The 57671-nt window shown below is 43.8% G+C and carries 52 protein-coding genes (2 of these 52 running past the window's edge); 24 read left to right on the top strand and 28 right to left on the bottom strand.

Annotation, left to right across the window (positions count from 1 at the left end; genetic code table 11):
- Positions 1-822, top strand: the 3' portion of a protein-coding gene (trxB, locus tag ACPD8L_RS05940; protein ID WP_293301367.1) for a thioredoxin-disulfide reductase. 147 nt of this gene lie to the left of the window's left edge; the window shows 822 of its 969 coding nt (coding positions 148-969); the start codon falls outside the window, past its left edge; its stop codon occupies positions 820-822.
- A 75-nt stretch (positions 823-897) separates the two neighbouring features.
- Here trxB and ACPD8L_RS05935 read toward each other — a convergent pair whose 3' ends face one another.
- Complete coding sequence (locus tag ACPD8L_RS05935) at positions 898-1347, bottom strand: hypothetical protein (RefSeq protein ID WP_116218076.1); 450 nt, start codon at positions 1345-1347, stop codon at positions 898-900.
- A gap of 288 nt (positions 1348-1635) precedes the next feature.
- Here ACPD8L_RS05935 and ACPD8L_RS05930 point away from each other — a divergent pair, with 288 nt between their 5' ends.
- Both ACPD8L_RS05930 and ACPD8L_RS05925 read left to right on the top strand, forming a co-directional pair.
- On the top strand, positions 1636-4755 hold the full coding sequence (locus ACPD8L_RS05930; protein WP_421809709.1) for a SusC/RagA family TonB-linked outer membrane protein: 3120 nt from the start codon (positions 1636-1638) through the stop codon (positions 4753-4755).
- Positions 4756-4764: 9 nt separating this feature from the next.
- Complete coding sequence (locus ACPD8L_RS05925; protein WP_423942490.1) at positions 4765-6252, top strand: SusD/RagB family nutrient-binding outer membrane lipoprotein; 1488 nt, start codon at positions 4765-4767, stop codon at positions 6250-6252.
- 76 nt (positions 6253-6328) lie between these two features.
- On the opposite strand, the gene ACPD8L_RS05920 is transcribed toward ACPD8L_RS05925, so the two are convergent.
- The 8 genes from ACPD8L_RS05920 to ACPD8L_RS05885 all read right to left on the bottom strand — a co-directional run bounded on the left by ACPD8L_RS05920 (position 6329) and on the right by ACPD8L_RS05885 (position 14131).
- A complete protein-coding gene (locus tag ACPD8L_RS05920; RefSeq protein ID WP_421809707.1) occupies positions 6329-7531 on the bottom strand; it encodes a C40 family peptidase in 1203 nt (400 codons plus the stop codon).
- 65 nt (positions 7532-7596) lie between these two features.
- Complete coding sequence (locus tag ACPD8L_RS05915) at positions 7597-8649, bottom strand: pyridoxal phosphate-dependent aminotransferase family protein (RefSeq protein WP_423942488.1); 1053 nt, start codon at positions 8647-8649, stop codon at positions 7597-7599.
- Positions 8649-9659, bottom strand: a complete 1011-nt coding sequence (locus ACPD8L_RS05910) for a dipeptide epimerase (protein ID WP_421809705.1) — start codon at positions 9657-9659, stop codon at positions 8649-8651. Before ACPD8L_RS05910 ends, ACPD8L_RS05915 begins: the two co-directional genes overlap by 1 nt.
- Positions 9660-9767: 108 nt before the next feature.
- Positions 9768-10490, bottom strand: a complete 723-nt coding sequence (locus ACPD8L_RS05905) for a head GIN domain-containing protein (protein WP_293301354.1) — start codon at positions 10488-10490, stop codon at positions 9768-9770.
- 142 nt (positions 10491-10632) lie between these two features.
- Entirely contained in the window at positions 10633-12375 is a 1743-nt protein-coding gene (locus ACPD8L_RS05900) for a PspC domain-containing protein (RefSeq protein WP_423942487.1), read from the bottom strand.
- Positions 12376-12384: 9 nt separating this feature from the next.
- Positions 12385-12714, bottom strand: a complete 330-nt coding sequence (locus tag ACPD8L_RS05895; protein WP_116218069.1) for a PadR family transcriptional regulator — start codon at positions 12712-12714, stop codon at positions 12385-12387.
- Positions 12715-12860: 146 nt separating this feature from the next.
- Positions 12861-13649 carry a nuclear transport factor 2 family protein gene (locus tag ACPD8L_RS05890; RefSeq protein WP_423942486.1) on the bottom strand — a complete coding sequence of 263 codons (789 nt, stop codon included), beginning with the start codon at positions 13647-13649 and terminating at the stop codon, positions 12861-12863.
- Entirely contained in the window at positions 13649-14131 is a 483-nt protein-coding gene (locus tag ACPD8L_RS05885; protein ID WP_423942484.1) for a DUF4870 domain-containing protein, read from the bottom strand. The genes ACPD8L_RS05890 and ACPD8L_RS05885 overlap by 1 nt, the downstream gene beginning before the upstream one ends.
- Before the next feature lie 247 nt (positions 14132-14378).
- On the opposite strand from ACPD8L_RS05885, the gene ACPD8L_RS05880 reads away from it, so the two are divergent.
- From ACPD8L_RS05880 to ACPD8L_RS05865, 4 genes are all read left to right on the top strand, one after another.
- Entirely contained in the window at positions 14379-14834 is a 456-nt protein-coding gene (locus ACPD8L_RS05880; protein WP_423942482.1) for a DUF4442 domain-containing protein, read from the top strand.
- A gap of 1040 nt (positions 14835-15874) precedes the next feature.
- Complete coding sequence (locus ACPD8L_RS05875; protein WP_293301341.1) at positions 15875-16678, top strand: TIGR00266 family protein; 804 nt, start codon at positions 15875-15877, stop codon at positions 16676-16678.
- Positions 16679-16784: 106 nt separating this feature from the next.
- A complete protein-coding gene (locus ACPD8L_RS05870; protein WP_423942480.1) occupies positions 16785-17438 on the top strand; it encodes a DUF2461 domain-containing protein in 654 nt (217 codons plus the stop codon).
- Positions 17435-18022, top strand: a complete 588-nt coding sequence (locus ACPD8L_RS05865) for an NUDIX domain-containing protein (RefSeq protein WP_423942479.1) — start codon at positions 17435-17437, stop codon at positions 18020-18022. Before ACPD8L_RS05870 ends, ACPD8L_RS05865 begins: the two co-directional genes overlap by 4 nt.
- Here ACPD8L_RS05865 and ACPD8L_RS05860 read toward each other — a convergent pair.
- Entirely contained in the window at positions 18012-19283 is a 1272-nt protein-coding gene (locus ACPD8L_RS05860; protein ID WP_423942477.1) for a D-alanyl-D-alanine carboxypeptidase, read from the bottom strand. The genes ACPD8L_RS05865 and ACPD8L_RS05860 overlap by 11 nt on opposite strands.
- Before the next feature lie 121 nt (positions 19284-19404).
- On the opposite strand from ACPD8L_RS05860, the gene ACPD8L_RS05855 reads away from it, so the two are divergent.
- Positions 19405-19602 carry a hypothetical protein gene (locus ACPD8L_RS05855; protein ID WP_136566083.1) on the top strand — a complete coding sequence of 66 codons (198 nt, stop codon included), beginning with the start codon at positions 19405-19407 and terminating at the stop codon, positions 19600-19602.
- A gap of 26 nt (positions 19603-19628) precedes the next feature.
- On the opposite strand, the gene ACPD8L_RS05850 is transcribed toward ACPD8L_RS05855, so the two are convergent.
- Positions 19629-20570, bottom strand: coding sequence for a LysR substrate-binding domain-containing protein (locus ACPD8L_RS05850; protein ID WP_116218057.1), 942 nt, complete (start codon positions 20568-20570; stop codon positions 19629-19631).
- A 165-nt stretch (positions 20571-20735) separates the two neighbouring features.
- Between ACPD8L_RS05850 and ACPD8L_RS05845 the strand changes: the two genes are divergently transcribed.
- The 3 genes from ACPD8L_RS05845 to ACPD8L_RS05835 all read left to right on the top strand — a co-directional run bounded on the left by ACPD8L_RS05845 (position 20736) and on the right by ACPD8L_RS05835 (position 26828).
- Positions 20736-22574: a sigma 54-interacting transcriptional regulator gene (locus ACPD8L_RS05845; RefSeq protein WP_423942474.1), complete on the top strand. Its 1839-nt coding sequence runs from the start codon at positions 20736-20738 to the stop codon at positions 22572-22574.
- 177 nt (positions 22575-22751) lie between these two features.
- The gene (locus ACPD8L_RS05840; protein ID WP_116218055.1) at positions 22752-23303 is read left to right on the top strand and encodes an OsmC family protein; all 552 of its coding nucleotides are present in this window, start codon (positions 22752-22754) and stop codon (positions 23301-23303) included.
- 75 nt (positions 23304-23378) lie between these two features.
- On the top strand, positions 23379-26828 hold the full coding sequence (locus ACPD8L_RS05835; RefSeq protein WP_423942473.1) for a 4Fe-4S binding protein: 3450 nt from the start codon (positions 23379-23381) through the stop codon (positions 26826-26828).
- A gap of 13 nt (positions 26829-26841) precedes the next feature.
- Here the strand turns inward: ACPD8L_RS05835 and ACPD8L_RS05830 are convergent, their stop codons facing one another.
- The 3 genes from ACPD8L_RS05830 to ACPD8L_RS05820 all read right to left on the bottom strand — a co-directional run bounded on the left by ACPD8L_RS05830 (position 26842) and on the right by ACPD8L_RS05820 (position 31443).
- Positions 26842-30087, bottom strand: coding sequence for a tetratricopeptide repeat protein (locus tag ACPD8L_RS05830; protein ID WP_423942471.1), 3246 nt, complete (start codon positions 30085-30087; stop codon positions 26842-26844).
- A 289-nt stretch (positions 30088-30376) separates the two neighbouring features.
- Positions 30377-30799, bottom strand: coding sequence for a DoxX family protein (locus tag ACPD8L_RS05825; RefSeq protein ID WP_116218052.1), 423 nt, complete (start codon positions 30797-30799; stop codon positions 30377-30379).
- 140 nt (positions 30800-30939) lie between these two features.
- Positions 30940-31443: a GNAT family N-acetyltransferase gene (locus tag ACPD8L_RS05820; protein ID WP_313786768.1), complete on the bottom strand. Its 504-nt coding sequence runs from the start codon at positions 31441-31443 to the stop codon at positions 30940-30942.
- Positions 31444-31721: 278 nt separating this feature from the next.
- Here ACPD8L_RS05820 and ACPD8L_RS05815 point away from each other — a divergent pair, with 278 nt between their 5' ends.
- Complete coding sequence (locus ACPD8L_RS05815; protein ID WP_423942469.1) at positions 31722-33506, top strand: PorP/SprF family type IX secretion system membrane protein; 1785 nt, start codon at positions 31722-31724, stop codon at positions 33504-33506.
- A gap of 11 nt (positions 33507-33517) precedes the next feature.
- Here the strand turns inward: ACPD8L_RS05815 and ACPD8L_RS05810 are convergent, their stop codons facing one another.
- The 6 genes from ACPD8L_RS05810 to ACPD8L_RS05785 all read right to left on the bottom strand — a co-directional run bounded on the left by ACPD8L_RS05810 (position 33518) and on the right by ACPD8L_RS05785 (position 41267).
- Positions 33518-34123: an FMN-binding negative transcriptional regulator gene (locus ACPD8L_RS05810; protein WP_423942467.1), complete on the bottom strand. Its 606-nt coding sequence runs from the start codon at positions 34121-34123 to the stop codon at positions 33518-33520.
- Between the two features lie 109 nt (positions 34124-34232).
- A complete protein-coding gene (locus ACPD8L_RS05805) occupies positions 34233-35000 on the bottom strand; it encodes a hypothetical protein (RefSeq protein ID WP_423942465.1) in 768 nt (255 codons plus the stop codon).
- Positions 35001-35027: 27 nt separating this feature from the next.
- Complete coding sequence (locus ACPD8L_RS05800; protein ID WP_423942464.1) at positions 35028-35543, bottom strand: nuclear transport factor 2 family protein; 516 nt, start codon at positions 35541-35543, stop codon at positions 35028-35030.
- A 537-nt stretch (positions 35544-36080) separates the two neighbouring features.
- On the bottom strand, positions 36081-36920 hold the full coding sequence (locus tag ACPD8L_RS05795; RefSeq protein WP_423942462.1) for a DUF4249 domain-containing protein: 840 nt from the start codon (positions 36918-36920) through the stop codon (positions 36081-36083).
- Between the two features lie 4 nt (positions 36921-36924).
- Entirely contained in the window at positions 36925-39324 is a 2400-nt protein-coding gene (locus ACPD8L_RS05790) for a TonB-dependent receptor (RefSeq protein ID WP_116218045.1), read from the bottom strand.
- A gap of 197 nt (positions 39325-39521) precedes the next feature.
- Positions 39522-41267 carry a hypothetical protein gene (locus ACPD8L_RS05785; protein ID WP_423942460.1) on the bottom strand — a complete coding sequence of 582 codons (1746 nt, stop codon included), beginning with the start codon at positions 41265-41267 and terminating at the stop codon, positions 39522-39524.
- Positions 41268-41545: 278 nt separating this feature from the next.
- On the opposite strand from ACPD8L_RS05785, the gene ACPD8L_RS05780 reads away from it, so the two are divergent.
- From ACPD8L_RS05780 to ACPD8L_RS05755, 6 genes are all read left to right on the top strand, one after another.
- Positions 41546-42682, top strand: a complete 1137-nt coding sequence (locus ACPD8L_RS05780; protein WP_421809688.1) for a glycoside hydrolase family protein — start codon at positions 41546-41548, stop codon at positions 42680-42682.
- A gap of 286 nt (positions 42683-42968) precedes the next feature.
- Positions 42969-44312 carry a 2TM domain-containing protein gene (locus ACPD8L_RS05775; RefSeq protein WP_423942458.1) on the top strand — a complete coding sequence of 448 codons (1344 nt, stop codon included), beginning with the start codon at positions 42969-42971 and terminating at the stop codon, positions 44310-44312.
- 164 nt (positions 44313-44476) lie between these two features.
- Positions 44477-44752, top strand: a complete 276-nt coding sequence (locus ACPD8L_RS05770; RefSeq protein WP_116218042.1) for a 2TM domain-containing protein — start codon at positions 44477-44479, stop codon at positions 44750-44752.
- A gap of 38 nt (positions 44753-44790) precedes the next feature.
- Complete coding sequence (locus ACPD8L_RS05765; RefSeq protein ID WP_116218699.1) at positions 44791-45096, top strand: 2TM domain-containing protein; 306 nt, start codon at positions 44791-44793, stop codon at positions 45094-45096.
- Between the two features lie 2 nt (positions 45097-45098).
- Positions 45099-45404, top strand: a complete 306-nt coding sequence (locus ACPD8L_RS05760) for a 2TM domain-containing protein (protein ID WP_116218700.1) — start codon at positions 45099-45101, stop codon at positions 45402-45404.
- Positions 45405-45407: 3 nt separating this feature from the next.
- Positions 45408-46163 carry a LytR/AlgR family response regulator transcription factor gene (locus tag ACPD8L_RS05755; protein WP_116218041.1) on the top strand — a complete coding sequence of 252 codons (756 nt, stop codon included), beginning with the start codon at positions 45408-45410 and terminating at the stop codon, positions 46161-46163.
- Positions 46164-46253: 90 nt separating this feature from the next.
- On the opposite strand, the gene ACPD8L_RS05750 is transcribed toward ACPD8L_RS05755, so the two are convergent.
- Entirely contained in the window at positions 46254-47444 is a 1191-nt protein-coding gene (locus ACPD8L_RS05750; protein WP_423942456.1) for an LETM1-related biofilm-associated protein, read from the bottom strand.
- Positions 47445-47611: 167 nt separating this feature from the next.
- Between ACPD8L_RS05750 and ACPD8L_RS05745 the strand changes: the two genes are divergently transcribed.
- From ACPD8L_RS05745 to ACPD8L_RS05735, 3 genes are all read left to right on the top strand, one after another.
- On the top strand, positions 47612-48301 hold the full coding sequence (locus ACPD8L_RS05745) for a DUF4331 family protein (protein WP_116218039.1): 690 nt from the start codon (positions 47612-47614) through the stop codon (positions 48299-48301).
- Between the two features lie 22 nt (positions 48302-48323).
- Complete coding sequence (locus ACPD8L_RS05740) at positions 48324-49052, top strand: hypothetical protein (protein ID WP_421809684.1); 729 nt, start codon at positions 48324-48326, stop codon at positions 49050-49052.
- Between the two features lie 66 nt (positions 49053-49118).
- Positions 49119-50402: a tetratricopeptide repeat protein gene (locus ACPD8L_RS05735; protein WP_423942455.1), complete on the top strand. Its 1284-nt coding sequence runs from the start codon at positions 49119-49121 to the stop codon at positions 50400-50402.
- An 87-nt stretch (positions 50403-50489) separates the two neighbouring features.
- Here the strand turns inward: ACPD8L_RS05735 and ACPD8L_RS05730 are convergent, their stop codons facing one another.
- Complete coding sequence (locus ACPD8L_RS05730; RefSeq protein WP_152130914.1) at positions 50490-51032, bottom strand: mechanosensitive ion channel family protein; 543 nt, start codon at positions 51030-51032, stop codon at positions 50490-50492.
- Positions 51033-51103: 71 nt separating this feature from the next.
- Here ACPD8L_RS05730 and ACPD8L_RS05725 point away from each other — a divergent pair, with 71 nt between their 5' ends.
- Positions 51104-52084, top strand: a complete 981-nt coding sequence (locus ACPD8L_RS05725; protein WP_421809682.1) for a CorA family divalent cation transporter — start codon at positions 51104-51106, stop codon at positions 52082-52084.
- Between the two features lie 148 nt (positions 52085-52232).
- The gene (locus ACPD8L_RS05720; protein WP_421809681.1) at positions 52233-52883 is read left to right on the top strand and encodes an OmpW/AlkL family protein; all 651 of its coding nucleotides are present in this window, start codon (positions 52233-52235) and stop codon (positions 52881-52883) included.
- 78 nt (positions 52884-52961) lie between these two features.
- Here ACPD8L_RS05720 and ACPD8L_RS05715 read toward each other — a convergent pair whose 3' ends face one another.
- From ACPD8L_RS05715 to ACPD8L_RS05695, 5 genes are all read right to left on the bottom strand, one after another.
- Positions 52962-53954, bottom strand: a complete 993-nt coding sequence (locus ACPD8L_RS05715; protein ID WP_421809680.1) for a GNAT family N-acetyltransferase — start codon at positions 53952-53954, stop codon at positions 52962-52964.
- A 74-nt stretch (positions 53955-54028) separates the two neighbouring features.
- On the bottom strand, positions 54029-54823 hold the full coding sequence (locus ACPD8L_RS05710; RefSeq protein WP_421809679.1) for an anti-sigma factor: 795 nt from the start codon (positions 54821-54823) through the stop codon (positions 54029-54031).
- Between the two features lie 4 nt (positions 54824-54827).
- Complete coding sequence (locus tag ACPD8L_RS05705; RefSeq protein ID WP_116218032.1) at positions 54828-55355, bottom strand: RNA polymerase sigma factor; 528 nt, start codon at positions 55353-55355, stop codon at positions 54828-54830.
- Positions 55356-55427: 72 nt separating this feature from the next.
- Positions 55428-55727, bottom strand: coding sequence for a GNAT family N-acetyltransferase (locus ACPD8L_RS05700; protein ID WP_423942453.1), 300 nt, complete (start codon positions 55725-55727; stop codon positions 55428-55430).
- Between the two features lie 86 nt (positions 55728-55813).
- Positions 55814-56434 carry a YceI family protein gene (locus tag ACPD8L_RS05695; RefSeq protein ID WP_116218030.1) on the bottom strand — a complete coding sequence of 207 codons (621 nt, stop codon included), beginning with the start codon at positions 56432-56434 and terminating at the stop codon, positions 55814-55816.
- A gap of 161 nt (positions 56435-56595) precedes the next feature.
- Between ACPD8L_RS05695 and ACPD8L_RS05690 the strand changes: the two genes are divergently transcribed.
- Positions 56596-56802, top strand: a complete 207-nt coding sequence (locus ACPD8L_RS05690) for a hypothetical protein (protein WP_147300844.1) — start codon at positions 56596-56598, stop codon at positions 56800-56802.
- Positions 56803-56814: 12 nt separating this feature from the next.
- Here the strand turns inward: ACPD8L_RS05690 and ACPD8L_RS05685 are convergent, their stop codons facing one another.
- Positions 56815-57671: the 3' portion of a bifunctional alpha/beta hydrolase/OsmC family protein gene (locus tag ACPD8L_RS05685; protein WP_423942451.1), read on the bottom strand. 355 nt of this gene lie beyond the right edge of the window; the window shows 857 of its 1212 coding nt (coding positions 356-1212); its start codon lies off the right edge, out of view; it ends in the stop codon at positions 56815-56817.

The following is a 57671-nucleotide window of genomic DNA, read 5'->3' as shown; positions in this document are numbered from 1 at the left end:
GAGGTGGATAATTTCCCTGGATATCCCGAAGGGATAGACGGACCCACCATGATGATGCAATTGCAACAGCAAGCGGAACGATTTGGCACCGAGGTGCGGATAGGAATGATCACTGCGGTGGATTTAAGCGATGAGGTGGGAGGAATCCACAAAGTTACCGTGGATGATTCCAAAATTGTGGAAGCCGAGACCATTATCATTTCAACAGGAGCGTCTGCAAAATACTTGAACATCCCCAGCGAGCAACGTTTAAGGGGTGGTGGAGTATCAGCCTGCGCCGTTTGTGATGGATTCTTTTACAAAGGTCAGGAAGTGGCCATTGTAGGTGGTGGGGATACTGCTGCCGAAGAAGCATCATACCTTGCCAATATCTGCAAAAAGGTCACCATGCTCGTCCGTAAAGACGAAATGAGGGCCTCAAAGGCTATGCAACACAGGGTGAACAGTCTTGAAAATATAGAGGTTCGGTACAATACCGAAGTTGATGAAGTAATTGGGGACCAAGTGGTGGAAGGCCTTAGAATGGTAAACAACCAAACAGGGGAAAAAGAAGAAATTGCCATCACGGGACTTTTCATCGCAATTGGACACAAGCCCAATACCGATATTTTTAAAGGACAACTGGAAATGGATGAAACAGGGTATCTGATTACCGAACCCAAATCCACCAAGACCAGCAAACCAGGTGTTTTTGCCAGTGGCGATGCCCAAGATAAAATATACAGACAAGCTATAACCGCTGCAGGAACAGGTTGTATGGCTGCCTTGGATGCAGAGCGCTATTTGGCCACTGTGGAAAGCAAGGAGACCTTGGTATCCTAAGCTTGAAAGATATTTCATGAAATTAAAAAAGGCACTGGAATTTCCAGTGCCTTTTTTAGTGCAACCTTGATTTAATCAATCAATTCGGATGTAGTTTTCGGAGAAGGTCCTGTTTCCTTCTTCATCAAAGCTTATTTGGCTATAGGTATCCTCTGTGATATTAAGCTCAAAGCGGAATACCCGTAAGGTATCCAAGGCACTCATCATGGAGGAAGAGGCATATTCCAAGGTTTCGATCAAAGAATCGGGCGTAATCTTATATCGACCATACCCAAACCATTCCACAGTATCCTGTGGCACATAACGAGACCACATGACCCTGCCGTTATAATACATTTTTACCTGTCGGTATCCATCTGCTTTGGGTACCGTGTCCGAAATGTTTACTCCATCATCGTAGCTGTAAAAACTCTTTAATTCCCATGTTCCCTCAATGGAATGCATTGTTTCAGGTTTTGGCGGTGTGAGCCATGCTGCGGAAATAAAAACCAACACCAATAAAACCAATCCAAGTATTTTTTTCATGATCGGTGTGTTTAAGTTAATGATAGTTAAGCCTTAATAAGATACGATAAAAACTGAAAAATCCACAAAAAGAGCAGTAAAAAATTAACAGTATTTCAATCCAAGGAGTTTTTGATGTTGAATGTATGGGAGAAATAAAAAATTGGAAAAAAGTTGCGGTTCCATGATTTTTTTGAATATTGCACACTCTTACCTCAATATTTTTACAAATACAACATTTTTTTAAGTTATTGTTTGATTATTAAATTTTTTTGTCAATATTCATCATTAAATAACAAAAACTAAAGAATGAAGAACGTTTATTTCATTTTGATGGGGCTGTTTATGGGGATTACCGCCTATGGACAGACCATCACAGGAACGGTAACTGATTCATCAGGCCAACCTCTACCGGGTGTCACCATTGTTGTTCAAGGAACAACAAACGGCACGACAACAGATTTTGATGGGAATTACTCCATCACCGCTTCAAGCGGACAGGTACTGCAATTTTCGTATTTGGGAATGCAGACGCAAGACGTGACCGTTGGGTCACAGACTAGGCTTAATGTGGTCATGGAAGAAGATTCAACACAACTGGATGAAGTGGTGGTAACCGCTTTTGGTGTTGAACAGAAGCAAAAATCCCTTGGGTATTCGGTTACCAAGGTAAGTGCGGAAGATGTTAACCTTGTTGGCCAAGCCAACCCGATCGAAACCTTGCAAGGGCGTATTGCAGGTGTGCAGATCAATCGTACATCGGGAACTTCCGGTGGTGGGGTGGACATCTTGATCCGTGGGGTAACCTCCATTGACCCTTCCCGGGGCAACCAACCTTTGATCATTGTGGACGGTCTGGCCCTTAACAACGATACCTTTGCGGGTGAAGTAAGGCCCAGTGCAGGTTCCAATTCGCCAAACAGTTCGGAGCAGTTTGCTTTTTCGAACAGGGCAGGTGACCTTAACCCAGAGGATATCGAAAGTTTTAACGTGTTAAAGGGTGCGGCGGCAACGGCACTTTATGGGGTGCGGGCCTCCAATGGTGCGATTATCATTACCACCAAAAAAGGAAAGCAGGGCAAGGCTAAGGTTAATCTGACCGCTTCCACTACTTTTAGGACGGTAAGGACCACTCCACCCCTTCAGACCAAATACAGGGAAGGGTTTTCGGGAGCTCCAAGAACCTTGTACGACCCCAACTCCGAAACTGGTTTCAACCGGGTTCAAAATGCAACCTCTTTCTACTCATGGGGTCCCGAGTATGCTCTGGATTCCTACGATTTGGGTGGAGGAGAGATTGTTGACTTGTCCAATGACCGTTTCTACAGTCCGTATGATATTTTTAGAACTGGGTTCAACTCCCAGCTCAACATGAACCTTAGTGGTGCCAGTGAGCGGTTGAACTATTATTTCTCCGTGGGAAACAACAGCGAGCAAGGTGTTTTGCCCAATACGGATTATAAAAAGACCAATTTTAGGTTAAAGGCGGGTTATAAGGTAACGGATAACTTCACCATTGATGGTTCGGTAGCGTTCTCCAATTCAGGAGGAAAGAGGGCCAATGGAGGAGATAAGTCCGTGATGAGTGCCCTTTCCTACTTTTCAGGGACCTTTCCTATAAATGATTATAAGAACCCTGATGGAAGTGAGCGTGATTATTCCTTTGGTATTATAGACAACCCAAGGTATCTCATGGAAACCAGTAATCTGGAGGATGACGTAAACCGATGGATTGGGAACACTACCATGACTTGGTCCCCAAAAGATTGGGTCACCTTTACCTATGCTGCCCAGATAGACAACTACTCTGATGCCAGAAACCGATATGTGGGCCCCGATTTGGATGGAGGCTCGCAAGTGGGCGGTTTTATCTTGGAGCAGAACATTAACTTCACTGGGTTGGAATCCAACTTTTTGGCAGCGTTCAATAAGTCGTGGTCAGATGATTTTACAACGGATTTGACCGTTGGACATCAATTGTCCGATTCAAAACGATCCTATCTTGAAGCTAGGGGAGAGGGATTGAATATTCCCGGATTGAACGAAATAGGCAATACCACCAACTTTTTTATCAATAAAAGTGTGGTGCAAGAACGCGTTATGGGTGTTTTTGGTGAACTCAAATTCGGATACAAGGACAAATTATTCCTGTCTTTGACCGGAAGAAATGACTGGATCTCGACCTTGCCTGCTGAAAACAGATCGTTCTTTTATCCATCGGCAAGTTTGGCCTATGATATATCCGATCTATTCGGTGAGAACAGTGTATTTACCTTTGGTAAGCTGAGAGCTTCATGGGCAGAGGTAGGTAAAGGCCCAGGTTTTGGGCAGGCAGGACAGTACTATGTAGTGGATGGAGACTTTCCCTTTGGTGGTGTAGGTGGATATAGAAGAAGTACCCAGAGAGGTTTCGAAATTGTACCCGAAAAGAACCAATCCACTGAGTTTGGTGCGGACCTTAGGTTTATGGACAACCGTATCCGGTTGGATTATGCCTATTACAACTCCCGTGTCAAAGATCAAATATTTGGTGTAGGTGTGGCCAACTCCTCTGGATATTCCCAAATTTTCCGAAATGCAGGGGATTACAAAGTCTTTGGACATGAGTTTCTCTTGAGCGCTGATGTCATCCGGAACCAAAACCTTAGATGGGAACTTATCCTGAACTGGTCTACCAGTGAAGGGGAGGTCCTTGAAATTCCTGACGATGTTGAATCCATCATTTTTGCCGACTCTGGATTTGCCGGGGTTACCTCGGAAGTAAGGGAAGGTGATAAAATGGGGAATCTATACGGATACAAATGGGTCTATGAAAACGGGGAACGTTACATAGATGCCAATGGTTTACCAGTAATCAATACAGACGAAAGGGTAATAGTAGGGAATGCTTTCCCTGATTTCATCTCTTCCATTGGAAGTAACCTCAAATGGAAAGGTATTGGCTTCAATTTCTTGTTGGAATACAAGAAAGGAGGGGATTTGTACGATGCAGGCCAAAGAAATTCCATCAGAAACGGAATATTGGAGAGTACCCTTCAGCGTGATGTCAATGTGGTGCTGGATGGTGTCATGGATGACGGAAATGGAGGATTTGTTCCCAATACAACAGAGACTTTGATAGATGCCAATTACTACAGGAACTCCAACGCGTACAACCGTGCTTCGGAAGTTTTGGTTCAGGATGCCTCATGGGTGAAACTCAGAAGTGTATCATTGTCCTATGATATCCAAAGTAAGATCATCAAGGATTTGAACTTGGAAAAGGTTAGTGTTTCCGCCAGTGTCAATAACGTTTTGCTCTGGACTCCTTTTGATGGGTATGATCCAGAAGGAAACCAGTACAGTGCCGGTAGCAATGTATATGGTTTCACCGGATTGAACATTCCATTGAGTGAAAGCTATTCGTTTGGTTTAAATATTGCATTTTAAAAAATGACTATGAAAAGAGTAAGAATAAGTATAGATAAGGTTTTTCTACTGTGCTCCCTAGTGTTTATTGTGGGCTGCAGTGAGGATTATTTCGATGTGAACACCCCTTCCAATACCGCCACTGAGGAAGCGCTGCGTATGCAGGACCTTATGGCTCCTGTGATACATAGCACCATGGAAGGGCAACGATCTGCCGAACTTTCCTTTGGCAATTACGTACAATATTTTGTGAATACGGGGGGAGGCGCAGCCGGGCAGACCTCCGCTTCAGGGCTTTGGAGTCAGGTCTATCTCTACATTTTGCCCAATCTGGAAGTGATAAAGGCAAAAGCCGTAGAAAATGGAGCTACCCATATTGAGGCCATTTCAGACATTCTCATAGCGGCCAACATTGGTATCGCTACGGATACGTGGGACAATATCCCGTATTCTGAAGCAGGCGATGGCCCCGCGAACAATTTCCCAACGTTTGATACACAAGAGGAAATTTACACCGAGATTTTTAGTCTGTTGGATGCTGCGATTGCCAAATTGGAGGCCGCGGATACTTCCGTATTCAATTTAGGTTCCTCCGATTTGATTTATGGAGGGGATACGGACAAATGGCTAAGGGCCGCGTATTCATTGAAAGCACGTTATCAACTGCATTTGGTCAACAAAGGGGTTGTTTCACCAAATGATGTTCTGGCCACTGTAGATAATGGGTTTACCTCGAACGAGGACAACTTCGCCATGTATTATGACGATAGAAACATCAACCCTTGGTATTCCGAGGAAGTTTTGGCCCGAAATACAGGGAACCTGAGCAAGGATATCGCAAGCCAATTGGTAAGTTCCATGAACGGTGAGTACTTTCCTTTTCTAGGGGGAACCGTGGAAATAGACCCAAGGCTTCCCTTGTTTGCCGAAAACAATGATGAAGCGGAGTACAAAGGCTACGTAAGTGGCGGTGGCGGTGTGGCGCCAGATGGTACTGATGCCAACACAGGCTTTAGAACGGATGGGTTTTACACCAGCGTAGATTCCCCCCTGATTCTCATCAGTTATGCCGAAGTATTGTTCATTAAGGCGGAAGCCGCTTTCTTGGCGAATGGGGGCACTACCACTAGTGTGGGCTCCAATGCAACGGCATACACCGCATATATGGACGGAATTGCCGCCAGTATGGAAATGTATGGAGCAGATGGAGCGGATTATATGGCAGATGGAGCTATTGCTGTGGGTGAAGGCGCCCTGATGTTGAGCCATATCATGAAAGAAAAGTACATCCATAATTTCTTGAACCCAGAAACCTTTGTGGATTACAGGAGATATGACTTCTCAAATGATGTTTTCACCGGATTGGAAATCAGAAGTGAAGAAGAAAGTGCGGATACGGAGTTTCCTGGCCAATGGTTTAGAAGGGCAAATTACCCTACCAGTGAGTTGAACAGGAACGAAGCCAACGTACTGGCCAATCAAAAAGACCCCGTTGCTCCTGTTTGGTGGGACGAATAGATAATAATAGACCTAGAGTATAATAAAAAAGGCCATCCCAATCGGGATGGCCTTTTTGCTGTTGAATATTTTTAGCCTAGAAGATGTTCTTTTCCGTTAAGTACAAAAGTCCCTCGTCCGTTTCGTTTAGAATGCGTTTGCTACGGAGATAGCGATTGTAATTGTACTCATCAAAATTTTCCGAGTCCTTATCCATGCTGCTGATGTGTACATCCCCAGCCGAATGGATAAATTCATTGTTTCCAATCCACATGCCCACATGGATCACCCTTTCTGGGCTTGTATCGGTTGCCTTTCTTCCAAAGAAAAGCAGGTCACCGGGAACCAATTTGTCAAAATCCTTTGAATCATCGATTAAAATTCCTTCGTGAATTTGTTGGGAGGCATCACGGGGTATGATCATCCCGTTCATGAAATATACAGTTTTGGTAAAACCGCTGCAATCCACCCCTTTGGCAGAGGTTCCTCCCCACAGGTACGGTACACCCAGCATTTTCTTGGAGGTGGCCACCAAGGCCTCCTTGGTCAGGGGCAATGAGGAGGTCCACGTTGCGTAAGGAGCTGCTTCCGATTTGGAAATAAAGCCTTTTCTCCCATCAGGATAGTTCACTTCATAAAAACCAGCCTGTTCAGAGACCAGTTGCAAAATATTGCCAAAGACTAAATCAGATACCACTTGGGAAGCAGCATCTGCCTCGGCAAAGGCATTTCCATAGGTTTGGGTATAGATCAACTTATCGGAAGCTTGCCATTCCCCAAAAACAGATTTGTCCATCAATTCCAATCCACCGCTATCTACCCATCCCAAATAATGATCAGGGGTTTGTACGCGGTACCAGTTTCGTTCTTTCTGATACACTTTTAATGGGGTGCCCAAGGTTGCTTGGGTCACCATTTCGGCGGAATGGGAGGGATTTCCCCTTAAATTGGCAACTGAAACTGTTACCACACCTTGAATTTTACCTTCCAAGGTTGCCGACGGGAGCACTTCAATACTGTCGGTATAGCTGATTTTTTGACTTTCAAGCTCTTCTCGGAAAGATTGTAGCGCATCAGGGAGATTGGTCACACCTTTAATAAGATAACCTTCTGGGTTTTTCTCGACCTCTAGGTCAAAGATGGCTACGCGTTTGTCCGGAGCAAAGGTTTCCTTGGTGGTTGAAATAAGGGCATCGACCTTGTCATTTTCCGTAGTCGTATCTGTTTTGCATGACGTAAAGAGAATGAATAGTGTCAGTAGGAGTGATAATCCTTTTTCGCGAAAGCTTGGATACTTCATGAATGTATTTTTAAATGTTTTGGTTGGTTAATCCATGCAAAATAACCAATTAGAGTGAGATGGACTTAACGCATTAGACGGTTTAGACCATTGGTCAATTGTAGGATGTCCTCTTTTAGATGGTAGGCGCTCAATACAATTCTACTGACTATGGGCCCATTTTTATCCGGATAGTTGAAATTGGTAAAGACAAAACCATTCTTTTCCAGTGACTTGGCCAATTCTGGATTGGAAAACTCAAAGGAGGGATGTCCTTCAATATGGGTGAAGGTTTCCAAAGAATGCAAGGATTTTTTAAAAAGTTCCAGATGTTCCATGACAGCGGTCCTTCTTTCCCTGTAAATAGGACCTGCATCCAAAAGGGTACCCATAAAAGCGGGGGGAGCCGGACTCGCACCTCCATAAAAAGCCGTGTTTCGGAGCATTTGTATGCTGTCAGCGGTTCCCAATACGGCCCCTGCCTGTATGCCGAGACCTTTTCCCAAGGAACAGCAGACCATAAGCTGTGCCGGATTTAGATTTTTCAGCATTGTATAGCAACCCTTACCCTGTTCTCCCACAATACCAATACCATGGGAATCATCGCCCACTAAAATGATTTTCTCCAAAGGAAGTTCCCGTAAGGCCTCAAAATTGGGAAACTGTCCGCCTGAAAAATCCAAAGTGTCAAAAAGCACCACGGGAGGTTTGCCCTTGGGATTTTCTTCCAAGGTTAGGATGATGTGCTGGTGTAGCTCCTCAAAACTTTGGGTTTGGACTACACCATGGACAAGGAGGGCTGTATGTGTATTGGGAGCGGCAAAAAGGGAATGCCCTTTTTGTAAAAGGGTCTGGACCACCAATTGGGCGGCCAAATATCCTGATGACAGGGTCACACAGGCCTCGCTGCCTACCCATTGGCTCAACCAATCTTCGGCTTGGGGATATACTTCCAAGGCTACATTGGACTTTCGGGACGCCCCATAATGGAGTCCGTATTGCTGCACATTCTTTAAGAATATTTCCATGAAAGGAGCATGGGACTGCAGTCCCAGATAAGCAGTGCCCCCAAAATAGAGATACTCCTTACCGTCCACCATTATGGTCCGGTCAGGTATGTGTTGCAGCAAATGGGCCATTACAGCAATTGTATTCCACTGCCCGGAAGCTCAGGGAAAATGAGTTTACCATCATCCAGAATCTGTACGCCTTTTGCAATGTCGGTTTTTAACAACAACGGCCCATCCATATCCACATAATCCAGTTGGGGCAGTAGCTGGGCAATGGCCGATATGCCCACGGTGGACTCGGTCATACAACCTACCATTACTTTTAATCCCAGTTCCTTGGCTTTTTGGATCATCCTAAGGGCAGGGGTAAGGCCACCACATTTGGTCAATTTTATATTGATACCATCAAAGTAGCCGCCACAATTCTCAACATCGCTTTCCACGATACAGCTTTCATCGGCAATGACCGGGAGCACACATTCCTTTTTTACTTTTTCCATACCTTCCCAATCATCCGCCTTTAAGGGCTGTTCCAAAAATTCAACCCCCAACTCTTTTAAAAGAGGAGCGTTTCTAAGGGTTTCTTCGGCGGTCCATGCGCAATTGGCATCTATGCGGAATACGCTATCCGTGTGTTTACGCAATTCGCGTACAATGGCCACGTCATCCGATGTGCCCAGTTTTATTTTGTAGACTGGCCATGGTTTTTCCTGTAGCTTTTCAACCATTTTGGGAATGGTATCGATACCAATCGTGTAATTGGTTATAGGGTATTTGGAGGTATTGGTGCCCCAGATTTCATATAGAGGTTTCCCCTGAAGTTTCCCATACAGATCATTGGCGGCCAAATCCATGGCGCAAAGGGTGAAGTTTTGGAGCCCTAAACCTTTTAAGAACGCATGGAACTTTTCAGGCGTATCAAAATCGTAGGCCTCTATTTCCTGTTGTACCCCTTCTATTTCGGCCTTCATGCTTTCCACCGTGATGTTGTAATACGGATTGGAGGTAGCTTCCCCATAGCCGGTTTCTCCGTTGAGCGAAAGACACACGATCATGGTGTCTTGGGTTACATGGGTTTCTCTTGAGATGCCAAAGGGATGTTGCAGTTGCAACACGTATTTTTTGATTTCTATGCGCATTTGTACAATGATTTTTGGACTTGCTAAGATAACCACATCAGTTGTTGAAAAAGCAAAAACCCGCTGAAATTTCAGCGGGTTTTCAAGATTTTGGAAGGTTTGGTTTGTTCAGTATTTATGAATGCTCCCAGAAACGGATTTTTTCTTTTGCACACTGGCCTCACCGGTATACGAGATATCCGCTCCGCTGCTGGCGTCTGCAATCAATGATTCGGTTACGTTCACGGAAATATCGGCACCGCTACTGGCATCGGCATTACATTTTATAGTGGTCAATTCCCTTGCTTTGATGTCAGACCCACTACTGGCGTCGGCATAGAGCATATTCGCCTTTCCGGAAATCTTGATATCGGCACCACTACTGGCCTCTGCCGAGATTTCATCGGCCACAAGCTCAACCTGTAGGTCGGACCCGCTGCTGGCATCCAGTTCAATCTTTTGGACCTCAATGACATTTTGAACAATAAGATCTGCCCCACTTGAGCTTTCCAAAGCGGTGATCTCAGGAAGGGATACATAGATTTTTTTAGTGGCCCTGCCTATGTTCTCTGTAGTATGGATTTTAAGTCTTCCATCCCTGACATCGGTGGCGATCAAGTCTATAATGTTCTCATCCGCTTCCACAGAGATTTTAAAATCCCGGTCTTGGGTAATGTATACATCCAGCCCCTCCGATGCGGAGATCATGGTGAAATCTTCAGAGACATTTCGGGTTTCTTCCACCACTTGGCCATTTCCTTTTTTACCGCTTCCAAAATTGATGTCCATCATACAGGAAGAGGCGAATAAGGAAAAAAGTACTGCGATTGCTAATCTTGCTAGTGTTGTCATGGTTGTTGTTTTTTGCCCTGAACGTTTGTCAAGGACTGTTTGTGATTTGATTGATGATTGTTACTTGATTATTTCAGTGTAAAACTCGTATTTGTTTTCTTTTTTATACAGTAAAGCTTACCCAACTGTAGAAAATGATGGTTCAATTGTTGTCCTTATCTCCCGTCTTAACCTTAATTCCGCCTTCGCCGATTTTCATTTCAAAAGAATCGTTATGGTCCTTGATGTCAATGTTCACCCCATTTTCATCAATGATGATTTTTCCTCCCTCTTCATTCTCGTCGGGGTTTTCCTCATCCTCTTCGGGACAATCTTGGCACTTGAGTTCCCCATCGCTACCCATGACCCAGGTATATCCCACAATACTACTTCTGTAATAATCCTTGTCGTTTTCTATGCCACGTCCAATATGACCATGGGTGGATTCTTTGAGAATCAGGGTCTTTCCTTCGGGCACATAAATGGTTACCGTAACCTCTTGGTTTCTGGCCTTGTTGGAAACATCGGTGGTCAAATGTTCGTCCAGAAAAATTTGGTTTCCGATGACTTCATAGTTAAAATTGATGTTCTTGGCCCGTTCCCGGGCTGCGCGTACCGAGCTTCCTTGGGAATCCTTACGCACGTTGATCTTCACTTGTTCATCATCAGATTGGCGGATTCTGATATCGACTTCGTCCGAAATCAGGATTCTATTGTCGTCCTTATCATAGGTAAAGGTCATGCGTCCAAAGTGAACATCCTGCATTCCATATGGGTAACCTGTGTCCTTCATGCTGATGAACAGGGTGTCCGCGGGATTTTCCATCACCACTTCATAGTCCTCGTGTACACTGCCTACATTGGCAAATTCAGCGGCTTGGCGAACTCCCAAGGCAAATAGGGCGCCTATGGAAAGTAACCACAGTCCCAAAAGGGAGAATTTGGCAATGTTCCCGATGGATTTTAGGTTATTCACCAAAATCTTCAATCCCAAATAAAGGATAAAGAAGAATGGAATGCCTAAGGCAAAGAACAATAGTAGGGAAACCGCCCAAACCGGGGCTCCGGTGGTATTCACGATTTCGTAGAAATCCACTCCGGGAAAGTTCACCGCGTTGAACATGCCCACCGTGAAGAGGGCCACAAACAATGCAATCAAGGCGGATGCACCTATGATGATCAACATTATACCAATGAACTTGCCAAAGACTTTGAACAGGAACATGATGATATCCCCTAAGGTGTCGAAAAAGGTCTTGGAGCCGCTTTTGACCTTGTTGCCCACTTTCTCGTAGTCAACATTTTTTACCTTGTCGGCAACATCACCAAACCCCTCTTTAACCTTGCGTTCTATATTGCTGATGTTGATAGGCTCTCCCCGCATGTCCAATTTTTGCGAGGTTGTGGCAGCTTCGGGTACCAAAATCCAGAGTAGGATATAGGCAATCAACCCAAAACCGGTGAATACCGCCAAAAGGATAAAGATCAAACGGATCCATAGGGCATCAAACCCCAAGTAGTGCTCCAGACCGGAGCAGACCCCACCGATGTATTTCTGGTCGATGTCCCGGTACAATTTCTTGGAACGGGTAGTGGTGGTGCGTTCGTAGGCCTTTTTGGGTTCGTCCTCAAAAATATCCTCGTCCACCATATAGTCTTCGGGCTGTCCCATGACGTTGATCACCTCATCCACTTGTTTTTGGGTGATGACCTGTCGTTCGTTCTCCATTTTCTCGAGAAAGAGCTCGGCGATGCGTGCTTCAATGTCGGCTATGATCTCATCGCTTCCGGGAGTCCCTGCAAACGAACGTTTTATGGACTCGAGATAGCGTCTTAGCTTGTTATACGCGTCATCGTCTATATGGAAGAGCGTATTGGCCAAATTTATATTTACTGTCTTGTTCATTTTAGATTGTTATTTAGTGTTGGTTACCAAATTCACTGCGTTTCTTAGTTCATCCCAAGTACCGTTGAGTTCTTTGAGGAACAAACGGCCCGTTTCGGTGAGGGCGTAATATTTCCGTGGAGGTCCTGATGTGGATTCTTCCCAACGATAGTTGAGCAGCCCCGCATTTTTCAACCTCGTCAACAAAGGGTAAATGGTCCCTTCCACTACTAGCATCTTGGCGTCTTTCAAGGCCTCCAGAATTTCCGATGCATACTTGTCATCATCCCTTAGGATGGACAGGATACAGTATTCCAGAACCCCCTTGCGCATCTGTGCTTTTGTGTTTTCTATGTTCATAACTTCATGGTTCTATTAAATTAACTGTTCGCTTTTGTTTCCACTCCAGTCCCCTGTGATGAGCAGGGGAGTGGAAACGGTTTTTGATTGATGATTGATTGATGAATTGTTCGTTTTTTGATTGATGATTAAACTCCCTTTTTTATTTAGATCTTTTTCGCTTCGTCCACAACGGTATCGTTTTCCAAGATGATCATTTTTGAAACCTCATGGCCATTGTCTTTAATGAATTTGAACTTGGTACCCCGTTCCTTCAAGAAAAAAGTGTTTTCGGCCTCTGGATACAGATTCGCTTCAAATCCGTTTGATTGCAATAGCAAGTGATCGGAATCCTTGGTTATGGTCACCTTCCCCGCTTGGGGCGATTCATAATCCCCCACATAGCTGCTCAAGGTACTATCCGAAAGGACGATTGCCTCTTTGGATGCTGTTTGGGCATGATGGTCATAGCTCAATTCCCTTTTCACCTTCCATTGTCCGTCTTTCAACAACCAAACGTGGGTGAACTTGGCGATATCCCCTTTTTGATATTCTTTTCTGTCGTTTAAAAACTCAAAGGTATGTACCCCATGCTGAATAGCCCCATAAAGTTCCCCGTCCTTGTAGAGGGGATATACTTCCAAACTTCCGTCCACCAAGATTCGTTTCGAGTTTTGGGGCTCGGATGGATTTCGCCTCGCACAATTCTCCCGAACAGATTTCAAGAATGCCTCCCTGCCATCGGTAAAACCACCCCTGTCATGGTAGAACTCAAAATCTTCGGTGAACAAGGATTCCAAGGTGGGCACATCACATTGATTGAACGCGGCATCGAACAAAATACTGTCCTTGGATTTCAAGGTCTTGTACAGCTCAGTGTCCTTGGCGACTTGCCCTTGAAGGCTAAGCGATAGGACCATGATGCCCATTCCCAATATGTATCTTGCCTTTTGCATTACTTGATGAATTTTATAGTGAAGGGATACTTAAAATATTCCCCTTCGTTGGTTCTGATGGTGGCCAGGATGGAATATACAATGTTGATCAAAGCCAATCCTACTTGGATTAATCCACTGATCCCCGCTGGCCAAAACAACCGTCCAAGCCTAAAGTTGTCACTGTCTATATGGATGTTTAGGGTATTGAGGTCGCTTAATCTATGGATCCCCAAGAAGTTCCAATCGAACAGATCCGGCAAGGCACCGATAAAAAAGGGAATGCTGATCAAGCCGGCCACAATGGAGTAGAGGAGCATGCTCATTTGAAAATTGAGCGCCTGCTTGCCATTGTAATCCACAAATTGATGCTCTTTCTTATTGGCGGTCCACAAAATCAAGGGAAGTATGAAATTCCCAAAGGGAATAAAATACTTTGAAAAGGTGGACGCGTGTATGATCGCGGATAGATTTCGTTCGTGTTTGGTTAATGTTGTAGCCATTTTTTGATTGATGATTTACAAATTATCATTCTGAATTTTGTTCAGAATCTTTATGAAAGCTGGCCTCTATTTTGATGAGAACCTGAATCAAGTTCAGGTTGATGACAAGCATCACCTATTAGCTTACGATGCAAATATATATCCAAAAGACAGTACTATGCAAAACAAAGTACTATAAATTAACATTTTTTTAACAAAGTAAAGTCAATTCAAATTTGATTATTTTTAGACTTCCTAAATTAATGATATGGCACTGACACCCAGTAAAATCAATACCTTTACCTTCTTTAAGCTCCCCTCTGCATGGTGGACGGGAATTCGTTTAACGTATATAGATGGGCAGAAGGCAATGACCTCTGTAAAGCATCGGTGGATCAACCAAAACCCGTTTAAATCCATGTTTTGGGCCGTGCAGGGTATGGCCGCAGAACTGAGTACCGGGGCCTTGGTCATGAACGAAATCCAAAAAAGTGGCAAGAAAATCTCCATGCTCGTGGCCAATAACAAGGCTACCTTCACCAAAAAGGCCACAGGACGCATCACTTTTACCTGCGAGGAGGGCCATTTGATTGCCGATGCCATCCAAAAAACCATAGCCACTGGAGAGGGGCAAACCTGTTGGATGAAGTCCGTGGGTGTAAATGTCGATGGAGTGGAAGTATCCACCTTTCACTTTGAGTGGACGGTGAAGGTCAAAAGCTAAAAAATTCCCTGTACCAAATAGAAAAATTGTTTTTTGACAATAGGTTTGAGCAGTAGAACTAGAATAGATTGGATGAAAAATATTTTTTCACAAAAACTAAATAAATCAACACGATGCTCCCTACTTCAAATAAAAACCAAATTAAGCTGGACCTAGTTGTTTTTTTATTGAACGACCTGTAGTGTTTAGCCTCTTTCCTATAATGCTCTGATTTCTGTGCATCTGAAAATTTGTATTTCTTGGAGAGCTTGTCAAATTCTTCCGCGAATCTTATCAAATCTTTTGAATTAAGTAGAATTTTTGTCAACTTATATCCCCAAATGAAAACGAGTAACAAAACAAAAAGGCTAACCATGGAATTCTTTAAAAAGGAGTAGGAAGATAGTGAATGATTATGGCAGAACCGTTGAAAATAATAAAAATTAAGCCATTATATGCCTTGCTATTTTTAGGAATAGGTCAATTATATGGTGCTTTTGTCATCTATAGATTGGGAGTGTTGACCATAAAAGAAGCATGGATTAATCAGGTATGCCTAATTGCAGTTCTGGGTATTATTGGGTGGTCCGTGTACCTGATATATTCGTTTTCGCAGTTTTACCGGTTGAAAGATGACAAGATTATTTTTAGAGAGCATAATTTTTCTCTTTTCGGGATTGAAATCAATTATAGTGATATAAAAGACTTTGGCATCGATACATCTGATTCCGTTTTGTGTATAAATATACACTTGAAGTACTTGGAGGAACCAATCCCAATTGTGTCAAAATTCATGAAGTTGGATGAATTCCATTTTCTTATGGGAACCTTGATCGAGAAAACCCACCAAAGTCAATGATAAGGCCCATTGGATATGTTGCATTAGGATGATGGCAAATATTACCTTGCCTCTTGAAATGGAAGGTCTGGTATCATGTTCAATGGGAAGGATTCCTTAAAAGGTATTGATTTTTGCCTTTTAAGTGTAACAATATTCTAAAGACACCTACTAATAGGTTGTAAAGATAACAGTATATTTAATACAATAAAGTTAAACCTAAATGGGAACAAATCACGAAATAGACTATCACATTTACGGGGAAGAAATGCAATATGTGGAGATTGAACTGGATCCCCAAGAGGCCGTTGTGGCCGAGGCCGGCAGTTTTATGATGATGGATTCCGATATTCAAATGGACACCATTTTTGGTGATGGCTCCAACCAAGATTCTGGGGTTTTGGGGAAACTGTTCTCCGCAGGCAAGCGTTTGCTCACGGGCGAGAGTCTTTTTATGACCGCCTTCCTTAATATAGGCCAGGGCAAAAAGCTGGTAAGCTTTGCTTCGCCCTATCCAGGTAAGATCATTCCCATAGACCTTTCGGAAAAAGGGGGTAAGTTCATTTGCCAGAAAGATGCATTTCTATGCGCCGCCAAAGGAGTTTCGGTAGGAATAGAGTTTTCCAAGCGCTTGGGCCGCGGATTTTTTGGAGGCGAGGGTTTTATCATGCAAAAACTGGAAGGTGACGGAATGGCCTTTGTGCATGCCGGGGGTACCATGGCCAAAAAGGTCTTGGGTCCGGGCGAGGTCCTGAAAGTGGATACCGGATGTATTGTGGGTTTTTCACAAACTGTGGATTATAATATTGAGTTTGTGGGCGGAATCAAGAATACTGTTTTTGGCGGCGAAGGATTGTTCTTTGCCACTTTGCGGGGACCCGGTACCGTGTATGTACAATCATTGCCGTTTAGCCGATTGGCCAGTAGGGTATGGGCCGCTGCTCCCAAAGGAGGCGGAAAGGACAAAGGGGAAGGTAGTCTTCTGGGCGGTATTGGCGATTTGCTGGACGGGGACAATAAATTTTAAGTTTCTGATGTCTGATGTCTGATGTCCGATGTCCGATGTCCGATGTCCGATATCTGATGTCTGATTTCCGAAGAACGGTTAAGGGTATTTTTCCTATGTTCGTAGCATGAACTTTACAGACCTGTTCCAATTTCTGGAAGAACTTCAACAAAACAATTCAAAGGAGTGGATGGATGCCAACCGGAAACGGTACAAATCCCTCCGCAGTGATTTTATCGGGTGGTTGGATGACCTGGATTTGACCATGGAACAATTGCATTCCGATTATTACCCCACTCCTGGAAAAAAAGGCATCAATCGAATCAATAATAACCTCATGTTCCATCCCAACAAACCGGTGTACAAGGACCATTTTGGTGCGGGTTTGGACAAGGCACCCCATTCTGCTGATTTTTATATCGAAATTGGATTAAAGCACTGCATGTTGGCGGGAGGATTTTGGCGACCCGGCCCCAAGACCCTGCGCAGTATTCGCGATGGGATAGATTACAATGGAGAGGAGCTACAAGCTATCTTGGACAAACCTTCTTTCAGAAAATTGTTTGGCGGTCTGTACGAAGATGAAAAATTGACGAATGCCCCCAAAGGGTTTTCCAACAACCATCCGTACATTCATTTATTACGGAACAAGACCTTTGCGGTGGTCCATGAGCTGAAAAGGGATGAGGTCTTTCAAAAAGGATTCAAGGAAAAAATCGTGGAGGTGTATAAAGAAATGCTCCCTTTTCGCCAATATCTGAACAAAGCTGCATCGGTATGAAACACGGGAACGTAAGAAACATCACAAAGGAATTGCTCTCCAACAATTGGTATACCCTGAATAAGGTCACTTTTGAATATCAGAGGGAAGATGGGGAGTGGGAGACCCAAATCCGGGAAGCCTATGACCGTGGCAATGGGGCGGCCATCTTGCTGTACAATGTCCAAAAAGGAACCGTGGTGCTTACCCGACAGTTTCGAATGCCCACTTACTTGAATGGAAATGAGGATGGGATGATGGTCGAGGCCTGTGCCGGACTTTTGGAGAAGGGCAATGCCGAAGAAACCATTAAAATGGAAGTGGAGGAAGAGACCGGGTATAAGATAGACAGGGTGAAAAAGGTATTCGAGGCCTATATGTCCCCAGGCTCCGTTACCGAAATACTGTACTTTTTTATTGGACAGTATGAGGATGCCATGAAAGTAAGCGAAGGCGGTGGGGCCGAGGATGAAACGGAGAACATCGAAGTCTTGGAAATGGATTTCCATGAAGCCCTACGGATGATGGAAACAGGCGAAATCAAAGATGCCAAGACCATCATGCTGCTTCAATATGCCCAAATCAACAACCTTTTCAGTAAGTAAGATATAGCTCTTTGAGCGTCTCGTACATGGTTTTACGCACTTCGGAAGACGGGATTCTAAAATGATTGTTCATAAAACTGAAGATGAGCAACTTTCCTGATTTGGTCTTCACATAACCACTTAAATTGTAGTTATTGCCAAAAGAGCCGGATTTGGCAAAAAGAAAAGGTTCAGTAGTGGGGTCTTCCCATTCCTTTACGGTACTGGACGGACCCCACATGGGAAAGATCCCGAACAATCGCTCTTCTGGAACCTCATTATGGAGTTTTTGGAGAATCTCTACAAAGGACCTTGGGGAAAAAAGATTATATCTAGACAATCCGGAACCATCCACCCACCGGGGTTTTTGGCTTAGGTCGCTGTAATCGTGCTCCAGCATATAATCCATGGCTTTTTGGGTGCCCAAAGTGTCCGAAATGGTAGAGGAGGCCGCAATCAGCAGTTGTTCCGCCAAGAAATTATCGCTCTTGTACAACATCTGTTTATAAATGGAGTCGGTTTCCATGCCATAAAGGGTTTGCTTGGGCGTATCGGGAAAATGGTCCACTAGGGTAATCTCCTTTTCCAGTACAGTTTCCAGCAACGCCTTGGTGATATTCTTGTCCGTGATGTAAGGAACTTCCAAAGTGTCCTGCTCCATGGGGTCGATAAAAAATTGATTGGAGAACTCCACCCTGCTTTTAGGTTTTTTTTGCAGGCTCACATTCTTGGTAAAATAAGACGGGGATACTTGTAGGCTATCCACTGCGGACAGGGTCACTACATTGGCATACAAGGGAAGGCTTCCCCTTTCGGGGGAAAAGTAAGTATCGTAATCCTCCCATGCCCAACCGGGGCCATATCTATCTTCTTCAATATTGTTTAGGTACAGAGCAATGGTCCCTTGTTTTTTTAGCCATTGAATGGCCGTGCTATCCTTTAAGTGTGGATGTAACCATGATGGGTCTCCGGTTCCTTCAATAAAAAGGGTGTCGTTGGCCACGGCATATTTTAGGGTAGGGATGTTTTTAGGGAGCAATTTTACACCTGTATAGAATGTTACCACTTTGGTATTGCTGGCAGGCAGAAAATAGCGGTCACCGTTTTGATCATATATGGTTTTTTGGGAATGGGCATCGACCACCACCAAACCATGGAATGAATTTTTTAAGGGATCTTTTTGTAACTGCGTATTGAGGGTTTTCTTTACGGAAGAGCATCCGATGGTTAAGAGTAATGATATTAAGAAGCTGTATTTCAAACACTTGAATACTATCTGCATGAGGTCGTTTATCGAATTTAACACGAATTTATCCAATTTTTAACTGCGGGCACAATCAATCAATTAAGATTTTTTCTAAATTAGTAGTGCAACCATTTAATCCAATTTAATCAAAAATTCAATGCCCAGAGCCATGTTAGATTACACCAAAACAATCCTTCAAAAGGTGAGTTTTGATGCCAAACTCTTCGCTAAAGAATTGAAGAAAGCTGTTTCTAGGCTATTGCCAAGTGAAATAGAGGAACTTAAAATCTGGTTACAATTCTATATTTTGGATAAACCAGAATTACAACCCACACTATTATTGTTAAAAGCATAAACACGGGCCGCTGATCAGCGGCCCTTTTATTTTTGGGCCAAAGGGCTCACAATTTTTACATCCTGAAAGGCAATGGCTCCACGGACAATACCGGAAATGACGTCTTTGAGGGCATCGGTTATCTGTATCTTCAATTCACTTTTATGATAGATCAGACTGATTTCGCGGGCCGGGGATGGATTTTTAAAGGGTCGTATGTTAGGCTGTTTTTTAGGGTCTAGATGCAAGGAATTTAGATAAGGGAGCAAGGTCATGCCCATACCTTCATCTGCCAAACTCACCAAAGTTTCAAAACTGCCACTTTCAATTTTGAACATTTCTCCCTGTATATTTTTGGAGGCCTTGCACAGGTTGATCACCCCGTCCCTAAAACAATGTCCGTCCTGCAAGAGCAGCACATCGTTCACATCCAAATCTTCAGTGGTGAGCATGGGTTCCTGTGACAATCGGTGGCTTTGTGGAACATAGCCCACAAAAGGCTCATAATAAAGGGGCCGTTCCTTGATGAATTCAATCTCCAATGGAGTGGCAGCGATACCCGCATCCAAATGCCCATCCAAGATATTTCGTATCATGGCATCCGTGGGCTGCTCCTTTATAATAAGATTGACCTTGGGATACTTTTTAATGAATGTATTGAGAAACATGGGCAGCAAAGTGGGCATTACCGTGGGAATGATCCCCAAAGTATAATCCCCACCAATGAACCCCTTGTCTTGGTCCACAATGTCTTTGATACGCTCAGCTTCGGCGACAATATTTTTGGCTTGGTTTACGATTTTCTCTCCAACAGCAGTGATGGAAATGGGTTTTTTACTCCGATCAAATATTAAAACACCAAGTTCATCCTCCAATTTTTGCACCTGCATGCTCAAAGTGGGTTGGGTAACAAAACTTTTTTCGGCGGCCAAGGTAAAATTCTTGTGTTCTGCAACAGCAAGTACATACTGAAGTTGGGTAATGGTCATCAATTATAAATTTGAAGCATAAAAGTATAAAAAACCATCAGTTTAATTTATGGTAAACCTAGATATGTTTCCTTTCATGAAAATGAAACAATAGATTTTGGCCAAGCTTGTATTATGCGGCAAATCCCTATATTTATTTCATCTATAACCTCTTGTAACCGTACAATGACCTCGGCCCGACTCATGGATTTGGTGAATTTTTTAAAGGAAGTCCCATTCTTCTCCGAAGTGGATAAGGCCTCGTTGTTGCAGTTGTGTAAAAATGGAATGGAGGAGCAGTATCCTATCAATAGGGTCATTATAAGAAAGGGAGAGCTGGGGGAGGCCATGTATGTTATTTTGGAAGGCCATGTCAAGGTGCATGATAAAGACCATGTATACGGAGAGCTCCATAAGGGCGAATGTTTTGGCGAATATGCCTTGATTGACAGTAAACCACGATCGGTGTCGGTCACAGCGGAAGAAGAAACCCTTCTATTGAAAATAGAGACCACCCATTTTCAGGAATTGATGGATTCGAACAGCGGATTCGTAAAAGGGATCATGTCCGTTCTCATTAAAAGACACAGGGAGCTCGATAGGGTCCAAGAGCGTCTGGCCTCATCAAAGCAAGAATTGGAACTGACCAACTCCAAGATGATGGGTTTGATTGACGGCGCCATGGACGCCATTCTGATGTTCGACGCCAACTTTAGGATATTCTTGGCCAACGACTCCGCAAAAAAACTATTGGAAAATGAGGATGTGGACCAGCGGAATGTGCTTTTCTTTTTGGATGATGAATCGGCCCAGCTGTTGGAATCCATCTGCCAGAACGGGGCCGAAGGTTCAAACACCTATTTGCCCAAGATGGTAAAGGTCATTGGGTCCGATGGAAAGGAAACCCTCAATGAGGGAACGTTGAGCCATTACGGTAACGATACCGATACATTTTATACGTTGATTCTTCGGAATATGGAAGATCGCTTATTGGCCGAAAATAAGATTACCTCCCTGGAAAGCCAGACTGAATATTTGCAGGAAGAAATCAAGGAGCTGACCCATGACCACGGTATCATTGCGGAACACGGTTCCATGATAAAGGTGCTGGAGCTCATTCAACAAGTGGCCCAAACCCAAGCTACGGTTTTGGTGCATGGCGAAACCGGTACGGGGAAGGAATTGGTGGCCCGGGCCATTCATAAAGCTAGCGCTAGGAGCGATGGTCCTTTGATTCGCATTAATTGCGGGGCCATTCCGGCCAATTTGATAGAGAGCGAACTTTTTGGACATGAAAAGGGTGCTTTTACGGGAGCGACCAACAGTAGAAAGGGACGGTTTTTATTGGCGGACAAAGGCACTATTTTCTTGGATGAGATCGGGGAACTTCCATTGGACCTCCAACCCAAGTTGTTGCGGGTGATCCAGGAGGGGGAGTTTGACCCCGTGGGAAGCTCAATGACCATAAAGGTGAATGTACGGATCATCGCCGCTACCCACCGGGATTTGCTGACACTGTCCAAGGAAGGTAAGTTTAGGGAAGACCTGTTTTATCGTTTGAACGTGTTTCCGATTGAAATTCCCGCTTTGCGGGATAGGGGAAGGGATGTTTGTTTGATTGCCGATGATATGATTGAATACTTTTCCAAGAAAATGGGTAGAAAAATCAAACCGCTGACCGCAGCACAGCAGCAATTGTTTTTGAAATATGGATGGCCTGGAAATGTTCGTGAACTTCAAAACCTTATCGAAAGGGCTGTTATTGTTTCCCAAAACGGTGGGATAGATTGGTCAGAAATCATACCAAATTCCAATCCTTCGCAGGAGATGACGCCAAAGACCAAGAGCGAACACATTTATACTTCCCAAGAATTGATACAGCTGGAAAAGCAGAATATTCTTAACGCCCTCAAGAAATCCCAATGGAAGATTTCAGGGAAAAATGGCGCCGCAGCACTTCTGGGGCTGCGCCCCACCACACTTACCTCCAAGATAAAGGCACTTGGAATCTCCAGGCCGGTCTAAGTTGACGAAATCCCGTAAATAAACTAACGACATCTCGTAAACTAACGAAATTTCGTAAACACTCTTCATTGTATTTTAATATATAAATAATTGATTATCAATTAATTATACTGTTTGGCACGGCAAATGCATATTCTAAGGCAAATGTTAATCAATTAATCTTAAAAATCTAAAAACATGATTACAACAGCAAACATTAAGAACGGAGTAAACGTAGATCAACTCGTAGACACGATCAACGCAGTACAGGAAAACCCAGAATTGGCCAAGTTCGAGTTCAGGGCCAAAAACAATTGGATCGAGGGCGGTCATTGTGTGACTAGTGTTCAGGATTATTATGGTGTTGGACAAGAACACCCAACTAGAAAAGGAGACTTTACCTTGGAGGCCGACCACGTTGAGGTGCTTTTGGGGAAAGACCAAGCGCCCAACCCTGCAGAGATTGTTTTGCACGCCTTGGGATCTTGCCTAACTGGAGCTATGGCCTACCACGCTGCAGCAAACGGTATCGACATTGAAGGTATGGAAAGTACCTTGAGTGGTGAAGCTGACCTTCACGGGTTCTTGGGTCTTGACCCAGAAGTACGTAAAGGGTACAAGGGTATCACTGTAAAATTCAAAGTGAAGTCCGATGCTTCCGAAGAGCAATTGAGAGCCTTGTCACAATTCTCTCCCGTATTTGATATGATAACCAACCCGACTCCGGTTACCATCGAATTTGAAAAGTAAGATCACGTAAAATAAGCCGCCTAAAAATGGGCGGCTTATTTTTTATCCAACTAACAAATTTTTTACCTCGCTCCCATGCAAAACCAGAAATACAGTATCGTAAATGGAAATCAGGCCGTAGCACATGTGGCCTATCGAACCAATGAGGTATTTCCCATTTATCCCATTACCCCATCTTCGGAAATGTCTGAACTGGTAGAGGAGTGGAGCGCTTACCAACACGAAAATATTTTTGGCAATGTTCCTTTGGTTTTTGAAATGCAAAGCGAAGCCGGTGTGGCAGGGGCCATGCACGGTGCCTTGCAGACCGGATCATTGACCTCTACATTTACGGCATCACAAGGATTGCTTTTGATGATGCCCAACATGTACAAAATAGCGGGCGAACTTAGCCCGAATGTGATCCATGTGGCCACAAGATCTGTGGCAACACATGCCTTGTCCGTTTTTGGAGACCATAGTGATGTCATGGCTGTTCGCAATACCGGATATGCCTTATTGGGGTCGGCTTCGGTTCAGGAAGCCATGGATTTTGCTTTGATTTCACAAGCGGCATCCTTGGCATCAAGAATCCCTTTTGTGCATTTTTTTGATGGTTTTAGAACTTCGCATGAAGTTTCCAAAATAGAAAAGGTATCTGATACTGTCATCGGTCAGATGATGGATATCGAAACCATACAAGCCCACAAAGACAGGGTGTTGAATCCTAATGACCCCGTACTCAGGGGAACCTCCCAAGCTCCCGATGTGTTTTTTCAAAGTCGGGAAGCGATAAACACTTATTACAATGCTTGCCCGGAAATTGTGCAGCAAAAAATGGATGAATTTGCCCAGCTTACCGGAAGGCAGTACCACATTTTTGAGTATGTGGGACACCCAAAAGCAGAACAAGTAATCATTGCCATGGCCTCAGGTACCGAAACCATTGAAGCTACCATAGGTCATCTAAATGCCCAAGGAGAAAAGATTGGACTGGTCAAGGTGCGATTGTATCGACCTTTCAGTGCCGAGCATTTTATCAAAAGCCTACCGGATACGTGTAGGGCCATTGCCGTTTTGGATCGGACCAAAGAACCTGGTTCCGTAGGGGAACCTTTGTATCTGGATGTGACCCAAGCCTTGGTGCAAAACCATAAAAATGGTTTTCTCCCCAAAATTGTTGGAGGTAGGTATGGGTTGGGTTCCAAGGAATTTACACCCCATATGGTCAAATCCATTATCACCAATTTAAAGCAAGAAGTGCCGAAGAATAATTTTACGGTGGGCATTTCGGACGATGTGACCCATTTAAGCCTTCCCAAAACTGAAATGGAGGTTACCATTCCCTTTAATGGTCAGGCCTTGTTTTATTCGGTTAAAAATCCAAAAACTTCAGAGCAGTTTAAGAATCTTTTGCAGTATGTGGGAAATACGGAGGGCAAATTTGTGCAAGGCTATGAGGAGTGTGACTATAGAAAATCAAGCTCTCGAAATGTGGCCCATTTCCGGGTTTCCAATTCGCCGATAAAAGCACCTTTTTTAGTATCCCATGCAGATTTTGCAGCCTGTGAAAACCTTGAATTTCTTGAAAAAGACTCTGTCTTGGAACGTGTAGCCTTTCAAGGGGTGGTAGTGGTGCTATCCGAAGACCAGCCCACTGAAGTGTGGAAGGCACTTTCCGAGGAAACCCAAAAGACCATCCAAAAGAAGCAGGTGAAGCTCTATGCGGTCAACAGTGAAAAACTATCGGAATATATAAAGCGTAGTGGTGAAAATATTTCCGTTCTGCATGCCAGCTATTTGATAATGAATAGCCCAGTTGTCAGCAATGAAATCTTTTCCGTTGGCCGTGATGAAATTAAAAGGGTGGATACGTCATCCAAAAATCAAAATAGCGAACAAGAGTTGTGTGAAGATGAGGTTTTCGCCCAAACACTCCTAGGTCGGCTTTTGGCTGGTAAGGGAGACGAAGCCCCGGTGAGTCTATTCCCAGTGGATGGGACCTATCCAACGGGAACATCCATATATAATGACAGGGAACTGGCCAAAGAACTCCCCGATTGGACCCCGGACCAGTGTATACAATGTGGTGCTTGCAGCATGGCGTGTCCATCTGGGGCACTCCGTATAAAAGCCTATGATGCCAAGAGTTTAAGGGAAGCACCCTTACAGTGGAAATCCATGAAGATGTTGGAGGAAATGGAAGGATTCAATCTATTGGACTACACCATTCAGGTAAATCCCGATCAGTGTACGGGTTGTCACAATTGTGTGGACGCTTGTCCTGCAAAAGCCCTTGTAATGACCCATGGCAAATCCCGTTTGGAGCAGGAAAAGGAGCATTGGGCTTATTTCGATACCATTCCAGAGATGGACCGAAATAAAATTGATGCTTCCAAAGTAAGTCAACAACAATTGCAGGAACCCCTGTTCAAGTATCCTATGGGGGAGGATGGGTGCGGGCAGGCCCCTTACTTAAAAGTAATGTCGCAATTGTTTGGTGACCGTTTGTTGGTGGCCAATGCCACAGGGGCAAGTTCTATTTTCGGAGGTGCACTTCCTACCACTCCTTGGGGCAAAACCAAGGAGGGCAGGGGACCTGCCTGGTCCAACTCCTTGTTTGAGGACAATGCGGAGTTTGGTTTGGGGTATAGATTGTCCTTGGACCAGCAGGAATTGGAAGCAAAGAAGTTGCTTCAAAAACTTTCAGGATTTATAGGGGACCGATTGGTTCGGGATATTTTAAATGCCAAGCAAACCACGGAGCAGGAAATCAACCAACAAAGGAACCGCGTTGACCAATTAAAATCCATACTGAAGAAAGTCCAGATGCCCGAAGCACGAATACTGTCCCAAAATGTCGATAGTTTGGTGAAGAAGAGTGTATGGATCGTTGGGGGAGATGGTTGGGCCTACGATATTGGGTATGGAGGATTGGACCATGTTTTGGCATCGGGAAAGAATGTGAACATCTTGGTATTGGACAACGAGGTGTACTCCAATACGGGCGGACAAATGTCAAAAGCGACGCCGTATGGGGCTTCGGCAAGATTTGCTGCCAAGGGAAAACAGAAATCAAAAAAGGATTTGGGCGCATTGGCCATGCAGTATGAAGAGGTTTATGTAGCATCCGTGGCCATAGGGGCAGATCAAGAACAAACCTTGAAGGCTTTTGTGGAAGCGGAACGGCATAACGGACCGTCCATCATTATTGCGTATTGCCATAGCCCTACACATGGGATTGATATGAAACATCCCTCACAATACCACAAAGCCGCAGTCGCATCGGGGCAGTGGTTGTTGTATCGTAATGATCCCTCGAGGGTGGAAAAAGGTCTTGCTTCCCTACAATTGGATTCGGAACGACCCAGTCTACCTGTGGAATACTATTTACGTATGGAAAAACGGTTTGATGCCTTTTTTGATAGTGAGGATGATGCTTCTACAAGATTCTTTCAAAAAGCCCAGCAAAATGTGGATGATCGGTTTGAACGGTATAGCCATTTGGCTGTTTCCAAGTCGCTGGAATTGAGTCCGGTATATTAGACGGGATCATTCACTACTTTTCGTGCATCACGGTTCCGGAGGCCCAACCCTCCGGAGCACCCAACACGGCATATTTTTTGGCTTGGTCATTAAAATAGTGGGCTACGGAATCGCCGGGGTTTTTGTAAAGGACCCACTCAAAAGCAGTGGAAGCTGCATTGAATTCTCCTTTGAAATAGGCTTCGATGCCTTCGATGTAGTGGGACAGGGTCTCGAGCTTTAGGGAAATGCTCTCAATGCTGTCTCCATCTATACATTCGTAGATTTCAATGGCCTTTTGCTTTCCCTTTACCCGCACCTTTCCCAAATACCTGAAATTGAATCCTGTGGCATCCTCCATGGCCTGTATGCTATCCTCACTAATAATGATATTGGCCCCGAAATGTTTGGTGACTCCTTCGACCCGTGCCGCACTGTTGACGGTATCGGCAATGACGGCGGGATCGTTTCGTTTGGAATCCCCGATGATCCCCATGATCAATGGTCCGGTGTGCAAGCCTATTCCAATGGATAGGGGTTTGTATCCTTTCTCTTCGACCCTTCTTTTGTTATACAAGGAAAGGGCGCGCTGCATTTCAACAGCGGCATCCAAGGCATTTTCAGGAGTTTTTGGGAATAGGGCCATGATGCCATCCCCGAGATATTGGTTCACAAAGCCTTGATTTTCTTTGATGATGGGTCCCATTCGACCCACATAGGCATTGACAAACTTGAAGTTTTGCTCCGGTGTCATTCCTTCAGCTAGGGAGGTGTAATCCCGGATATCAGAAAAAAGTACCGTCACGTTCTTTTCAATATGATCCCCCAACTTGACATCGGTGATGGATTCTTTTCCCACAGATTGTACAAATTCGGAGGGAACAAACTTGGAAGTGGCCCTATGAATGGTGTTCAGGTTGATGTGGGTCCGTATCCGACTCAGCAATTCACCCTTTGAAAAGGGTTTGGTGAGGTAATCGTTGGCACCGGAATTGAATCCGATGACCAAATCATTGACCGTGTTTTTGGCAGTGAGCAGGATAATGGGCAGATCACTGGCCGTATATTGCTTCCGAATGGTCTCACAGACCTCGTATCCAGAAAGTCCGGGCATCATAATATCCAATAGCACCAATTGGAACGGAATCTCCCCATCCAATAATTTTAAGGCCTCCTTACCTGAACTTGCTTCAATGACTTCATACCCTTCCACCGTAAGATGGTTTTCCAAAACCCTCCGGTTTACGGGTTCATCGTCCACCACAAGTATTTTTGTGGACCCTTCTAGGGAGTTGGTCTTTATTTGTTTGGGAAGTAGGTCTTCGTTGCCACGGCTTATGGTTTGGACAACGTCTTGACCCATTTGTCCCTTTTGTTTGAGTTCTTTTCGTTTGATTTCGCTAACGGGTAGGGTAAAGGAGAAAATGGCCCCTTTTCCCGGTTCCGATTCAATCTGAATGGTGCCCCCGTGCAGTTCCACCAAATGTTTTGTGACTGAAAGGCCAAGCCCAGTACCGCCATAGGTCCTTTGGATGGACCCGTCCCCTTGTTCAAACGAATTAAAAATGGTATCCTGCTTATCTTTTGAAATACCAATTCCCGTATCCGAAATGGAGATGGAAATCATGGCATCCTTCGCTTCGGCAAAAAGGGTAATGTACCCCTTCTCGGTAAACTTAATGGCATTGCCAATGAGATTGTGCATGATTTGTTGTACCCGGTTTTCATCGGCGGTTACCAAAGGGATGTCCTTTGGGATGGAATTGATGAGTTTTAGTTTTTTGTCCTTGAGCAGGGGCTGGGACAACCGAAGTACAATGTTGGATATGGCGTAGAGATCCACAGGCTGAAGGGTAAGCGACAAATCCTTGTTCTTAAGTTTTGAAAAATCAAGGATGTCGTTGACCAAGTGGGAAAGTCGTTTACCACTGTTGGCGATCATATCCAAATTTTCCAAGGCGGCTTGGGGCAGTTTGCCCGCTATGCCATCTTTTAAGGATTCCGATAAACCAATGATGCCCACCAAGGGCGTTCTCAGTTCGTGGGAAGTGTTGGCCAGGAATTCATCTTTCAACGCATCTATTTTTTGAAGTTCCGCCACTCGCTGTCTTTCAATCTCCGTACGCTTTCGTTCTTCTTGGACGGCACGTCTTTTTTCCTCATCGGCCTGTTTTACGCGCTGGTTCTGTTTATAGCGTTTAAAGGCGAACCAGAGGAATAATAATGCGGCCACGGCCAGTCCTATAATAATGTTCCGAAGGGTTTTCTGTTGCTTGATCTTCAACTGGTTGATTTCCGCATCTTTTTGGAGCGTGGCGATGGCATCCTGTTTTTTTTCAGTATCGAACCTTACCTGGAGTTCTTCAATCTGCTTGGATTTGGCCTCATTGAACAAACTGTCCTTCAAGGCCACAAACTTATTTTTATAGATCAGCGCCTTGTTGTATTCCTTGTTGCTCTCATAAATGCGGGAAAGGATGTCATAGTTTTCCTGAAGGTGGGAGCGTGCACCAATTTCTTCGGCTATGGCAATGGCATTTAGGATGGATTTTTCTGCCTGTTCGGGCTTGCCCATTTCAAGATTGATGGTTCCTATTTGGGTATAGCTCATGGAGAGCTCCAATCTCATGCCCAATTTTTCCCTTAGGGCAAGTGCCTTGTTGTGGTGCTCCAGAGCTTGGGCGTATCTTTTTTGACGCCCGTATACCTTTCCCAAGGCCTCATAATCAAAAGCTTTTCCCCAATCGCTGTTGGTCTCTTGGTCCAAGGCCAAGGCCCGGTTCAAGTATTCCAAGGCTTGATCATAATCTTCTTGGTGCATGAACGTGTCCCCAATGTTGAAAAGGCAATTGGCTATTTCCGTTTTATCGTTCAAGGCACTGAAGATCTCCAAGGCTCTATTGTAATGGTCCATGGCCTCGGACATTTTTCCGGTCTTTTTCAGGATTTCACCCATGGCATTCAGTGTGGTGGCAATACTGAACCGATCATCATGGTCTTCATATATTTTCAGGATATCGTAGTAGATTCCCAAGCTTTTGTCAAAATCTCCCAGATTATCCAAAATAATGGCCTTTTGGTATAGGCCATTGGCCAGTGCAAAAGGTTCTTTTTGGGTACGGTAATGGTTCAAATACCCATCAATATGATTCAGGGCTTTGCTGTAGTTTCCAATCTGTCTTTCCCACACGGCATATTGATAATCCGCCATGGCAATTCCCCAAGACAGGTTTGCATTTTGGCTGATGGTGTACAAGCTATCGATATGCTTTTTTGCCAAATCTGGGTTCCCGCGATTGTTCAGGTATTCCCAAGCAATATCCTTAAGTATCCGTATCCGAAGAGAGTCAGAGTCAACGGTGGAATATTTTTGCTGAAGACTGTCTATAAGCCCTGTCTGTCCCTGCGTAGTGGTGGCAACAAGACATACGAAGAATAGTATGAATGCAGAGCGTTTGATAGTGTTGGCTTTAGGTTGATAAACAGTAAGTTAAATGTAGTGCATTAAAGTGATACCCACAAAAATGGCTCGGTGCGGATCACTTCAAACTTTCAGGTAGTTGTATGGATTATTGCTGCATTTTTAGATAGTAATCCGCGGAATGTTTTCCCGACCCATAAACGGCAAAGAAAATACAGGCCAATAGTACCAAGGTTGCCATAATTAAATTGGAGGTGTTCATGGTTCCCAAGAAATTGGTGAGTACGGCACCGAATAGAATGGGCAACTGTGCAATTACCGCCCAACGGGTCAATAGGCCAATTACAATTAAAAAACCACCCACAAAATGGGCAGGGGTAATATAGTGCAGTAAGATCATACCTCCCGGCACTCCTTCAAAAGGCTTGGCCATCAAGGCCATCTGCTCATGATTTGTCATAAATTCAATACCCTTGATAAAAAGAAAAATCCCTAGGGCAATACGCAACAAATCCAACGGATAATAGGTATGGGCATTGGCCCATTTGTTTAAGTCCTTTACGGTTCCCATAATGAACGGATTTATAGGTTGAATACTATAAGGTACTCATTTTTAGCGACATGTGGAAATTAATCCGAGGTAAAACCCTGTTTTTAGTCTAATGTTTATTGAAGAGGGAAAGCTTGAAAGTTTGTATTCCGATCGTGGTTCTATCCGTTTTCCAAAACCAATTCCATTTGGATATCACTGCGCTCATAGGGCGATGAAACCCCAACAATTTCAACAAAGCCAAGCTTCCTGTAGAGGTTGAGGGCAGGTTGCAGTATTCTGTTGCTCTCCAGATAGAGTTTCTGGGCCCCCAAGGACTTGGCCTTGTCAACAATATGCATGCCCAAAAGTTTGCCGATCCCTTTTCCTTGCGCTTTCGGGGAAACTCCCATTTTGGCCAATTCAAAATCATAGCCGTCATGTTTACTGGGGATAAGGGCACATACGCCAACGGGCTCATTCTCCAACAAGGCCACAGCAATGTAACCACCTTTGTCCAAAATGTTCTCCTTGGGATGGTGGAGGGAAACACGGTCCGCTTCTTCCATCTTAAAATAGGTGTTTATCCATTCCTCATTGAGAATCCTGAATGCCTTTCGATAAGTGTCGGAATAGGGTACTATTTTAGGGGAAATGGCCATGGCGAATCGATAAAAAGTTACCATACAAAGTTACGGGGAAACCTTGAAAAGTATGTCAGGCATTTGTACCATAACCCTCTTTTTTTGAGTGGAATAACCAATTTTTTTCGCCTAGCTGCGTTATATATGTAATTAACCTCTCCGTTCAACGAAAAAATTGGTTGTTTACCGATTTATTGCGTAATATTACAACTCATATTAGTAATAAAACTCTTACAAGTTCCCAAATCTTGCAATGAGACTAAACCAAATACACACGCCTGACCCCATCAGGTACCTTAACCTACAAATTCCAATCGGCTATGGAAAAACTACTACTATTCTCTTTAAAGAACCCCCTCCGCTTATTCCGTTCTAGTGGAATCGTACCCTTGATACTTTTCTGTTGGCTTTCCGCACATTCGGTATTGGCCCAGGAAAGCAACCCCTATGTGAGCTATGATATTCCGTTTCAGAATCTGCTCAAGTACAATCGGTTTTTAATAAACCCTACTTTTTCAGCGGTCCGCGAAGATAAATCCTATGTGAATTTTTTCCACAGAAGTCAAAGCGCGGAATTCAGTGACAATAACCAGAACTACTTTTTGAGTTATAGTGGCCAAATCAACGATAGGATAGGTTTGGGCTTGAGTTTGTACAACCAAAAATCAGGGGTGATCTCTAACTTGGGGGTGATGGCCAATTATTCCCATGGCATTCAATTGGGGCAGAAAAGCAGCCTTACTTTTGGGGTGAACATCCCTTATTATGTAAGTAGCTTGGACCCGGATAGGGCAGTGGCGCTTGAGGATGACCCTTTGCTGAACGAAGCATCTGAAAGTTCCATCATTTCCTTCCAACCAGGACTCAACCTTTCCTTGGGAAAGTTTGATTTTGGTGTCTTTGCCCAAAATTTGGTGGATTATAACATTAAGTCAGGAAAATCACTCACCAATATTGCAGAGAAGACATTCTCCGGGCATGTTCAGTTTACCCATGAGTTTGAGAATGCCCATGGAATTTTGGAAGATGGTAGGCTCATGCCTTTGGCACGGGCAAGGTTTGAGGGCAGTAATGACCCTATCTTTGGTGGCGGAGTTATCTTGGATCTTCCCAAATTGGGTTGGGTACAAGGTGGATACGACCAATTTTATGGAGCCTCTGCAGGAACGGGATTTAACCTGAACCGAAGACTTTCCTTTGGATATAACTTTGAAAAGAACATCAACAACAACCTGATCAATCTTGGGGTAACCCATGAGGTGTCCATAGCCTATTCCTTTGTACCCACTTTATCCAAGAATGTTATGGTCTCCAATGACGAGAACGACAATAGAAAACCTATTGAGGGAGATGGTTTGGTGGCCGATGCCAAGAAATCCAAGAAAGAGGTGCAGAAAAGCAAATTGGATGTAGCAACCACCTTGCGACCTTCCAATAAAGAGGATCTGGCGTTCTGGGAAGAGCAGATTGAACAATTAAGGGCACAGCAAGAAGATAACTACGCCGTGATCAATGAGCTTATTTTCCGGATGGATTCCATGGAGCAGAACCGGCAACGCGACTTGGAAAAACGGTTTGAAATGGTGATGCACATGGTGAAGCAACAGACCGGGGATACCAGGCCTGATATTGAGCAAAAAGCCCATGAACTCTATTTGGCCAAGAGTGAGGATTTGGATTCTTTGGCGAGAACCATGTCCCAAACGCAGTTGGCAGATAATTCAACCAGTACTTCCAGAAATAGTGTCAAACCTAAGACTACGGGTTCTTTTTCAGGAGGGGATTATAAACCCATTGAAAAGTTCATCAATCTGGATGGAGTAGGGCAAGGGCACTATATCGTTGCCAATGTGTTCAAGAACGAGCGCTATTTAAAGAGTTTCATGAACAAGCTCAAGGCGCAAGGTTTGGAGGTAGAATACTTTAAAAATCCGGATAATGGTCTCAATTATGTGTATTTGGCCAAGTACGAAGAGAACGAACAGGCTTACGCGGCGTATCGTTCCAAGATGAAAGGGAAGTACACGGATGAGATATGGATCATGCATGTGGACAACCCCCGATATTCCAATTGGGCCGATGCCATTTTCCAAGATAACGAATAAAGCAATCAGGATTATCCCTTTTTCATCTTGTGGGCAATGGCTTTGCTTCCCGGGTCGTTGGTCTCGTTGAGCTCAGAGATGATGGTTGGGTGGTCATCCACCCGGGTCTGTGACAATTTATAGGCAGCCTGGATCTCTGTGATTTCAATCTGGAAACCTACCACACCTTTAACTTGGCGTAGGGTCTTGGGCGACATATGGTCCAAGGAAATGGGATTTTTTGAGTGTTGCTCGTATTTATCCACAAGCTTGTACATCGAGGCCATGGTCTGTTCCTCATCCAAAACGGTTACTTTTCCATAGACGTGCACGGCAATATAGTTCCAAGTGGGAACCTCTTCCTCTTTGTACCATGACGAGGAAACATAGGTGTGTGGTCCATTGAAAATACACAATACCTCTGAAGGGCTGTTAAAGTTTTTCCATTGCGGATTGGCCTTTGAGATGTGTCCCACAAGGATATCCTGGCCCTTGGCATTCGTATCCAGTTCCAAGGGAATATGGGTGCCCCAAGGTTTTCCCTCCACCGTATTGATCAAAATGCCAAAACTGTTCTGGATCAAGAAGTCCTTTATTTCATCAAGATTTTCATTTTTGTAATAGTGCGGGATGTACATGGGAAAATGCTCTTATGGGATAATGGATACAAATATATCAATACCGCCTTTATGGAAATCTACATGAAATAAAAAAGCGGGTTAAACCCGCTTTCTTTTACTAGTGAAATCACTGTCCGTCACCCCTTGTTTTCACTTCTCCACTGGAACCGCTAAGATCACCCCTGTAGATCCATAATTCCCCGCGATCTCCGTTTGTGGCAGCTTCAACATCCTTTAAAAAGTCTGAAAAACTGCCGGCACCGTGGACTTCCTCAAACCATTCCATGAACTTGTCCTCTTCTCCCATCCAGGCCGATTTGTCAAAAAAATCGACCCAAACAAAATCCTGACCGTCCATATTGGGGAGTTCGTTGAAGTAACTACCCCATTGATGGTCCGGGTCTTTGGTCTTGAAGACTTTTTGCACGCGATCTAAAATGGAGGAGAACTCCATTTGCTTGAATCGTTTCACATCCACCATAAAAATGGAAAGGTTCTTTAGGTTAAAATCCCTGCTGAAATTGGAATGTTTTAGATCGTTTTTCCAATAGGTGGTTTCCATTTTGGCCAATGCATTGGCGGCCACATTGGTATTCCAATCCTTGGTGTGGGCATCGTCATAATTGCTCACATCGTCCATGGCCGCCCAAGAGGTTGGGCCCATACTCCACACATATTTTCCGGAATTTTCACCACTGGCTACCCAAAACACACTGACTGAGCCTGGATTGTTGGCATGATATTTCTTGTTGTGGGCTGCCATCCCTGTCTCAAATGCCTCAATCTTTTCTGGATGAGGGGTCATCATCACATTCATAAAAATGGGAGCCTGTTCGGTCTGTTGGCCCATCATTACGATAGGCACCAGTACTAGGGTTAAAAGTAATCGTTTCATTGTCTTTAGTTTTAGTTTAGTTTTTGATCATTCTGTTTGTTCTTCCTCCATTATTTTGGCCTCAGCCTCAATTTTTTGGAGTTCCAATACAATTTCGGTAGGGTCCCAATAGCCATATTCCTTGACAATTTTTCCATCTACAAATTGAAAGGTCAGGTGAACGGGAATACTTATTTGCTTTCCGTTAGCCGCAAGGGTGCATCCCCATTCCAACCAACTGTTTACCCAGGTTTCACCATCATCGGTCACTACCATTTCATATTCTTGATGGTCATTCCCAAAGCCGCGCGAGGTATAATTGACCTCCGATTGTCTGTGATAATCCATGGCCTCCGAGGGCGACATGGCATCGTCATTGGTGTTGTAATAGGTCTTGGAAGTATCAGCGTACATGCTGGTATCGTAGTTTTTACTGTCATAATTGGCAATCAATTTCTTGACAGTGTCAATTTCTGGGGAGTTCTGGGTGTACCGCACCGGACCCTGTTGGCAAGCGCCGAGCAATAGGGCCACAATCCCACATGATAAAAGAATTTTTTTCATTGTTTGTTGATTTAAGGTTAGTATAAAAAATACCCCGACCACAGGGGCCGGGGCATATGCTTTATTTAATTTGAAACAGGAAAAATGAGGCTTTGTACGTATCACGAATGGGTTTCCAGGGGCAAAGCATTCCATACGTAGCGAATTTGCACAATCTTCATGGGTCAAATGAGCCAGAATCGTCAGTGTTTTCAAAACATTGAGTTACAGGTTGTGGAAATCTGTGGTACAAAGTCAACTTGCTCAATTGCGAACGGCGTGGGTCAGCATGACATGCAAGTACAAAGATCTATTTAGATGTGGGACTTGCCGAGAAGAATGCAAGGGGGAAAGTTGTAAACAGTCGGTCTTATAAATATAATAAAAAACTGTCAATCAGTAGTTTAAATGATATGTTTTTTGATTGAAATCAGTCAAATCCAGGGTGTTTTCTTACGCAATTCGGTTGGTTTTTCGTGAAATATGGGTTGTGATGTTGTATTCCAGTGAAAAAAAAGGGACATGTCGGATATAAGGTGTCCAACATGCCCCCGGATTTTATTCAAAAGTATATTCGGTCTGTATGGTTTCGGTAACCCGAAAATAGCCATACGCCAAGTTGTTGGGGTTGTCCAGATTCACGCAATTGCCCACCAAGGGAACCGGGGTGGGGCTGAACGGTGTCCCCGCATTTTCATACTGGTCTACCAAAAGCCTTAGGTAATCATGGTACTGTTTAGAAATGCCCATTAAGGCCACATCCACGACATCGCCGGGTTTAAACTCATCAACGCTATCTTCGCCTTCCAACTTTTCATAATAGAAGGTGGCTTCATTGCCGTCAATGAATTCATCCTTGATGTAATAGAGCTCCGAAAGTAGGTCGTTCTGACTTTTGAAGCGAAGGAAGTAGTGGTCTCCAAGACCTTCGGGGTCCTCAAAGGTTACGTTTACCTCAAGGGCCTCATCGTCCTCTCCGCCGTCCTTGGATTGGGAAACCTCGATGGTGTCCACCAAAGGATATAGGGTTTCGGTGGCTGTGTAGGTCTCTCCATTATAGATGACCTCCAGTTGATAGGTATCCCCTACGATAGGCGCAAAGGATGAGGTGGTGTACTCTCCGTTGTTTTGACTGGCAAAGGTGAATTCATCGGCTGTATCGGTATTAATGACCTTGACCGAGGCGCCAAGTACGGGAGCAAATTTCTGTTCGGCAAAGAAAGGGGTGGAAGTACTCAGTACAATGGTCTGATTGTTTCCTTGAGTTCCTTTCTCCCAATCCAAAGAAGCTTCTATGACCAGCCTTTCAGGGCCTTCAGGAACATCCACCTCAATAACGTCGGTGCAGGATGTGGCCAAGAGCAATACGCCAATGCATACTATATAAAATGGTTTCATGTGTTTAAAATTTAAAGTTGTACGTTACAGAGGGAACAATGCCGAAAATGGCGGTACGGGTGGCTTCATTGGCGCCGGTTTCCATATTCTGTCCAAAGGATATCGATGCGGCATTCCTCCTGTTGAACACGTTGTAGATGCCAAAGACCCATTCGCCCTTCCATCGATTTTGGGGCTTTCTATTGGGACGGTAGGTGGCCGAAACGTCCAATCGGTGGTAAGCTGGCAAACGATCGGCATTACGATCCGAGTAACTGGCCACGGAAATCCCCTCATACTGGTATTGCCCATTGGGGTAGGTCACAGGTCTTCCCGTTTGAAAAATGGCATTGGCCCCAAAACTCCATTTTTCGTTCAGGGCATAGGCCCCGGTGAGCGATACGTCATGGGTGCGGTCATGTGGAGTGCTGTACCAATCCCCATTGTTGATTCCCGACCCACCGGCGTCCCCTCCGGGAGTCCGTTGCTGTGATTTGGACCAAGTGTAGGCCAACCAACCGGTAAAAGCACCTTCATTTTTTCGTAACAGGAGTTCAACACCGTAGGCTTTTGATTCGCCGTTCAGGATTTCACGTTCTATGGTATTGTTTCCAATCAAGTCGGAACCATCAATATAGTCGATTCGGTTATCCACGGTCTTGTAGAAAGTCTCCACCTCCATGGAATAGACATTGCCCTTAAAGTTTTTAAAATACCCCAAGGCAAATTGGTCCGATAACTGGGGCTTGATGTACTTTCCGCTCGGGGTCCAAACATCAATGGGGGTTACCGATGATGTATTGGACAATAGATGGATGTATTGGGCGGCACGGGAATACCCCAATTTTACAGAAGAGAGCTCGTTGAGTTGATAGGCGAGGGAGATCCTAGGCTCAAAATTACTGAAGGTTTCAATGCTCTCACTCTTTTTATAATTGACTTCGTCAATGGGATCTTGCCTTTCGTAAATCCGAAGGGTGTTGTTATAGACCAAAGGTCTATCGTTCAAGTATTCGTTCAAAGGCTGTCCGCCCATGCGGTTAAAATGACTGAACCGAATACCGTACCGAGCGGTTAATCTATCCGTAAGCTTATGCTCCGCATTGATGTAGGCCGCACTTTCCAGAGCCCGTTTTTTGTCCAGCTGCAACTCATTGATCGCAGAAGCTGGATCAGTGGGTTTTATACGACCGGGATCAAACACATACTTTATGGTGCTCACTCCAAAATCGAGCTTGAATGCATCATTGAAATAGTATTTAAGGTCGTATTTTACATTGTAGTTTTGGATGGAAGAGACCCAATCAAAATCAAAGAAATCAATACCCAGTTCGTAATCATAATTGCTATAGATCAATGATAGATTGGAGAAGAGCCTATCGTTGAAAATATGGTTCCAACGTAGGTTCCCCGATGCATTCCCGTAGCTGCTGCTAAAAGACCCCCCGATATTGAAAAGGTCACGACCAAAGTACCCTGAGAGGTACAGTTTATTGTTTTGGTTGAGATTGTAATTGGTCTTTAGGTTAAGATCGTAAAAATTGGCGCTGTTATCTTCCCCGGCCAATTTTAGGAACAGGTGGGCATACGATCCGCGTCCGGCAATCAAGAAGGATCCCCGGTCGTTGAACATGGGCCCTTCAAGGGCCAGTCGGCTGGAAATGGCCCCAATGCCCCCGGTCATGGCAAATTCTTTACTGTTTCCATCTTTCTGCCTTACATCCAATACCGATGAAACCCGACCTCCAAACCGGGCAGGGATGCCCCCTTTATACAGTTTAAGGTCTTTTACGGCATCGGCATTGAAGACCGAAAAGAAGCCCAATAAATGGGATGTATTGTATATAATGGCCTCATCCAATAACACCAGGTTTTGGTCCACAGCTCCCCCGCGAACATGAAATCCGCTGGAACCTTCCCCATTGTTGGTGACCCCTGGTAGAATCTGAAGGGACTTTATAATGTCCACTTCGCCCAAAACCACTGGCATTTGTTTTACAGTCTTGATGTTGAGTTTGGAGACACTCATTTCAGGTTTGCGGAGTAGTGCGCGTTCGGGCTCTTCAGCAGTGACCTCCACCTCATCAAGTTGGGTGGACGACTCCAATAATTCCACATCAAGGGTCATGTTTTGGTCGAGGACAACCTCACGGGTCATTTCATTGTACCCCATGTATGAAAACACCAGGGTGTAGGTTCCTTGAGGGGCACTGATGGAATAAAAACCATATTCGTTGCTGATGGCACCAATATCGGTGCCGCGTAAAAAAATGGAAGTGCCAAACAAGGTCTCCCCATTGGTGCCGTCCGATATTTTTCCGCTAATGGTGAAATTGCTTTGGGCATGAACGAGCGTTGTACCCAATAAGAGGCACAGACCCAAAAGCCAAAATGCCGGGCCATGCCTTTTCTTTTTTTGTTTCATTTGTGATTTTTTGAATTACAGGTTAAGATGAAATCGTTTTTTGATTCATTCGCCCTAAAAGACAGCCCAAAAAGTAAAGGGTTGCATGGGGTTATTTGTTAAATGCATTTTTTTGTAAAAAGGCAAGGGGGCAAGTACCATTGCATCAAAAAAAAAGAGCCCTGTACAGGGCTCTTTAATATATTTGGCAATGAGAATCAATTACATATGGGAGGTAGATAGCGTTGGGTGCCATGGATTGTGCCATGATAGCTTCCATCCACCATTTGGAACCCTTGTTCCAATCTAGCTCCATTGGGCATCTTGGATTGCACATAGCCTTCATGTATGGTATACATATATTTGCCTGTAATCTCATGGTAAACTTTAGTGGATTTAGTGTGTACGGCTTGTGATGGTTTTTCCTTCCAGCCAGATTTTGCTGCTTCACGTTTTACAGCGGCCAAAAGAGATTTTGAAAGGTCGTTTGTGGCTCCAGTTGTAGCGCCGTAATTACTGCTGCCACTATTGCAGAACGTTTTCCAGCCTTGTTCTGTAACCTTTATTTTTAACGGCCCCGATGTGGCCATCATAACTTCCAAGGGAAATGTTTTGCCATCAGTAACGTTGATATTGACGACCCATTTTTGTATTTCCATGGTATGTTCGCCAATGCTTGGGTTTTTTGAAAAAATGCCTTCAATCCCTTCTCTATAGGCATCTTGTGCAGGCCCATTTGGCAAAAAGAACGGCTCCCTGTAATGTTTCCATTCATTAACAACCTTAAGATCATCACCTCTGACAGCTCTGAAAAGATCTTGGCCCACTTCCTCTCCATCGAAAAGGATTCGGGTTCTTATGGCGGCTCCCATTTCTCCGGCTGGGGGAAATCCAGTTAATTTAAGAAGCTCCATAGGAGGCCTGTCTTCTTTGGTAATGATACGTACCCAAGCGGAATTACCAAAGGTGAAGGAATTGGTTAGCTCTATGTCCGTTGCTGTAGCTTGTCCTTCTTTTTTGCCGTTGGCATAGATTGGCCCTTCCGTTGAGACTAGAACTTTTCCCAAATTATTTTTGATGAAGGGTTCCAAGTTGGCTTTTTCCACTTTCTCCTTGGAGCGTTGCTCCATGATTTTTTCCAGGGCATCACGACTTTTGGCGTTACTGAAGAATACCATGGCCATGAGTGTTTTTTCTTGAAAAATGGCCAGTTGGTAGTATTCAATATTGCCAGATTCATCTTTTTGCGGAACAATGGCGCCTATTCCCAAACCTTCTATTTCAACACCCACATTTTCTGGGGTTTCTCCTGTGGATTTGTACTTTAGAGCGCCTTTTAGGTCGCCCAGATAGCCTTTTATTTCAATTTCTTGCTCATTTGAGTATCTTCCATGCACAACATTGCCAAACTCCAAACTCTCCCATACCCCGGTTGCAGCATAAGTGCCTTCAGGTAAAAATGAAGAGCCTCCTTTTTTTGTGTTGATCAGTTTTTCTGCTTCAGCAATTTCGCTTTCCAATTTAGAGGTATTGCAATTTGGATCTCTGTCATGGATTTTTTTCAGATAATTGTCTTCCACCCGTTTTAGCACGGTTTCCATCTCAAAGACTGAAAGGTTCTCGTCATCACTTTCTGGTTCCATGATTTTGGCCAAATCCTTGCGGGCCATTTTAAAATAATAATCGGTTCCCTTACAACCATCCTCGATTCCAATCCCAATTTCTGCCTGTTTTGGGTTTGTGGATGTGGGATTGGGTGATGACTTTGGAGTGGTTCGGTTTTCACCTGATTTTGGAAGCTTACCCGTTTTTTCAATATTGCTAACACTTTTTTTAAGCTTCCGTTCTTCGGTTTTTGCTTTGTTGGACACTTTCTTGCCCAATTTTCCCAGTTGTGCTTTTGCGTTTTGAACATTTCCCAGTCCTAAGGCAATGAACAGTATGATTCCTATCACTTTTTTCATTGGTAGTTTGTTTATAATTAATATGATAGGGAAATATTAGCTCTTTTTTTCTGTACTTGACCATGACTTTTGACGGATGAGGGAGTTGAGTTTATGAAACCCTGTTTTGAATTGACTTCCAGAAATAAAAATGATTCCAAAGTGTCCATGAAGTGGATAGAACGCTTCGGGATTTTTGCAATTTGATATTCATGCCGTAGGATATGTCGTTGGGCTAAGAATAATAGGTTCAACAAAGAAGTTTGATTAATTTCATGCCAACTAAACAAAAACAAGAAATGCAGAAATTTTTAATGCTGATGGCCTTGGCCATCTCAATCGTAGCATGTAAGGATAAAAAAGCGGAGGAAACGTCTACCGAAAAGACGAAAATTCCTGTTTATGCTTGGGACTATGGGCCTGGTGAAGCCACGGATGAAGAATTAACCGCAAAGTTTGCCGACCTCAAGGCAAAGGGCATCGATGGGCTTATGTACAATGGCGGACACGACCCGGAAACGTACAAAAGGGTAGGGAAGCTCGTTAAAGAGGCCGGTATGGAGTTCCATACATGGATTCCTACCATGGTACAGGGAAAAAACCCCAAGTTGAAAGAAGAGTGGTATGCCGTAAATGGGAAAGGTGAATCGGCTTTTGATAAGCCTGCCTATGTTTCGCACTATACCTTTTTATGTCCCAGCAAGGAAGGGGTGTACAACTTCTTGGCCGATCTATACGGAAGCGTGGCAGAGGTTGAGCATGTGGATGGCATTCATTTGGATTACATCCGTTTTCCCGACGTGATATTGGCCCGTGGCCTTTGGGACAAATACGGACTGGTCATGGATCGTGAGTTCCCACAGTTTGATTATTGCTACTGTGACGACTGTACTTCGGCTTTTAAAGACAAAACAGGTATCGATATTCTAGAGGCGGAAGACCCTTCACAGGTGATGGAATGGAAACAATTCCGATATGATTTGATCACCAATATGGTCAACCGTTTGACCGAAGTGGTACATTCTAAAAACAAGAAGATCAATGGGGCGGTTTTCCCTGGTCCATCCATCGCCAAGAAATTGGTAAGACAGGATTGGGGCAAATGGGACTTGGATGCCATATATCCCATGAACTACAACGACTTTTATTTGGAAGGTCCCCAATGGGTCGGGGAAATGGTTGCCGAAGAGGTCGCCACGGCAAAGGATGGAGCTCCTGTGTACAGTGGATTGTTCATCTGTCCAAAACCAGAAAAGAAAGGCGATGAAAAGGATCCTGAAAATCACGGTTTGTTGCCCGGGGAAATCGGGGAGGCCATTAAAGTGTCCATGGAGAATGGAGCTGCGGGTATCTGTCTTTTCACACCAGGAAGGATGACGGACGCCCATTGGAAAGCTTTTGAAGAGGCTATCTACAAGGACTATTCCGCAAAATAATTTTTTTGATTGCATTTAGAAGCCCGATGATTTTTATCATCGGGCTTTTTTTATTCATACGATCCATCAGGGAAAAACCACAGTTCGGTAATTCATTTTTTCTGTGTTTTCAAGAAACCTGCAATTTTGGGACATCAATCAAAAAACGGACGGTCTTTTTTCTCACTTTGCCTAATTTGGAAGGTGATTGGGCCAGCCTTCTGAATAAACCTATGGTTTTTGTTAATTTTAATCATCATAAGGTGGGATGGTCAAGCGTATTCATCCACCAACCCGATTAGCAATCATGGAAAAAACATTCCGATACATTGGCAAATTGTTGCTTACCGCAATAGGATTGGGGCTGTTGATAGCGCTAATCTTCATAAGCGTAGAGGCACTCTTGGGCCGGGAAGTGGTGTTTGGCAAGGATTTAATAGGTGAAGTGGGTCACTATGTGCTGTACTCCATCGTGCTCACCTTCATTAATAGTCTGTACTACGATTACATCAACCATCGGGTGCAATGGAAAAGGTTTGCAAATTATCGCATATTCATTAGTGGCATTGGAGGGGTTGTGCTTACCCTTTTGGGTATCTTTTGGATACGCATTGTAATTAACTTGGGTTTTGAGGGAGAAACATGGGAAACTTTTGTGAAAGGGGAAGACCCTATGTTCTACATCGTGGCACTTTTAATAACCGTGGTAGTGTCTGTGTTTTTCTATGCGGCATATTTTTACAAGAATTGGCAAGAAAAGCGGGTAAAGGAGCAAAAGATCATCGCCGGGACCGCTTCGGCAAGATTTGATGCCCTTAAGAATCAATTGGATCCCCATTTTCTCTTCAACAGCCTCAATGTACTCACCAGTCTCATTGAAGAAGACCCCGATCAAGCACAAAAGTTCACCACTTCGCTTTCCAAGGTATACAGATACGTATTGGAACAAAAGAATAAGGACTTGGTCACGGTGGATGAGGAGCTCAATTTTGCCCGAACCTATGTGCGGCTGTTAAAAATGCGATTTGAGGACAGTATTGTTTTTGAAATTCCGGAAAGTTGCACCCAACCCGAAGCCAGAATAGTTCCCCTTTCCTTGCAATTGCTTTTGGAAAATGCAGTAAAACACAACGTGGTGACCGCTTCCAGACCATTGCACATAAAAGTGTTCGAGGAAGGTGGAATGTTGGTGGTAAGCAACAATCTCCAAGAAAAACAGGTAGTGAAAAAGAGCAGTGGGGTGGGCCTGCAGAACATTAAGCAACGCTATAACATTTTAACGGACCGCGAGGTGGTCATCCAAAAAACGGATGTAGAGTTTAGGGTGTCATTGCCCATACTCACCCAAAAACTGACCGTTGTGGAAACCCAAAAAGATTATATAGCGCAAAAACGATACGCCAAAGCCAAAGAACAGGTGAAGGCCATAAAGGACTTTTACAGCAACTTGATTACGTATTGTATGGTGATTCCATTTTTGTGGTGGATCAATTTAAGGACCACAGACTTTCTTTGGGCCTTTTTTCCCACCTTGGGTTGGGGATTTGGTGTGGTCATGCATGGGATGGAAGCTTTTGGTTACAACCCACTGTGGGGCAAACGTTGGGAAGAACAAAAAATCCAGGAACTTATGGATAAGGATGAGTTTTAATCCTTTTTAGCTCAGATGTCAGAAGTCGGATGTCAGATTATAGCAAAACCTCCCAACAACTCATCCACGATAATTGACGGTTCACGAATCTATTTTTCCCTCACTTTCGGTAAATGATGAATTTTGGAGCATACATAATCACTAAATCATAAAAACGAACCGTTATGGAAGATTCGAACAAAAAATACGATAGGGCCAAAGAGAAAGTGGAAAAGCTAAAGTCTTTTTATGCCAGTTTATTGGCCTATTGCATCGTAATCCCGATTTTGGCCTACCTCAATTATAGAACAACCAGTTACCCTTGGATTATTTTTCCGGCGGTGGGATGGGGCATAGGTCTTCTGGGAATGTGGTTCTGTGCACAAGGCTACAACCCTCTTTTGGGAAGGGGATGGGAAGAACGCAAGATCAAAGAGTTCATGGAGCGAAAAGAATTTTAACAATGTTTATATTTAGCAGTAGCCAAAAAGTCTATAGTATGGAAAATTTGGACAGGGAAAGCAAGTACATGAGGGCCAAGGAACGGGTTGGCGAGCTTAAAAAGTTTTATGCCCATGTATGGTCCTACATCATGGTCATGACGGTATTGGCCTTGATCAACTATCTTACCAACGGGTTCAGCTATATGTGGTTTTTATGGGCCGCTTTTGGGTGGGGCGTAGGAGTCATGTTCCATGCCATTGGAACCTTCAACCTGAATCCCTTTTTTGGGAAAGGATGGGAAGAAAAGAAGATAAGGGAGTTTATGAAAGAAGAAGAGGATGAAACCACAAAATGGAGATGATCATGGAAAATTTTGAGCAAGAAAAATTTACTAGGGCCAAGAAACGCGTAGAGGAAATCAAGTCGTTTTATATTCACCTGATGGTGTACTTGGTCATTAATGCCTTTATATTGATAAGCATTTATATCAATGCCGACACTTTTTGGACATGGCCCCATTTTGTGACCCTTTTTGGTTGGGGGATAGGGTTGGCCTTTCATGCGGCCAAGGTTTTTGGTTTTAACCCATTGTTTGGAAAAAATTGGGAGGAACGCCAAATCCAAAAGTTCATCGAAAAGGACAAAAGGGAAATGGACAAATACCTGTAAGAAATGAATGTGATCATCATTGAAGATGAAAAACCAGCGGCCAGAAGATTGGGTCGCTTATTGTCCGATTTGGAAGTAGAGGTCTCCACCATGTTGCATTCCGTTGAAGAATCCATTGACTGGTTTCAAAACCATCCGCACCCCGATCTTATTTTTTTGGACATCCAATTATCCGATGGATTATCCTTTGAAATTTTTGATGTGGTCGAAGTGAAAAGCGCCATCATTTTTACCACGGCTTTTGATGAATATGCACTACAGGCTTTCAAGTTGAACAGCATAGATTATTTGTTGAAACCCATCGATGATGAAGAGCTGGAAAGAGCGGTGAAAAAGTACCGTGATTTTAAACCGAACCAACATAAAATTTCGGTCGATTTTGACGACATAAAAAAGCTGTTGGCAGACCCTTTGGAACGCGAATACAAAAAGCGGTTTACGGTCAAGGTAGGGCAGCATCTCAAAATCATAAATGCGGAAGATGTGGAATGTTTTTACAGTGAGAACAAAGGAACGTATGCCGCGACTTCAGAGGGTAGAAATTATTTGTTGGACACAACTTTGGAACAGTTGGAGGAGGAGTTGTCCCCAAAGATTTTCTTCCGGGTAAGCCGTAAATTTTATGTGAACATCAACCATATAAAAGACATCATTTCATATACAAATTCCAGGCTTCAACTCAAGTTAAACCACTTCAATGGGCAAGAAATCATTGTAAGTAGGGAGCGTGTAAGGGACTTTAAGTTATGGTTGGAATAAATGATTAAAAACAACTGACTATCAAATAATTGATTTAATTTAAAAGTCACTATAAGTTTTCTTTATAGTGGCTTTTTTAAGCTAAAATGGTCAATTTTCCTCTATGCGGTTATCGTCAAAAGCGGAGGGAAGCAACTTTGGGATAAGCTTGATAAAAATAGGCAAAAGAACCGCTCCTCCAGGCAACATAAAAATGGCCAAGGATGGGATACTTTTAAAAATGTCGATGAGTTGGTTCTGCACTTTTTTCTTCTCATCTTCCGTTAAATCCTTCACGGTTGATTTGGACAAAAGCGACATTAATTCCCTACTTTCCTGGAGTTCTTTTTTGAGTCTTTTGCTATTTCTCAAAATAAGTTTACTCACATTTTTGGACATGCCATCATAGAATTGAAGGGCCAAATTCTTGTCGTTCAAATAGGCAATTTTTTCCTTGTTTTCCTCAAAGAATTTTTGCACATATTCGAGGGTGGTTTCCACCTCTTTTTTTGACTTTCCAAGATGGGTTCCAAGACCAAAAATATAATCGGATTCGGTGTAGTCAATCGACTTATCTTCCCATATGGTCAGACAGGCCATATCCAAAAAATAATCCTTTTCAAAAGAGGAAAAATTTTGATCTAAAAGTTCTAGATAGGTACCATCAAATTTTGCTTCATCGAGGTTCACATAGGTGAGGGAAGCATCCAAAAGTTGAATGAGTTTGTCATCATTCTTTTTGGCCTCTTTGGAGTTTAGGGTATGGTAGGCAATGTTGATGGTCACGTACTCCAAAAGTTGGGCATGTTCCTTGAAAGACTCCCGGGACTGTAAATAGTTTTTAAAGATGAGCACATCCACATAAAGCAGCGAATTGGTCAAGCTACTGCCCAAAGCCCGGTTAAATGCATTGCCGCCCAAATAAATCCGGGAATCAATCAATTTCTCCAATTGGGCCTCGGTATGTTTTCCACTCAATATTTTGCTCAGAAAGGAGATGTGGGCCACCTCCAAGGACTGATAGTATTCAAAAACAGTATTGACAAAATGATCAAAACGGGCCTTTCCTTTTTCAAATTGAAAGGTAAAATAGAGTGCAGTGAGCAGATTGATCTTGGCTATTTCGTCTTCACTAAGGGTATGCTCCGCTTCAATAAAGGGCGGAATGTCCAGATGTACCCCATAGACAAAACCGCTTCTTTTGAGTTCATGGTACAGGCTATCAAAGTCTTGAAAAAAAGTGGCCTCTTTGGTAACAAGGTGGCCAAACTTCTTGATCCATCCAGAAGCAGAAGGGTTCATTGGGTGATTATTTACAGACCAAAGTAAAACAATTATGGGACTTTATCATGAACAATAGGCCTAGCTCACATTAAAAATCCATTAAGTTTTTTTTAACATTTAAGGACCAAACCGCTCCAGAACAAGTTGCGTAGGTAGGGGTGTAGGAAACTTTAAAAACAAATGACATGAAAAAAACAACAAAGTATGTAATAGGCTTAGGTGCTTTGGTCGCATCGGCAATTGTTCTGGTGTCCGCAGACCATATTGATGCACCTTCGACCGCTGGTACCACTTCGGATATTGCCGATTTTTACGCCTTTGAACCCAGTGAAGGTTCGGATAATACGGTTTTCGTAGTGGACGTCCAATCCAATGTGTTGCCCGAATTGGCGTATGGCACCTTTGATGAGGATGTACTTACCGAAATCAATATAGATTTGGATGGGGATTTGGTAGAAGACCAAGTGATCCAAGCCATTGCCAGGGATGGTAGAATGTATTTCTTTGGACCGGCAACGCCATCACAAACAGGATTGAACAGTCAAGTATTAACGGACTCTCCCCTTGGTGATGTGGAAATTTCCGGAGCAACGCCCATTGTGGAAACCGCCAATGGGGTTTCATTATTTGCAGGACCGAGACAGGACCCCTTCTTTTTTGATTTCTTCCAATTCAATGCGGTCATTTCCCCTGAGATGGAATCGGCCCCTGGTGGATTTCTTCCGCCAGAAGAGGCAGCGGACACCTTTGATGGTGCCAATACCCTTTCCATAATTGTGGAAATCCCCAACGCCATGCTGGGAGCCCCTACGGCCACCAATGCCTTGGGACTCACGGTATATAAAACTTGGGTGACCACAAATAGAAAACAATAAGCAACTTAAAGCATTAAAAAACATGATACGAAGACAAGCAATATATTTCGCAGCGCTGATATTGACCTTAGGATTGGTCATTGGATGCAGTAATGATGATGAGGCCCCATATCAGATGGGAATGGATGACGATATGATGATGAATGATGACGATGATATGATGGGAGCCGATTTTTCAGGGACCTATGCCCAAGTGGACCACATAGGGCGCCCCGGTATCAATACCACCTTAAGTTTTGATATGGAAGGGGAACCCAGTGTAAAAGATGCACACAATACCACAATTCCTTCGGAAATGTCCACGGCTTTTCAGGCCGGTTTTCAAGCAAGGTTGGAACAATACCATGATGTGTATGCCATAAAGTTGGGACTGGACCCTGCTGATGTAGATTATGAGAACAATATTTTGGGGTTGGATGCCGCTACCCTGACCACCGTTTTGGCGGCAGATGTTCTGGAAGTGGCCCCGGATTTGCCCACAACCTACTTTAATCCGGGAACCGATTTTGATAATGATGGCCGCATTCTCGTGCCGGATGGAGATGAGGTGGCCTTGACAGGCAGACATCCTAATGATGATATCATAGATGTGTCCCTTATTCTTTTCTTTGGAGGGATGGAAGGAGATCGTTTCAGTGGTCAGGATTTGGATGATGATGGAATGGCGGACCTGCCTAGGTTGACTTCTGACGGGGTTGCCCTTACAGCAGATATTTCAACAAGTTTCCCTTACTTGGGAAATCCCGAGTAATCGCTATGAAAGGGAATGGGGGAGAGGATTCGTCCTCTCCCTTTTTATAAAAACAACAACAAGATTATGGAAGCAACAAAAATTAAACTCTTCCTTTTGATCACGGTACTATTGTTCTCGTGCAAGAAAGAAGAAAAGGTATTTAAGACCAATAAGAAGGACTATGACCACTATTTGGCCTCCACACCTGTGAAAACCACTTCAAAATATTTTCAGCTTTGGGACTCCAAAATAAAACAGGATAGTTTGCAAATGATGGGACTGGCCAATGTGGCCAGTGAATACAACCGGTTCTTTCAGGGGACCGGGGATATCAAATACCTAAAGATGGCAGAACGCTCATTGGAAAAGGCATTGGAGGCTGCCGCGTTGGGAAAAGCAGGGTATATGAGGGCTTTGGCGAGAAATTATATCTCACAGCATAGATTCAAGGAAGCTTTGGAACTGGCCCAAGCAGCGCGAAAGCAAGGAAGCGGGGTCAATGCCACGCAGGCTCTCTTGTTCGATGTGCAAATGGAACTGGGGAATTACGAAAAGGCGCATATGTATTTGGACAGCATCCGGAACATGTCAGATTTTGGATACCTGATCCGGTTGGCCAAATGGAATGATCATAAGGGCGATTTGGACACCGCCATTAGGTTTATGGAAAAGGCTTATGATAGGGCGAGAATGTCCAACAACAGGGGCCTTTTACTATGGTCCACCACCAATTTGGCCGATTTTTATGGACACGCAGGCCGTATAGAGGATTCGTACAGGTTGTATTTAAAAACATTGGAAATGGACCCCCAAAACGCCTATGCCAAAAAAGGGATCGCCTGGATCGTATATTCCCATGAACGAAATGGAGAGGAGGCCTTGCGCATCATGGATAGTATCATTCAAAAGCATCAGTCGCCGGAATATGATTTGCTCAAAGCTGAGATTGCAGAATTTATGGATAATGAGTCCTTAAAATTACAAGCCTTGGACAACTTCCATAAAAAGGTGGGGAATATGGATTATGGAGAGATGTACAATGCCCACAATGTGGATTTTCTTATTGCCATGGACGTTACGGAAAGGGCCCTTACATTGGCAAAACGGGAAGTAGGGAATAGACCTACCCCGGAAACCTATGGACTTTTGGCCTATAGCTATCTGAAAAAGGGAGAAAAGAAAAAGGCTCTGCAATTGGTAAAGACCCATATTGAAGGGAAAACCTATGAACCGTCCACGCTCAGTCAAGCAGCTGAAGTCTATAAGGCCAATGGTGAATATAAAAAGGTCCAGGAACTGAAGCAGGAACTAACGGGGGCCATTTATGAATTGGGCCCGGTAAAGGAACATCAAATATTGAGCTTATAGGCAGGGAATTGAAGGTAAAGTAGTGGTTTTTGGGTTGCTATTTGGTTGTTGTTTGGATGCGTCATGAATCTTTTATGGCGCATCCTATCAATTTTCAATGAATTCTTCCTCATCGGTATCTTCCTCCTCGTTCTTAAGGATTTCAATACCTTTTTGTATGACCAAATTGGTAGGGATGGTTATCCTTCGGCCATCATCTGTACGCATAAAAAGGTAAAAACCGCTGATATCCTCTACCTTTCCGGTCCAATCAAAATCCTTGTCCAATACCCTGATCCTGTCCCCCAAACGCAAGGGATGGCTAAAAAATAGGATCACACTGGCCGTTAAATTGGAAAGGATGGACCATTGCGCCACAAAACCTACACCCAATATGGCCAAGGTTGAGGAAAGGAAAAGGGAGAAATCCTTCAAATTCATCCCCCATATCAGCGAAATTCCAACAAGGGCAAATCCATAAAAGAAAAGATTGCTGAGATAGAAGATGATTTTTCTATTGTTCATATCAATGGCACTGGTCCTGCCAAATCTCCGTATGGCCCTTTTGGTCAAAGAGTTCAAAACAAATACAACAACCAGTAAAATTCCCGTGACTAAAATTTCGGTTTTAAAAGACATTACGCCCACCATGATCCAATCTTGCTAAATTTGGGTTAACTTATTGCTCTAAACTACGAATAACCCGTTTTACTTTTACTATAATGGTTACAGATTTCGAAAATAATACCTGGGTCATCAACTATTCCCTTGAGGATTACTACAATCGGAAATTTTCCATGGATGAAGATGCGCAACTGTCCAAAAATGACAAGAGCATTACTTGGGTGAACACGTATGGTCTGGGCTACACGGAAGAGTTTAGGAAGATGGTACTCCATAATGAATTGGACGATTTCCTTCTCAGGTTGCTGCTCAACCAGAACTTTGGCAATAAGGTGATAGAGCTGGAAGAACAGCTTTTTATTGCTGCCCGAATCATAAAGACCGAAGATCAAAACTTGGAGTCGGAACAGATGTTTTTTGTCGTGGCCAAGGATTTTGTATGGTGCATACAGGAAAAATGGGGGGATCATTTTGATTGGATACGGGCAAGAATATTCGATAATAAGGGAATCATACGAAAAAAGAAGGCCGATTACCTTCTGTTTTTTATCCTGGAAACCTTGATTTCCAACTACAAGGAAAAGTATGAGGAAATGGTTTTGATGGAAAACATGCTGGATCGTGCCACCAAAATGGAACCCACACCGGAGTTTATGTTCGAAGTGGAACAAAAAAAGGCCATGATCCAACACTTTCGGAAAGCATCACATGGTCTAAGGGATATTGTGACCCGACTGGAAAGGGTAGAGGTAAAAGGGTTCCATACCAAATATTTTAGTGAACTCAGAGAACAGATCAACGGCTTGGCCAATGATGTTGATTCTGATACCCAAGAGTTGGAAAGTCAAATCAACTTATTTTTCAGTATTCAGGGCCATCGCCTCAATGAGGTGATGAAGACGTTGACCATCTTCTCGGTAATATTCATTCCCCTGACTTTTTTGGCGGGCATCTATGGGATGAATTTTGAGAACATTCCAGAGCTTAAATGGCCGTACGGCTATTTTATTCTTTTGGGTCTCATGCTGGTCGTTACCCTCATTTCCATACTCATCTTTAAACGAAAAAAGTGGTTTTAAGGTGCCATTTCGGTTTTTGGATAGCCATAATTTTTATTCAGTTGTATGTCATTCAAGGGATGGCATGAACGTTTATTATCCAATGATAAACGTCATATTTCCTGCATATATCGCATTGTAGCTTTGTCTCATCTTAAAATTCAAAAAAATGAGAAGAACAGTACTTTTTGCAGCGATGGCGTTAATGGGATTCATCAACATGGGGATAGCTCAGGATGCTTCGTCGGGTGACGGCGGCAGTCCTTGGCAGTTCCGACTTCGGGGAATTGTGGTGACGCCGGATGAAAGTGCGGATATAGAAGCCATTGGAGGGGATGCATCCATTTCCACTGCGTTTGTACCAGAGTTGGACATCTCTTACTTTTTCGATGAGAATTGGTCTTTGGAATTGATTTTGGCCACCACGAAACATGATGTGGAAGCCGTTGGGACCCTAGCTGGGGATATTGATTTGGGACATGTGTGGTTACTTCCTCCAACCTTGACCGGCCAGTACCATTTTACCGGAGGTGATTTTGTACCCTATTTGGGAGCTGGATTGAACCTTACCCTCTTTTATGGAGTAGATGAGGGCCCTGTGGCCGATGATGTGGATTACGATACCGCCGTGGGGTATGCATTGCAAGGAGGATTCGACTTTATGCTCAATGATAAATGGTTTTTGAATGTGGATGTGAAAAAACTGTTTCTGAATACAGATGCCACCGTTAATGCCACTACCGCATTGGGAGCTACTGTGGTGGCCGATGTGGATATCAACCCATGGATATTTGGATTCGGGGTAGGTGTAAAACTATAGGGTGATTTTTAACACTGACCAATGCTCTGAAAGGCGTTCTGGAATTTCCAGAACGCCTTTCAGTATTATAAACCAGACTTACGCTAAAGGCAAGCGAAATCCATACACTTGGAGTTTCCCTTGTTTAAAATCCAAATCGGGAGAAGCAACAAACCCCAACTTTTCATACATTCTCCAGGCCACTTTCATGAACGAAGTGCTGTGTATGATGACATTGAGATGTCCTCGATTTTTGGCCCTTTCAATACAGGCTTCGCTTAAGGCTTTCCCTATTCCCATTCCTCTGGTTGCCGGGTCAACGGCCAATAAGCGGAATCCAGACGCATTTTTTTCTTGTTTCGCAATACCCTCGGCACCATAATGTTCCATATGTTCAAAATAAAGGACTGCCCCCAAAACCTTCTCGTTGGGGGAAACAGCAGCCAGAAGTTCCACACCGGGTTTTTGGGTAAAATCACCTATGTTGGCCAAGGTTTCATAGTATTTGGGCTGTTCGTTTGCTTTGGGGAACCCTTCTAGACCCGAATAAACATCCACCATCAATTTTCCTATGGCATCAAATTCAGAGGGTTTTGCTGTGCGGATGTAAAAGCCTTTGTGACCAAAACGTTCTTGATAACGTTCCTGGAATCCTTTGGAATCGAATTCCTGTTCCAGTTGGCGCAATCCCTCCAAAAAATCAGGGTTTACAAATTCCTGTAACACTTTTTGGATGCGATGCCACTCCGCCTCAAGGGAGCTTAATGCCCGCTCTCCCTTTCGGGAAAGATAGATAAAGGTTTTCCGTCCATCTTGGGAGTCCTTTTGGCTTTCCAGATACCCTTGGCCCTTCATTTTTTTGACAATCTTAATGATGGCAGGATGGGAAAACCCCAAGGTACTGGCCATTTCGGTAACCGTGAGTTTTCCGTTTTCTTTCAGCATTAAAAAGACAACGTGCCAATTGGGTTCAATGGGCAATCCCAATCGGGAATAGTGGTCCAAGGTGCTGGATACAATTTTCTCGTTCAACCGTTTTATACGGGCGGTAAAACCTAAATGTGCTATTTCTTGGAGAAAGTCATTGGCCATTATAAAAATGTAACTGGTTACGTAAATATATAAAAAATAAGTAACTGGTTACGTAAAAAGTATCGGAAATGAATTTAAGGGCCTACAGCACCCAAGGTGTAAAGTTGTTCCAAAGTAGGGGTTTCGCTACCGCCTTCAGGCTCCAAGGTAATGCCAAAAGCTTCGGATTCATTGGGATTGGACAGCGCGAACAATTTACTCTCATCCGTGGCAAAATCTTCAAGAAGGCCAATGCTGGTGGGGGTAAGCGGGGTCAGTTTCAAGGACCAAACTTGATAGGCATAGCCCGGTGGGGGTTCAGGAAGTCCTTGGGCATCAATGATAACCTTGCTCTCTTCCCGGTTCCAATAGGCCTTGGCATATGAATCTGGAGATACAGCCTGTCCGCCCAACGCCACTACGGTAATATTTTTAGCCCGAAGTTGTTGTAAAAGCGCTTCCTTATCAATAACCTTTTCCTGGGTGGTGGATAGAATTTGTTCCAGATTCTCCTTTTCCTGATTGGTGATCTCTATCTCGGTTTTAAGCTGATTGTTCTGTAGATATACACCAATAAGGCCAACTGCAAGTAATATGGAAGCTGCCCAGCCCATATAATTGCCCCAGGGAGTTTTCCTTTCCGAAGCTTCAGGTTTGAATTGGATGACATCGTCCAATTGGGCACGGACTGTTTTAAAGCTGTCTTTGGATAGTTTGGGCGAGGTTGTCCGGGTAAGCTCTAGAATGGACTTCTCGATAGCTTCAATCTCTGACTTCACCTCAGGGTATTGTAGGGCGTAGTGTTGTACCTCCAAGTTCTCCTCGGGGCTCAATGCTCCTGCTACGTAGAGTTCCAAAATTCCTGATGCTATGTACGCTTTCACATCCATGTTACTATGCCATATTTTTCCGAATTTCGGAAATACAACTTCTGATCCGTGTTTTTATGGTTCCTATTGGTGTCTTTAGTTCTTTTGCGGCCTCTTTTTGTGTAAACCCCTTAAAGTAGAGCAGGTCAATCAAAAGAATGCATTTATCCTTAAGTCCCTTTAATAGGGATTGTAGTCCTATAGTATCTATTTTGCCATTAAGATCTTCACTGTTTTCATAAATACCTACGAGAGAATCCACAGGGAGGTTTTTCTTTTGGTTTTTATGGCTCTTCGAACGCAGTTCATCGATGGCGGCATTGCGGGCAATGTTTAATATCCAGGTAAAGAAACGACCTTTGGAAGTGTCATATTGGTCCGATTTGCTCCAGATTTTCACAAAAACATCCTGACAAAGCTCTTGGGAGCGTTCAGGGTCTTTGAGGATCACATTGATCACCCCACAAATGTTTTCCGCGTACATGTCATACAAAGCCTCAAAAGCTACCGTATCTTTTTTCTGGAATCTTTGTATGAGGTTGTCTAAGTCCATAGCGGGTCAGCTAAAGATATAAAAAAAGCCTTTCCCATTATGGATTCGCGGTGGAATGTCAATATTAATGGTCTATCCGATATTTATCCCCTTTAGGACCAGTGATTTCCATTCTGGATGCCTGCTGAGGTACAGGGCAACAAACGGACAAAGGGGAATTAGGGTGAGGTCATGGGCTTTGATATGTTCCAAGGTTTTCCGGATCAATTGGGAACCAATACCCTTTCCTTCATAGGATTCCGGAACTTCGGTATGGGTAAGATAGATTTTTTCCTTGGCGCGGATGTATTCTATTTTGGCAATGGCGTCGCCCAAATCAAACTCAAATTGTTTGGCTTCCGCATTGTCCACAAGCTGATATTCTTGTTTCATGATTAGAAGGATATATGGATTTTTCTCCGCCTAACCCAAAAGAGGCCACCTAGGCAGCCTCTTTACTATAGTATGGCTGGGAGGAATTACATTTTACTTAAGAATACAGAGGCATTGATAGCCACATCTTCCCAGGTTTTGCTTACTCCATCAGGTCCGGTATGCAATGCTTCACAAGCTTTGTTCAAAGATGCCAAGGCTTCCAAGGCATTCCAGTTTTTAAGGTCCATAACACCATTGAAATTGACTTGGCCACTATCAAGGATCTCATAGTCCATGGGGAGATTTGTGGAAACGCCATTCATGGTAAGGTTTACCGAACATTTCTTGTCGTTGTCAAAAGAAAAAGTTCCCTTGATGGATTGGGTCTCTGCCATTACATCAAAAAAGAAGTGTATTATTTTTGGGTCCCTGGTATTGGTGGTGTCATTGGTGAAAAGGCTGCTCACCGGAATGGAAAATTCCAACCCGTCCAACGTTTCCATGGGAGTTTCCCCGGCTGAATAAGTAAGGTCTATTTTGGTGAATGTACCTCCTACAGGCTTTTTTTCAGTTGTTTTATAGGCTGTGAATCGGACATTTGTGGAATCTTCGACAATGCTGTAAGCCTGCTTGGATTCTGTTTTGTTTTCTTCTTTTTTAGCCTGTTTGCAGCTAAAGACGGCCAGTAAGGCCAATCCAATTACCACTGCGGGTATTTTTTTCATTAGTAAGAATTTTTAGGTTCAGTCTAAGGTAATCATTATTTAGGGAGGTGTCAACAATTTTCCCATCAATCACTTTATGGTTTTCCAAAGGAAAGCATACGATTTTATGGGTGGGACCGTTATAGATGTACTATTGGATTTCAACATCAAACAAACTCATTTTGGTCAGTACAGCCACGGACTATATCAACTTCTTGATCTACTGCAAAAAGAAAAGGTCTTTTTGTAAAGGATACCACCGTTTGAAGGAAAACAAACTAAAGGGCTATATCAATCAAAGGGAGTATGTAAAATCATTGCGCAATATCTACAATGCCGTAATTGAACTGGAGTTGGATTATTTTGATATCCGGCACATGAGGCTATAATCTCCTCACTACTTAAATCAATTTGTTTATCACCTGCGTTTTACTGTGCAGGGTTTTGTGTACGGGACATTTATCGGCAATCTCCAGGATTCGGGTCTTTTGTTGCCCATCCAAATCACCTGTCAATTGTATTTCCCGGTAAAATGTATCGATTTTTGTCCCTTCATTTTCACAGTTTTCACAATCCACGGCATGGGTTTTTTCATAGGACGTATGCACTTCCACATTGGTAAGGGGCCAGCCTTTGCGTTTCACATACATTTGAATGGTCATGGCGGTACAGGCAGAAAGTCCTGCGGAAACCAACTCGTAGGGTGATGGCCCAAAATCGTTTCCTCCATAGGATATAGGCTCATCGGCCGTCATAAAATGGTTTCCAACCTTCATGGATGTGGTAAATCCGTCCTCCGCATCCAAACTAGCCACCACTTGATGTTGGGTCTTTAAGGACTCTTGGGGTATTATGTCCACATATCGAGTGGCCCAACCCGCAATGACTTCACCTACATACATGGAGTCGTTTTTATTGGACAACAAATGGTCGGCACCGTCCAAGGAAATAAAACTCTTGGGATGATGGGCGGCAACATAGAGTTCCTCGGCATTTTGTATCCCCACAATCTGGTCTTGGGGGGAATGCAGGATCAATAGTGCTTTTCTAAGATTTTTAACGGTCGATGTGAGTGATTTGGTCTCCAAATCGTCCAAAAACTGTTTTTTGATGGTAAAGTCCCTTCCACTTAGGTTTACGGTGGCTTTGCCTGTAGATGTTATCTCATCGAGCTCACTTCTCAACAAATGCTTTACGTGTGCAGGGCTGGAAGGCGCACCCACAGTGGCGACAGCTTTCACGGAAGCAATTTCGGCAG

The sequence above is a fragment of the Flagellimonas algicida genome (genome assembly GCF_049629585.1).
Taxonomy (GTDB): domain Bacteria; phylum Bacteroidota; class Bacteroidia; order Flavobacteriales; family Flavobacteriaceae; genus Flagellimonas.
The sequence above is the reverse complement of the archived record's forward strand: the minus strand, read 5'-3'. Positions and strand labels throughout refer to the sequence as shown.

Bases quoted from the DNA above. Each gene is read 5' to 3' on its own strand.
- ACPD8L_RS05935 (WP_116218076.1), bottom strand. From the start codon at position 1,347: ATGAAAAAAATACTTGGATTGGTTTTATTGGTGTTGGTTTTTATTTCC.
- ACPD8L_RS05930 (WP_421809709.1), top strand. From the start codon at position 1,636: ATGAAGAACGTTTATTTCATTTTGATGGGGCTGTTTATGGGGATTACC.
- ACPD8L_RS05925 (WP_423942490.1), top strand. From the start codon at position 4,765: ATGAAAAGAGTAAGAATAAGTATAGATAAGGTTTTTCTACTGTGCTCC.
- ACPD8L_RS05920 (WP_421809707.1), bottom strand. From the start codon at position 7,531: ATGAAGTATCCAAGCTTTCGCGAAAAAGGATTATCACTCCTACTGACA.
- ACPD8L_RS05915 (WP_423942488.1), bottom strand. From the start codon at position 8,649: ATGGCCCATTTGCTGCAACACATACCTGACCGGACCATAATGGTGGAC.
- ACPD8L_RS05910 (WP_421809705.1), bottom strand. From the start codon at position 9,659: ATGCGCATAGAAATCAAAAAATACGTGTTGCAACTGCAACATCCCTTT.
- ACPD8L_RS05905 (WP_293301354.1), bottom strand. From the start codon at position 10,490: ATGACAACACTAGCAAGATTAGCAATCGCAGTACTTTTTTCCTTATTC.
- ACPD8L_RS05900 (WP_423942487.1), bottom strand. From the start codon at position 12,375: ATGAACAAGACAGTAAATATAAATTTGGCCAATACGCTCTTCCATATA.
- ACPD8L_RS05895 (WP_116218069.1), bottom strand. From the start codon at position 12,714: ATGAACATAGAAAACACAAAAGCACAGATGCGCAAGGGGGTTCTGGAA.
- ACPD8L_RS05890 (WP_423942486.1), bottom strand. From the start codon at position 13,649: ATGCAAAAGGCAAGATACATATTGGGAATGGGCATCATGGTCCTATCG.
- ACPD8L_RS05885 (WP_423942484.1), bottom strand. From the start codon at position 14,131: ATGGCTACAACATTAACCAAACACGAACGAAATCTATCCGCGATCATA.
- ACPD8L_RS05880 (WP_423942482.1), top strand. From the start codon at position 14,379: ATGGCACTGACACCCAGTAAAATCAATACCTTTACCTTCTTTAAGCTC.
- ACPD8L_RS05875 (WP_293301341.1), top strand. From the start codon at position 15,875: ATGGGAACAAATCACGAAATAGACTATCACATTTACGGGGAAGAAATG.
- ACPD8L_RS05870 (WP_423942480.1), top strand. From the start codon at position 16,785: ATGAACTTTACAGACCTGTTCCAATTTCTGGAAGAACTTCAACAAAAC.
- ACPD8L_RS05865 (WP_423942479.1), top strand. From the start codon at position 17,435: ATGAAACACGGGAACGTAAGAAACATCACAAAGGAATTGCTCTCCAAC.
- ACPD8L_RS05860 (WP_423942477.1), bottom strand. From the start codon at position 19,283: ATGCAGATAGTATTCAAGTGTTTGAAATACAGCTTCTTAATATCATTA.
- ACPD8L_RS05855 (WP_136566083.1), top strand. From the start codon at position 19,405: ATGCCCAGAGCCATGTTAGATTACACCAAAACAATCCTTCAAAAGGTG.
- ACPD8L_RS05850 (WP_116218057.1), bottom strand. From the start codon at position 20,570: ATGACCATTACCCAACTTCAGTATGTACTTGCTGTTGCAGAACACAAG.
- ACPD8L_RS05845 (WP_423942474.1), top strand. From the start codon at position 20,736: ATGACCTCGGCCCGACTCATGGATTTGGTGAATTTTTTAAAGGAAGTC.
- ACPD8L_RS05840 (WP_116218055.1), top strand. From the start codon at position 22,752: ATGATTACAACAGCAAACATTAAGAACGGAGTAAACGTAGATCAACTC.
- ACPD8L_RS05835 (WP_423942473.1), top strand. From the start codon at position 23,379: ATGCAAAACCAGAAATACAGTATCGTAAATGGAAATCAGGCCGTAGCA.
- ACPD8L_RS05825 (WP_116218052.1), bottom strand. From the start codon at position 30,799: ATGGGAACCGTAAAGGACTTAAACAAATGGGCCAATGCCCATACCTAT.
- ACPD8L_RS05820 (WP_313786768.1), bottom strand. From the start codon at position 31,443: ATGGTAACTTTTTATCGATTCGCCATGGCCATTTCCCCTAAAATAGTA.
- ACPD8L_RS05815 (WP_423942469.1), top strand. From the start codon at position 31,722: ATGGAAAAACTACTACTATTCTCTTTAAAGAACCCCCTCCGCTTATTC.
- ACPD8L_RS05810 (WP_423942467.1), bottom strand. From the start codon at position 34,123: ATGTACATCCCGCACTATTACAAAAATGAAAATCTTGATGAAATAAAG.
- ACPD8L_RS05805 (WP_423942465.1), bottom strand. From the start codon at position 35,000: ATGAAACGATTACTTTTAACCCTAGTACTGGTGCCTATCGTAATGATG.
- ACPD8L_RS05800 (WP_423942464.1), bottom strand. From the start codon at position 35,543: ATGAAAAAAATTCTTTTATCATGTGGGATTGTGGCCCTATTGCTCGGC.
- ACPD8L_RS05795 (WP_423942462.1), bottom strand. From the start codon at position 36,920: ATGAAACCATTTTATATAGTATGCATTGGCGTATTGCTCTTGGCCACA.
- ACPD8L_RS05790 (WP_116218045.1), bottom strand. From the start codon at position 39,324: ATGAAACAAAAAAAGAAAAGGCATGGCCCGGCATTTTGGCTTTTGGGT.
- ACPD8L_RS05785 (WP_423942460.1), bottom strand. From the start codon at position 41,267: ATGAAAAAAGTGATAGGAATCATACTGTTCATTGCCTTAGGACTGGGA.
- ACPD8L_RS05780 (WP_421809688.1), top strand. From the start codon at position 41,546: ATGCAGAAATTTTTAATGCTGATGGCCTTGGCCATCTCAATCGTAGCA.
- ACPD8L_RS05775 (WP_423942458.1), top strand. From the start codon at position 42,969: ATGGAAAAAACATTCCGATACATTGGCAAATTGTTGCTTACCGCAATA.
- ACPD8L_RS05770 (WP_116218042.1), top strand. From the start codon at position 44,477: ATGGAAGATTCGAACAAAAAATACGATAGGGCCAAAGAGAAAGTGGAA.
- ACPD8L_RS05765 (WP_116218699.1), top strand. From the start codon at position 44,791: ATGGAAAATTTGGACAGGGAAAGCAAGTACATGAGGGCCAAGGAACGG.
- ACPD8L_RS05760 (WP_116218700.1), top strand. From the start codon at position 45,099: ATGGAAAATTTTGAGCAAGAAAAATTTACTAGGGCCAAGAAACGCGTA.
- ACPD8L_RS05755 (WP_116218041.1), top strand. From the start codon at position 45,408: ATGAATGTGATCATCATTGAAGATGAAAAACCAGCGGCCAGAAGATTG.
- ACPD8L_RS05750 (WP_423942456.1), bottom strand. From the start codon at position 47,444: ATGAACCCTTCTGCTTCTGGATGGATCAAGAAGTTTGGCCACCTTGTT.
- ACPD8L_RS05745 (WP_116218039.1), top strand. From the start codon at position 47,612: ATGAAAAAAACAACAAAGTATGTAATAGGCTTAGGTGCTTTGGTCGCA.
- ACPD8L_RS05740 (WP_421809684.1), top strand. From the start codon at position 48,324: ATGATACGAAGACAAGCAATATATTTCGCAGCGCTGATATTGACCTTA.
- ACPD8L_RS05735 (WP_423942455.1), top strand. From the start codon at position 49,119: ATGGAAGCAACAAAAATTAAACTCTTCCTTTTGATCACGGTACTATTG.
- ACPD8L_RS05730 (WP_152130914.1), bottom strand. From the start codon at position 51,032: ATGGTGGGCGTAATGTCTTTTAAAACCGAAATTTTAGTCACGGGAATT.
- ACPD8L_RS05725 (WP_421809682.1), top strand. From the start codon at position 51,104: ATGGTTACAGATTTCGAAAATAATACCTGGGTCATCAACTATTCCCTT.
- ACPD8L_RS05720 (WP_421809681.1), top strand. From the start codon at position 52,233: ATGAGAAGAACAGTACTTTTTGCAGCGATGGCGTTAATGGGATTCATC.
- ACPD8L_RS05715 (WP_421809680.1), bottom strand. From the start codon at position 53,954: ATGGCCAATGACTTTCTCCAAGAAATAGCACATTTAGGTTTTACCGCC.
- ACPD8L_RS05710 (WP_421809679.1), bottom strand. From the start codon at position 54,823: ATGGATGTGAAAGCGTACATAGCATCAGGAATTTTGGAACTCTACGTA.
- ACPD8L_RS05705 (WP_116218032.1), bottom strand. From the start codon at position 55,355: ATGGACTTAGACAACCTCATACAAAGATTCCAGAAAAAAGATACGGTA.
- ACPD8L_RS05700 (WP_423942453.1), bottom strand. From the start codon at position 55,727: ATGAAACAAGAATATCAGCTTGTGGACAATGCGGAAGCCAAACAATTT.
- ACPD8L_RS05695 (WP_116218030.1), bottom strand. From the start codon at position 56,434: ATGAAAAAAATACCCGCAGTGGTAATTGGATTGGCCTTACTGGCCGTC.